General features: G+C 66.7%; 56 protein-coding genes (1 of these 56 running past the window's edge). 16 read left to right on the top strand and 40 right to left on the bottom strand.

Features of this window, described 5'->3' with window-relative positions:
* Together nusA and rimP are read right to left on the bottom strand one after the other, a co-directional pair.
* Positions 1-182 carry the start of a transcription termination factor NusA gene (gene nusA / locus MKW15_RS07255; RefSeq protein WP_240856917.1) on the bottom strand. The gene continues 832 nt to the left of window position 1, outside the view, so only the first 182 of its 1014 coding nucleotides appear in the window; it begins with the start codon at positions 180-182; its stop codon lies off the left edge, out of view.
* Positions 183-231: 49 nt separating this feature from the next.
* On the bottom strand, positions 232-780 hold the full coding sequence (gene rimP / locus MKW15_RS07250) for a ribosome maturation factor RimP (RefSeq protein WP_240856916.1): 549 nt from the start codon (positions 778-780) through the stop codon (positions 232-234).
* Positions 781-922: 142 nt separating this feature from the next.
* Between rimP and MKW15_RS07245 the strand changes: the two genes are divergently transcribed.
* Together MKW15_RS07245 and MKW15_RS07240 are read left to right on the top strand one after the other, a co-directional pair.
* Entirely contained in the window at positions 923-1441 is a 519-nt protein-coding gene (locus MKW15_RS07245; RefSeq protein WP_240856915.1) for a twin-arginine translocation signal domain-containing protein, read from the top strand.
* On the top strand, positions 1438-1872 hold the full coding sequence (locus tag MKW15_RS07240; RefSeq protein ID WP_240856914.1) for a ferritin-like domain-containing protein: 435 nt from the start codon (positions 1438-1440) through the stop codon (positions 1870-1872). The genes MKW15_RS07245 and MKW15_RS07240 overlap by 4 nt, the downstream gene beginning before the upstream one ends.
* 25 nt (positions 1873-1897) lie before the next feature.
* Here the strand turns inward: MKW15_RS07240 and MKW15_RS07235 are convergent, their stop codons facing one another.
* Positions 1898-3628 (bottom strand): proline--tRNA ligase, encoded by a 1731-nt coding sequence (locus tag MKW15_RS07235; protein WP_240857030.1) that lies wholly within the window; start codon positions 3626-3628, stop codon positions 1898-1900.
* Between the two features lie 39 nt (positions 3629-3667).
* Between MKW15_RS07235 and yaaA the strand changes: the two genes are divergently transcribed.
* Positions 3668-4408, top strand: coding sequence for a peroxide stress protein YaaA (yaaA, locus tag MKW15_RS07230; RefSeq protein ID WP_240857029.1), 741 nt, complete (start codon positions 3668-3670; stop codon positions 4406-4408).
* 167 nt (positions 4409-4575) lie between these two features.
* Here yaaA and MKW15_RS07225 read toward each other — a convergent pair whose 3' ends face one another.
* On the bottom strand, positions 4576-5106 hold the full coding sequence (locus tag MKW15_RS07225) for a pyridoxamine 5'-phosphate oxidase family protein (RefSeq protein WP_240856913.1): 531 nt from the start codon (positions 5104-5106) through the stop codon (positions 4576-4578).
* A 62-nt stretch (positions 5107-5168) separates the two neighbouring features.
* On the opposite strand from MKW15_RS07225, the gene MKW15_RS07220 reads away from it, so the two are divergent.
* Entirely contained in the window at positions 5169-5780 is a 612-nt protein-coding gene (locus MKW15_RS07220) for an AAA family ATPase (protein WP_240856912.1), read from the top strand.
* Here MKW15_RS07220 and MKW15_RS07215 read toward each other — a convergent pair.
* Positions 5718-7376, bottom strand: a complete 1659-nt coding sequence (locus tag MKW15_RS07215) for an MFS transporter (protein WP_240856911.1) — start codon at positions 7374-7376, stop codon at positions 5718-5720. The genes MKW15_RS07220 and MKW15_RS07215 overlap by 63 nt on opposite strands.
* A 98-nt stretch (positions 7377-7474) precedes the next feature.
* Here MKW15_RS07215 and MKW15_RS07210 point away from each other — a divergent pair, with 98 nt between their 5' ends.
* Positions 7475-8080, top strand: coding sequence for a TetR/AcrR family transcriptional regulator (locus MKW15_RS07210; protein WP_240856910.1), 606 nt, complete (start codon positions 7475-7477; stop codon positions 8078-8080).
* Between the two features lie 15 nt (positions 8081-8095).
* On the opposite strand, the gene MKW15_RS07205 is transcribed toward MKW15_RS07210, so the two are convergent.
* The 4 genes from MKW15_RS07205 to MKW15_RS07190 all read right to left on the bottom strand — a co-directional run bounded on the left by MKW15_RS07205 (position 8096) and on the right by MKW15_RS07190 (position 12301).
* Positions 8096-9610, bottom strand: coding sequence for a DHA2 family efflux MFS transporter permease subunit (locus MKW15_RS07205; protein WP_240856909.1), 1515 nt, complete (start codon positions 9608-9610; stop codon positions 8096-8098).
* A gap of 75 nt (positions 9611-9685) precedes the next feature.
* Entirely contained in the window at positions 9686-10930 is a 1245-nt protein-coding gene (gene cobA / locus MKW15_RS07200; protein WP_240856908.1) for a uroporphyrinogen-III C-methyltransferase, read from the bottom strand.
* Positions 10931-10958: 28 nt separating this feature from the next.
* A complete protein-coding gene (locus MKW15_RS07195) occupies positions 10959-11309 on the bottom strand; it encodes a hypothetical protein (RefSeq protein ID WP_240856907.1) in 351 nt (116 codons plus the stop codon).
* Positions 11306-12301: an acyl-ACP desaturase gene (locus MKW15_RS07190; RefSeq protein WP_240856906.1), complete on the bottom strand. Its 996-nt coding sequence runs from the start codon at positions 12299-12301 to the stop codon at positions 11306-11308. The genes MKW15_RS07195 and MKW15_RS07190 overlap by 4 nt, the downstream gene beginning before the upstream one ends.
* A gap of 144 nt (positions 12302-12445) precedes the next feature.
* On the opposite strand from MKW15_RS07190, the gene MKW15_RS07185 reads away from it, so the two are divergent.
* A complete protein-coding gene (locus tag MKW15_RS07185) occupies positions 12446-13117 on the top strand; it encodes a response regulator transcription factor (protein ID WP_240856905.1) in 672 nt (223 codons plus the stop codon).
* Positions 13118-13122: 5 nt separating this feature from the next.
* Here the strand turns inward: MKW15_RS07185 and MKW15_RS07180 are convergent, their stop codons facing one another.
* The 6 genes from MKW15_RS07180 to mqo are packed head-to-tail and all read right to left on the bottom strand — an operon-like array spanning position 13123 to position 20826.
* Positions 13123-14769 (bottom strand): GAF domain-containing sensor histidine kinase, encoded by a 1647-nt coding sequence (locus MKW15_RS07180; RefSeq protein WP_240856904.1) that lies wholly within the window; start codon positions 14767-14769, stop codon positions 13123-13125.
* An 11-nt stretch (positions 14770-14780) separates the two neighbouring features.
* Positions 14781-16196, bottom strand: a complete 1416-nt coding sequence (locus MKW15_RS07175; RefSeq protein WP_240856903.1) for a cobyrinate a,c-diamide synthase — start codon at positions 16194-16196, stop codon at positions 14781-14783.
* Between the two features lie 10 nt (positions 16197-16206).
* Complete coding sequence (gene cobO, locus MKW15_RS07170) at positions 16207-16824, bottom strand: cob(I)yrinic acid a,c-diamide adenosyltransferase (protein WP_240856902.1); 618 nt, start codon at positions 16822-16824, stop codon at positions 16207-16209.
* Positions 16825-16851: 27 nt separating this feature from the next.
* Entirely contained in the window at positions 16852-18783 is a 1932-nt protein-coding gene (locus MKW15_RS07165; RefSeq protein WP_240856901.1) for a VWA domain-containing protein, read from the bottom strand.
* Positions 18780-19244, bottom strand: a complete 465-nt coding sequence (locus tag MKW15_RS07160) for a GNAT family N-acetyltransferase (RefSeq protein WP_240856900.1) — start codon at positions 19242-19244, stop codon at positions 18780-18782. The genes MKW15_RS07165 and MKW15_RS07160 overlap by 4 nt, the downstream gene beginning before the upstream one ends.
* Before the next feature lie 46 nt (positions 19245-19290).
* Entirely contained in the window at positions 19291-20826 is a 1536-nt protein-coding gene (gene mqo / locus MKW15_RS07155) for a malate dehydrogenase (quinone) (protein ID WP_240856899.1), read from the bottom strand.
* Between the two features lie 147 nt (positions 20827-20973).
* Between mqo and MKW15_RS07150 the strand changes: the two genes are divergently transcribed.
* Positions 20974-22014: an alpha/beta hydrolase gene (locus tag MKW15_RS07150; RefSeq protein ID WP_240856898.1), complete on the top strand. Its 1041-nt coding sequence runs from the start codon at positions 20974-20976 to the stop codon at positions 22012-22014.
* Positions 22011-23417, top strand: a complete 1407-nt coding sequence (locus tag MKW15_RS07145) for a mycothione reductase (protein WP_240856897.1) — start codon at positions 22011-22013, stop codon at positions 23415-23417. The genes MKW15_RS07150 and MKW15_RS07145 overlap by 4 nt, the downstream gene beginning before the upstream one ends.
* A gap of 289 nt (positions 23418-23706) precedes the next feature.
* On the opposite strand, the gene MKW15_RS07140 is transcribed toward MKW15_RS07145, so the two are convergent.
* Complete coding sequence (locus tag MKW15_RS07140; protein WP_374246621.1) at positions 23707-24531, bottom strand: alpha/beta fold hydrolase; 825 nt, start codon at positions 24529-24531, stop codon at positions 23707-23709.
* A gap of 64 nt (positions 24532-24595) precedes the next feature.
* A complete protein-coding gene (locus MKW15_RS07135) occupies positions 24596-26116 on the bottom strand; it encodes a cobyric acid synthase (RefSeq protein ID WP_240857027.1) in 1521 nt (506 codons plus the stop codon).
* A gap of 157 nt (positions 26117-26273) precedes the next feature.
* Here MKW15_RS07135 and MKW15_RS07130 point away from each other — a divergent pair, with 157 nt between their 5' ends.
* Positions 26274-28487, top strand: a complete 2214-nt coding sequence (locus MKW15_RS07130) for a protein kinase domain-containing protein (protein ID WP_240856896.1) — start codon at positions 26274-26276, stop codon at positions 28485-28487.
* A gap of 45 nt (positions 28488-28532) precedes the next feature.
* Here MKW15_RS07130 and MKW15_RS07125 read toward each other — a convergent pair whose 3' ends face one another.
* Complete coding sequence (locus MKW15_RS07125; protein ID WP_240856895.1) at positions 28533-29348, bottom strand: hypothetical protein; 816 nt, start codon at positions 29346-29348, stop codon at positions 28533-28535.
* Positions 29349-29496: 148 nt separating this feature from the next.
* A complete protein-coding gene (gene map, locus MKW15_RS07120; RefSeq protein WP_240856894.1) occupies positions 29497-30360 on the bottom strand; it encodes a type I methionyl aminopeptidase in 864 nt (287 codons plus the stop codon).
* A gap of 140 nt (positions 30361-30500) precedes the next feature.
* On the opposite strand from map, the gene MKW15_RS07115 reads away from it, so the two are divergent.
* From MKW15_RS07115 to MKW15_RS07105, 3 genes are read left to right on the top strand one after another with little or no spacing between them, the layout of a single operon-like run.
* Positions 30501-31544: a heme/hemin ABC transporter substrate-binding protein gene (locus MKW15_RS07115; RefSeq protein WP_240856893.1), complete on the top strand. Its 1044-nt coding sequence runs from the start codon at positions 30501-30503 to the stop codon at positions 31542-31544.
* Positions 31541-32635: a FecCD family ABC transporter permease gene (locus MKW15_RS07110; protein WP_240856892.1), complete on the top strand. Its 1095-nt coding sequence runs from the start codon at positions 31541-31543 to the stop codon at positions 32633-32635. The genes MKW15_RS07115 and MKW15_RS07110 overlap by 4 nt, the downstream gene beginning before the upstream one ends.
* Complete coding sequence (locus tag MKW15_RS07105; RefSeq protein ID WP_240856891.1) at positions 32632-33405, top strand: heme ABC transporter ATP-binding protein; 774 nt, start codon at positions 32632-32634, stop codon at positions 33403-33405. Before MKW15_RS07110 ends, MKW15_RS07105 begins: the two co-directional genes overlap by 4 nt.
* Before the next feature lie 218 nt (positions 33406-33623).
* Here the strand turns inward: MKW15_RS07105 and MKW15_RS07100 are convergent, their stop codons facing one another.
* The 6 genes from MKW15_RS07100 to puuE form a co-directional block, all read right to left on the bottom strand.
* Positions 33624-35450 (bottom strand): penicillin-binding transpeptidase domain-containing protein, encoded by a 1827-nt coding sequence (locus tag MKW15_RS07100; protein ID WP_240857026.1) that lies wholly within the window; start codon positions 35448-35450, stop codon positions 33624-33626.
* A 63-nt stretch (positions 35451-35513) separates the two neighbouring features.
* A complete protein-coding gene (locus MKW15_RS07095) occupies positions 35514-36350 on the bottom strand; it encodes a GNAT family N-acetyltransferase (RefSeq protein WP_240856890.1) in 837 nt (278 codons plus the stop codon).
* A gap of 41 nt (positions 36351-36391) precedes the next feature.
* Complete coding sequence (gene ispG / locus MKW15_RS07090; protein ID WP_240856889.1) at positions 36392-37576, bottom strand: flavodoxin-dependent (E)-4-hydroxy-3-methylbut-2-enyl-diphosphate synthase; 1185 nt, start codon at positions 37574-37576, stop codon at positions 36392-36394.
* Positions 37577-37635: 59 nt separating this feature from the next.
* Complete coding sequence (locus MKW15_RS07085; RefSeq protein WP_240856888.1) at positions 37636-38862, bottom strand: M50 family metallopeptidase; 1227 nt, start codon at positions 38860-38862, stop codon at positions 37636-37638.
* On the bottom strand, positions 38859-40049 hold the full coding sequence (dxr, locus tag MKW15_RS07080) for a 1-deoxy-D-xylulose-5-phosphate reductoisomerase (protein ID WP_240856887.1): 1191 nt from the start codon (positions 40047-40049) through the stop codon (positions 38859-38861). Before dxr ends, MKW15_RS07085 begins: the two co-directional genes overlap by 4 nt.
* Before the next feature lie 22 nt (positions 40050-40071).
* Positions 40072-41043, bottom strand: coding sequence for an allantoinase PuuE (gene puuE, locus MKW15_RS07075; protein ID WP_240856886.1), 972 nt, complete (start codon positions 41041-41043; stop codon positions 40072-40074).
* Between the two features lie 173 nt (positions 41044-41216).
* On the opposite strand from puuE, the gene MKW15_RS07070 reads away from it, so the two are divergent.
* On the top strand, positions 41217-41486 hold the full coding sequence (locus tag MKW15_RS07070) for a DUF2631 domain-containing protein (protein ID WP_240856885.1): 270 nt from the start codon (positions 41217-41219) through the stop codon (positions 41484-41486).
* Positions 41487-41499: 13 nt separating this feature from the next.
* Here the strand turns inward: MKW15_RS07070 and rlmN are convergent, their stop codons facing one another.
* A complete protein-coding gene (gene rlmN, locus MKW15_RS07065; RefSeq protein WP_240856884.1) occupies positions 41500-42606 on the bottom strand; it encodes a dual-specificity RNA methyltransferase RlmN in 1107 nt (368 codons plus the stop codon).
* A gap of 30 nt (positions 42607-42636) precedes the next feature.
* Between rlmN and MKW15_RS07060 the strand changes: the two genes are divergently transcribed.
* Positions 42637-43038, top strand: a complete 402-nt coding sequence (locus MKW15_RS07060) for a LapA family protein (RefSeq protein ID WP_240856883.1) — start codon at positions 42637-42639, stop codon at positions 43036-43038.
* 347 nt (positions 43039-43385) lie between these two features.
* On the opposite strand, the gene MKW15_RS07055 is transcribed toward MKW15_RS07060, so the two are convergent.
* From MKW15_RS07055 to rpsB, 5 genes are all read right to left on the bottom strand, one after another.
* The gene (locus MKW15_RS07055) at positions 43386-44183 is read right to left on the bottom strand and encodes a phosphatidate cytidylyltransferase (RefSeq protein WP_240857025.1); all 798 of its coding nucleotides are present in this window, start codon (positions 44181-44183) and stop codon (positions 43386-43388) included.
* A gap of 92 nt (positions 44184-44275) precedes the next feature.
* Positions 44276-44833, bottom strand: coding sequence for a ribosome recycling factor (gene frr, locus MKW15_RS07050; protein WP_240856882.1), 558 nt, complete (start codon positions 44831-44833; stop codon positions 44276-44278).
* A 57-nt stretch (positions 44834-44890) separates the two neighbouring features.
* Complete coding sequence (gene pyrH, locus MKW15_RS07045) at positions 44891-45631, bottom strand: UMP kinase (protein WP_240856881.1); 741 nt, start codon at positions 45629-45631, stop codon at positions 44891-44893.
* A 160-nt stretch (positions 45632-45791) separates the two neighbouring features.
* Positions 45792-46616 (bottom strand): translation elongation factor Ts, encoded by an 825-nt coding sequence (tsf, locus tag MKW15_RS07040; protein ID WP_240856880.1) that lies wholly within the window; start codon positions 46614-46616, stop codon positions 45792-45794.
* Between the two features lie 96 nt (positions 46617-46712).
* Positions 46713-47531 carry a 30S ribosomal protein S2 gene (gene rpsB, locus MKW15_RS07035; RefSeq protein WP_240856879.1) on the bottom strand — a complete coding sequence of 273 codons (819 nt, stop codon included), beginning with the start codon at positions 47529-47531 and terminating at the stop codon, positions 46713-46715.
* Positions 47532-47859: 328 nt separating this feature from the next.
* Between rpsB and MKW15_RS07030 the strand changes: the two genes are divergently transcribed.
* Positions 47860-48342: a M23 family metallopeptidase gene (locus MKW15_RS07030; RefSeq protein ID WP_374246683.1), complete on the top strand. Its 483-nt coding sequence runs from the start codon at positions 47860-47862 to the stop codon at positions 48340-48342.
* Positions 48343-48352: 10 nt separating this feature from the next.
* Here MKW15_RS07030 and MKW15_RS07025 read toward each other — a convergent pair whose 3' ends face one another.
* Both MKW15_RS07025 and MKW15_RS07020 read right to left on the bottom strand, forming a co-directional pair.
* Entirely contained in the window at positions 48353-49237 is an 885-nt protein-coding gene (locus MKW15_RS07025) for a tyrosine recombinase XerC (RefSeq protein ID WP_240856878.1), read from the bottom strand.
* A gap of 79 nt (positions 49238-49316) precedes the next feature.
* A complete protein-coding gene (locus MKW15_RS07020) occupies positions 49317-50201 on the bottom strand; it encodes a siderophore-interacting protein (RefSeq protein WP_240856877.1) in 885 nt (294 codons plus the stop codon).
* 203 nt (positions 50202-50404) lie between these two features.
* On the opposite strand from MKW15_RS07020, the gene MKW15_RS07015 reads away from it, so the two are divergent.
* Positions 50405-50995, top strand: a complete 591-nt coding sequence (locus tag MKW15_RS07015) for a TetR/AcrR family transcriptional regulator (RefSeq protein ID WP_240856876.1) — start codon at positions 50405-50407, stop codon at positions 50993-50995.
* A gap of 33 nt (positions 50996-51028) precedes the next feature.
* Here the strand turns inward: MKW15_RS07015 and dprA are convergent, their stop codons facing one another.
* From dprA to rplS, 7 genes are all read right to left on the bottom strand, one after another.
* Positions 51029-52156, bottom strand: coding sequence for a DNA-processing protein DprA (gene dprA, locus MKW15_RS07010; protein WP_240856875.1), 1128 nt, complete (start codon positions 52154-52156; stop codon positions 51029-51031).
* The gene (locus MKW15_RS07005; RefSeq protein ID WP_374246681.1) at positions 52153-53664 is read right to left on the bottom strand and encodes a YifB family Mg chelatase-like AAA ATPase; all 1512 of its coding nucleotides are present in this window, start codon (positions 53662-53664) and stop codon (positions 52153-52155) included. The genes dprA and MKW15_RS07005 overlap by 4 nt, the downstream gene beginning before the upstream one ends.
* A 14-nt stretch (positions 53665-53678) precedes the next feature.
* Positions 53679-54092: a YraN family protein gene (locus MKW15_RS07000; protein ID WP_240856873.1), complete on the bottom strand. Its 414-nt coding sequence runs from the start codon at positions 54090-54092 to the stop codon at positions 53679-53681.
* Between the two features lie 123 nt (positions 54093-54215).
* Positions 54216-54527: a DUF2469 domain-containing protein gene (locus MKW15_RS06995; RefSeq protein WP_240856872.1), complete on the bottom strand. Its 312-nt coding sequence runs from the start codon at positions 54525-54527 to the stop codon at positions 54216-54218.
* Entirely contained in the window at positions 54524-55210 is a 687-nt protein-coding gene (locus MKW15_RS06990; protein ID WP_240856871.1) for a ribonuclease HII, read from the bottom strand. Before MKW15_RS06990 ends, MKW15_RS06995 begins: the two co-directional genes overlap by 4 nt.
* A gap of 7 nt (positions 55211-55217) precedes the next feature.
* Positions 55218-56048, bottom strand: a complete 831-nt coding sequence (gene lepB, locus MKW15_RS06985) for a signal peptidase I (protein WP_240857023.1) — start codon at positions 56046-56048, stop codon at positions 55218-55220.
* A gap of 105 nt (positions 56049-56153) precedes the next feature.
* Complete coding sequence (rplS, locus tag MKW15_RS06980) at positions 56154-56495, bottom strand: 50S ribosomal protein L19 (protein WP_240856870.1); 342 nt, start codon at positions 56493-56495, stop codon at positions 56154-56156.
* Positions 56496-57149: the final 654 nt, after the last annotated feature.

Raw genomic sequence — 57149 nt, 5'->3', positions numbered from 1 at the left:
TCCTGCGCCATCACGCGCACCGCGCCGGTCTTGCGGTTCACGTCGATCCGCGCGTGCGGCGCAAATCCCTCGGTGTGGCGATAGGCCGTCAGCAACGCGGTCTCGATGGCCGTGATGACGGTGTCGATCGAGATCCCTTTGTCGGCCTCGATCATGCGGAGGGCGTTGATGTCGATGTTCATGCGGGCTGCGCTCCTATTCATTTGTTCTGTGTTCACTTGTCTGGACTGTTCACTTGTCTGCTGCGCGGACCCTGGCCTCGATCTCGGCGGTGTCGAGGCCACACATTTCCAGTTCGGCAACGCTCGGGCGGCTGAAATCGACCTGCACGACCGCCTTGGTTATGGAGTTGAGATCAACGGTCGCGACGTCGAGCCGACCCTTGCGGTTGACGACGATCGACACCTGGTCGTCGGTGATCGGTCCGACGCGGCCGGCGATCGTCGCCTTCCCGCCATCGGAACCGCTGTCGACGACGACCTTGCGCCCACGGGCGCGGCGCCAATGCCGCGGCAGGGTCAGCGGGCGATCCACTCCGGGGGAGGTGACCTCCAACGTGAAGGGGGTGTCGGCGAGGTCCGGTGCGGCATCGAGTACCTCGCCGATCTCGTTGCTCAGTTCGGCGAGCACATCGAGGTCGCTGCCGCCGTCGCGGTCGACCACAATCGAAAATTCCTCTTGCCCGTCCCGGGTGCGGACCACCGCGTCCTCGAGGTCGAAACCCCGATCCGTGACCAGCTTTTCGACGAGTTCGCGCAACCCCGCTGAACCGATCGGCATCGCACTCTCCTCGTCTTCACTTGTCGTGTCTGGCGGGTGGATCGACGCGGCCGCACCGCGATCGTGGCGGCGTTCGCGCGCACCTGCCTGTCACATCGTAATGGATTCACCCGGCGCCCCATGCCATCGCCCGACTGGCATCATGTGTCGGGTGAGCCCATCAGTGAGTCGACGGTCCGTGCTGCGTGGCGGACTCGCCGTGACCGCCGGAGTGACACTGGCCGGCGTGTCCGCGTGCGGCGACGAAGGCCCGTCCGCCGAGCAGCTGACCGCCGAGGCGCTCCTACCGTTGGCGCGAACCGCGCAGGACGATTCGGATACCGCCCGCACGCTCATCCCGGCGCACGCGGATTACGCCGCAGCACTGGCGGTGGTGGCCGATCAGCGCGCGGCGCACGGGCTGGCCTTGAGGGAGGAGATCACCCGCCTGCATCGCGACACCGCAAAGCAACTCGAGGCCGCCGCGTCCTCGTCGACCACATCGGTGGCACCCACGCCCGGCAGCCCCGCGGTCACCTCCGTCGACGGATTTCGGGGGCAACTGCGACTCTCGGCTCGCCAGGCCCATGACGCCGCGATCGTCCGCAGCGGCTACCCCGCCGGCCTGGCCGGTTCGGTCGCCGCGTCCGTGAACGCGATGGTCGAGGTGCAGTTGGCATGAGCAGCACCATCGATGCACTGGTGGCGGCGGCCAACGCGGAGAACGCGGCCATCTTCACCTACGGGGTGATCAGCGCCTACGTGTCGTCGGCCCGACGCGCGGAGATCAGCGACCAGCTCGCCGCCCACCGTGCGCAACGCGACGGGGTGAATGCCGCCATCAGCGCCGCCGGCGGCACCCCTCCGGAAGCGGCGTCCGGCTACACGCTGCCGGTCCAGGTCAGCAACCCGGTGACCGCGGCACGCGCGGCCCTCGCTGCCGAAACAGACTGTGCCACTGCCTATCGTGTGGTTCTCGAACAATCCGAATCGGATGTCGCGCGCCGGATCGGCGTCGACGGACTCACCGCATCGGCGCTCGACATCAGCTACTGGCGACGCGCGTTGGCGATCAAGCCGGTCACGGTGACCTTCCCCGGCAGTCCCACGTAGTTCACAGGGTGGTGGACTCCGTCGGTCAGCCGCGGACGGCAGCCACCACGGCGTCGACGGCGCCGTCGACTGCGACCTCGGTGGTCTCTCCGGTGAAACGATCGCGAATTTCGATGGTGCCGTTGGCGTATCCGCGGCCCACCACCACCACGGTCGGCATGCCGAGTAGTTCGGCGTCCTTGAACTTCACTCCCGGGGACGCCTTGCGGTCGTCGAGCAGGACCGACACCCCGACTGCGTCGAGATCCTCGGCGAGTTCGTTCGCACCGGCGATGGCTGCCTCGTCCTTGTTGGCGATCACGAGATGCACGCCGAACGGCGCCACCTCGCGGGGCCAGCGAAGCCCCTTGTCGTCGTGGCACTGCTCGGCGATGACCGCGACGAGACGGGAGACGCCGACGCCGTAGGAACCCATCGTCAGGCGGACGGGCTTGCCGCTCTCGCCAAGCACGTCGACCTCGAAGGCGTCGGTGTACTTCTGACCCAACTGGAAGATGTGCCCGATCTCGATGCCCTTGGCCGACACCAGCGGCCCCTTGCCGTCTGGTGACGGATCGCCGTCGCGCACCTCGGCGGCCTCGATGGTGCCGTCGGCGACGAAGTCGCGGCCCGCGACCAGGTTCACCACATGCTTGCCGGGCTCGTCGGCGCCGGTGATCCACCTGGTGCCGTCCACCACCCGCGGGTCTACCAGGTAGCGAACACCGTTGGCCTGCAGTCCCTTCGGACCGATGTAACCCTTCACCAGGAACGGGTTGGCGGCGAAGTCTGCGTCGGTGAGCAATTCGACCTCGGCCGGTTCGAGCGACGCTTCCAGACGCTTGAAATCGACCTCCCGGTCTCCGGGGACCCCCACGCCGAGCAGTTCCCAGTCGCCGCCCGGCTCCCGCGTCTTCACCAGCACGTTCTTGAGGGTGTCGGCGCCCGTGAAGGTACCTTCGAGTGCTTCGTTGGCCCACGCGACAAGGGTGTCGATGGTCGGGGTGTCACCGGTGTCGTGCGCCACCGCTGCAGGTGCGTCGTCGAACGGGATCGCTTCGGGTGCGGGCGTGATGACCGCCTCCACGTTGGCCGCGTAGCCCGATTCGATGCAACGGACGTAGGTGTCCTCGCCGACCTCGCTCTCGGCCAGGAACTCTTCCGAGGCGCTACCGCCCATCGCGCCGGACGTCGCGGCGACGATGACGTACTTGACTGCCAGCCGCGCGAAGATCCGCTGGTAGGCGTCGCGGTGCGCGATGTAGGCGGCCTTGAGACCGTCGTCGTCGAGGTCGAAGGAGTACGAATCCTTCATCACGAACTCACGCCCGCGCAGAATGCCGGCGCGCGGCCGTTCCTCGTCGCGGTATTTGGTCTGGATCTGATAGAGGATCACCGGCAGATCCTTGTACGAGGAGTACTCGCCCCGGACCAGCTGCGCGAACAGCTCCTCGTGGGTGGGCCCGAGCAGCATGTCGGCGCCCTTGCGATCCTTCAGCCGGAACAACGCGTCGCCGTACTCGGTCCAGCGGCCGGTGGTCTCGTAGGGGTCGCGCGGCAAGAGCGCGGGAAGCAGGATCTCCTGCGCGCCGATGTTGTCCATCTCCTCGCGGACCACGTTCTCCACGGCCTTGAGGACGCGCACGCCGAGCGGCAGCCAGCTGTATACGCCGGGCGCGGCGCGACGGACGTATCCGGCGCGGACGAGGAGCTTGTGGCTGGGCACCTCGGCGTCGGCCGGATCGTCGCGCAGGGTTCGCAGGAACAGGGTCGACATGCGTGTGATCACGGCCCCGAGTTTAGTTAGGGTGTGGCGGTGCTCGTCATCCTGCCTCCCTCCGAGACCAAATCCGACGGCGGCGCCGGCGCGCCGCTCGACCTCGACACCCTCGCCTTCCCCGAGCTCAATCCGATTCGCAAGCGGATCGGCGAGGCACTCGTCGCTCTCTCGTCGGACCTTGACGCGAGCCGACGAGCACTCGGGCTCGGGGCGACACAGCTCGCCGAGGCCGATCGCAACGCCGACCTCTGGCTCTCCCCTACCCGGCCGGCCATCGAGCGGTACACGGGCGTTCTCTACGACGCACTCGATCACCGGTCGCTGACGCGCGCGGGCAAGACGAAGGCGGCCGATCGGCTTGCGATCGGTTCGGCTCTGTTCGGTGTCATGCGCAGCTCGGACATGATCCCGGCGTACCGCCTGTCCGGTGGGTCGAAGCTTCCGGGCATGAGAACGCTGGCCGCCGAATGGAAGCCAGACCTGTCCGACGCACTCGACGCCGTCGACGACTTCGTCGTCGACCTGCGGTCTGGGGTGTATCAGCAACTTGGCCCGGTGCGCGGCGCGGTGACCGCGACCGTGGTCACCGAAGCCGCAGACGGATCACGAAAAGTGGTGAGCCACTTCAACAAGCACTACAAGGGACTCGTCGCACGTGAGCTGGTGCGCACGCGGCGAAACCTCCGCGACGTGAACGCACTCGCCGCGGTGCTGGCAGACGCCGGTCAGCGAGTCGAGATCGCCAACGCACTCGAGATCGTCGTGATCACCGACTGAGTGTTCGGATCAGCGCCGCGGCCGGCACCCGCGACAACCGGAGCCGAATCGGAGAACGCGAGTGCTGCAGCACTCGCGTTCTCCAACAGGACACAGAGTGTCAGGCGCGACTCCTCGACAGGCTGTATTTCCCCCAGTTCAGAGCGGTGGTCACCGAGCTCGTCGGATCAATCGAATTCGAAGCGAGTGGCGCCACCTGGCTCGACCGTCTGCAGCACGGTCGCTCCGGTGATCGTCACCTTGTACACCCGCCACGGTGGCGGTCCCGCCGACGGCGCGCTGAAGTCGGCAGTCAATGCGATACCGCTGTCATCGACCCGACATGGCCAGTCGACCGCCCACAATGCCGCCATCTCGGCGACCACTTCGGGGTCATCGACGATAGCGGCCGTGCCCTTCAGGACGACGTCGAATTCCTGCGTGGCCAACGACAAGGTGCAGCGCGGATCCCGAGCCACGTTGCGCCCCTTGCGCGTCGATGCGCCCGTCTCGAACCACAGCGCGCCGTGTTGCCAGAGCGCACCGACGCCGGTGACGTGCGGGCTGCCGTCGGCGTTGATGGTGGCGAGCCACCACGTGTGCCGATCGGGACCGCTGGTTCCCGGTACCTGGTCGACTCCACGATCGAGTGTTTGCGCGACGGGCTCCCAGCTGAGGGTGTCGACCTCATACAGTTCGGCGAGATTTGTGGCCTTCATACGGGTTCTGACCCGTTCGGTCGACGACAGTCATCGGTCCACGCGCCGCTATCCTCGACGCAATGCTGGTGTGGATCAACGGAGCCTTCGGCGCAGGTAAAACCCAGACTGCCTTCGAACTGCATCGGAGGCTGCCCGACTCGCACGTCGCCGACCCCGAGCTGATCGGTTACGGCATCCACAGGATGCTGCCGCCCGCCGCGCGAAACGACTTCCAGGATCGACCTCAGTGGCGCACGGCCGTCGCCGCAACCCTCGCCGACGCCGTCGACGCTTCAGACGGCCCGGTGATCGTGCCCATGACCCTTGTCGTACCCGCGTATTTCGATGAGATCATGGACGGACTGCACTCCCGTGGTATCGACGCCCGACACTTCGCGCTGTGCCCACGACCGGAGACCCTGCGGCGTCGGCTCCGGCAGCGCAGCGGGTATGCGTTGGGACGGGTCGTCGGCCGCTCCGAGACCTGGGCGATGGCACAGATCGATCGTTGCGTCACGGCGCTGTCCTCGGAACGCTTCGCACACCACATCTCCAACGACGACCTCAATGTCGATCAGGTCGTGGAGTTGATCGCCGAGAAGCTCGGCGTCGAACTCTCGGGTGAGCGGCTATCGGCCGCGCGGTATCAAGTCCGCCGTCTCACCGTCGGAGCTCGCCACATCCGGTTCTGAATCGGGCTCGGGCTCGATCGGATCCGAACTTCCACCGATACGGCGCGGACTGACGATCGCGAGCACCACTGCGCCGACGAGCACGACGATTCCCATGACGAGGCAGGCCGACGCAACGGCGCTGTCGAAGGCCGCGGTGGCCTGCACCCGAATAGATTCGGCCAGAACAGGATTCATCGGTCCGATCTTGTCGGCGACGACGAGTGCCTCGGCCAGGGTGCGCGACACCGGCGCCGCGATGTCGTCACCGCCGGGCACGGAGGCGAGTTGGTCGAGCAACGGCGCGAGATGGTGTGCATATCCGGACGCCACCACACTTCCGGCCACCGCGATGCCGATGGCGGCGCCGAGCTCACGGCCGGTGTCGTTGACGGCCGACCCGACGCCCTGCGACTCGGCGGGTGTGTTGGACATGATCGCGGTGGTCGGTGGTGCGGTCGCAAACCCTTGGCCGAAGGCAACCACCATGGTCATCGGCAGCACCCCGAGGTAGGTCGGATAGTCGATGACACCCATCAACACCATGCCGAGTCCCGTCAGCGCGTTACCCAAGACGAGCACGTACCGAAGATTGACGCGCACGGCGAGCCACGCGCTGACCGGTGACATCACCATCAGCACTGCGACGATCGGCAGCATCGCCGTCGCCGCCATCAACGCCGACATGCCGATGCTCAGCTGAAGTTGCTGCAACAGAACGAAGAAGATGCCCAGCGATGCGAAGAACTGCAGGACCACACACAGGAAACCCGCCGAGAACGCGCGATTCACGAACAGGCGCATGTCGAGCAACGGGTTCGACGATCTCAACTCCGCGATCACGAACACCACGCCGAGCAGTACGCCGCCCACGAGGCACCCGATTACCAGGACCGAATCCCATCCGTGCCCGGGCGCCTCGAGAAGTCCGACGACGAACAGCGCAACACCGGCCGGTGCGAGCAGCGATCCCACGACGTCGAACCTGCCGGGATGCTCGTCGCGCGAGGTGCCGATGGTCATGGCCAGGAAGGTGAGTAGCGCAGCGAAACCACCGAGCACGAGCAGGATCGACTGCCAGTCGAAGAACTCCAGTAGGAGCCCGGACAGGAAGAATCCCGCCAGTCCCGACGCGCCGGCCACCGCGGCCCATATGGCCACCGCCATGTGCCGACGATCCGCGGGCATGTGCGAGGTCAACAGCGACAGCGTCGCCGGCATGATCAGGGCTGCAGCGACTCCACACAGCGCTCGCGACGCGATGAGTTCCCACGGTCCGTCCAGGACCACGGCCACCAGTGAGCCCACGGCAAACAAGGCAAGTCCCACGATCATGACGCCGCGTCTGCCGCGTCGGTCGCCGATCGCACCCGCCGGGAGCAACAGCGCGGCGAGTGCCACCGTGTAGGCATCCACCAGCCAGGTGAGTTGCGACGACGTGGTCTGTATGTCGGCCGCGATGTAGGGCAATGCGAGATTCAGCGCGGTCATCGCTGCCATCACCAACCCGAGCGCCGAGCAGACCACGATCACCAACCAGGTCGCCGACGCTCGCGGAGCCCAACCCACCTCCGGGAACGGCGCCTTCTTGACCACGCTTGTCGTCACACTCGTCATCGATGCCCCTCCCAAACGAGACGATGCGTCTCGTCTCGCTCCCACGGTAGGTCATCATCTCGCACCGAGTGAGGGATTCGCCTCGATACGATGACCGGGTGAGCGTTGGCCATGTCTCGGAGCACGATCCGGTACCGGTGCGTCGACGCAGCGAACGGTCGCGCCTGGCGATCCTCGAGGCCACCCGGGCACAGCTCATGGAGCGCGGCTTCGACGGCCTGACCATCGAGGGCGTCGCAGCGGCTGCCGGTGTCGGGAAGCAGACCATCTATCGCTGGTGGCGCAACCGCACCGCACTGGTCGCCGATGTGCTCGCCGACGAAGCGGCAGCCATCTCCCCCGAGATCCCGTTCAGCGGCGGGCTCATCGAGGACCTGACGGCGTGGACAGGCCGCGTCGCCGACATCCTTGCCACCGAGCAGGGTCGCGCGATCGTTCGCACGTTGTCGGCAGCAGGTCTCGAGGATGCCGCAACCGAGGAGCGGTTCAAGGCCAGTCTGAGCGAACCCATGCGCGAGAAGATTCGGGCGCGATTTGCCGCCGCCGACTCGCCCGTCGGGGCCGCAGCCGCCGAATCGGCGATGGATGCGATCGTCGGCGGCATGCTGTTCGCCGTGTTGCTCGACGGCGCGGATTTCCGACGCGAACGTGCCGAGTTGCTCGCGCAGATCGTCGTCACCGGAGCTGTGTCTCTCGCGGACTGAACAGCGGCGGGGAAATCAGTCCTCTGGATCGACCGACATGCCGGCGTCAGCGGCTTCCTGAGCGGCCTGCCCCTCGGCGACTTCCTCCGGCGTGAACCGCATGAACAGCACGACGATTGCGGCAAGTACTGCGATCCCCGCGCAGCACGCGAACGCGAGCCCGTACCCGTCGGCCTGGGCGGCCAGTTGCACCGGATTCATGGCCTCCACCGGACCGGTGGTACCGCCCTGCGACAGCGCACGCGACGTCACCATCGCACCGACCGCGACCAGACCGATCGCGCCGCCGAGGTTCTGCGCGACCTGGGCGAGCGCGGTCAGCGGGCCGATCTCGTTCGGTCCCACGCCCGCCACGACCGACAGTGTCAACGGGATCACGGCGAGGCCCACACCGAAACCGATCGTCACGACCGGCAGTCCGATGCTCGGGAAGTAGTCGGGCATGTCGGTGGCGATCGACGATGCGTACAAGCAGCCGAACAGGATCACCGCGCCACCGGCAAGCACGAGCCACCGCGGCTGGATCATCAACGACAGCTTCGACGCGAACGCCGCCGCAATCCCGAGCCCCAAGGCGAACGGCACCACGGCCAGACCGCTCTGGATCGGCGAGTACTTCAGGATTCCCTGCAGATAGAGGGAGATGAACACCGCCATACACATCATGATCATGCTGGCCAACAGGATCGCGACCAGGGCGGCCACGCGGCTCGTGTTGTCGAACAGCACGAACGGCAGGATCGGGTTGGCCGCCCGACGCTCCACGACGATGAACGCGGCCAGGGCCAGCGCACCCAGAACGAACGAACCGACGACGATTGGTCGGGTCCAGCCGTTGGGCCCCTCATTGACCGCGAGTACCAGCAGGGTGCAGCCCAGCGTTCCGAGCACCGCACCCGGCACGTCGAGCGCCAGCCGCTCTCCCTGCGATTCGCGGAGCACGAAGACTGCGCCGATCGCTACGAGAAGTCCGATCGGGACGTTGATCAGGAACACCAATCGCCACGACAGTTCGGTGAGCACGCCGCCGAGAATCAATCCGGCCACCGACCCGAGACCGGTCATCGCCGCATAGATGGCGAAGGCCTGGCTCCGGGCCTTGCCGGGTGCGAAGGTGGTGGCGACCAAGGCCATCGCCGTGGGTGCCGCGATCGCCGCAGACGCACCCTGCAGTGCACGCCCGATCACCAGGCTCGGCTCATTCCACGCCAACCCGCACAGCAGGGAGGTCAGGGTGAACAGTGTGACGCCGACGATGAACATCCGTTTGCGGCCGAATGCGTCACCAAGCCTCCCGCCGAGCAGCATCAGGCCGCCGAAGGCGAGGACATAGCTGGTGATAATCCAGTTGGCGCTCGATTCCGAGAGCGACAGCGAGTCCCGGATCCGCGGCAGCGCCAACGCGGCCACCGTGCCGTCGAGCACCATCAGGAGCTGCATACCCGACAGGACGAGGATCGCGGGGCCGAAGACACGACGGTATTCCGGTTGCGCCGTGGGCGTCTGATGCCACGTTCCGGAAGTCGCCATAACGGACGACGCTACCGCCCGATGGGCGTCATATGCCAATCCCCATTGGTCTGGTCGATTGTCCTACCGCGACAACTAGACCGCTCCTTCGGTGAATCCGGCGACATCCCCGACGATGACGATTGCGGGCGGTCGGAGCCCTTCGGCGGCCGCCACCGCACCCGCACCCGCCAGGTCGGTGCGCAGCACCCGCTGCGTCGGCAGCGACCCGTTCTCGATCATCGCGACCGGTGTCGTCGCAGGCCGTCCGCCGGCCAGTAGTGCGTCGGCGAACACCTCGACGCGTTCGACGGCCATCATCAGGACGAGGGTGCCGCGCAGCTTGGCCATCGCCGACCAGTCGATCAGTGAGTCCGGATGTCCCGGCGGGACGTGCCCGGAGGCGATGACGACCTCGTGGGTCACCCCACGATGGGTGACCGGGATACCGGCCGCGGCCGGTGCCGCGATCGAACTGCTGATACCGGGTACGACCGTCACCGGTACGCCCGCGTCGACACAGGCCTGCAGTTCCTCGAAACCTCGGCCATAGACATAGGGGTCGCCGCCTTTGAGGCGGACGACGAACTTCCCTTCACGGGCCTTGGCGACCAGGACGTCGTTGATGGCCTCTTGCTTCATCGCTCGGCCGTAGGGCACCTTGGCCGCGTCGATGATCTCGACCTGTGGCCCGAGCGCCGCGAGTAGTTCGGCGGGCGCGAGGCGGTCGGCGACCACCACGTCGGCCTCCATCAGCAGACGTTGACCACGGACGGTGATGAGGTCGGGGTCGCCCGGACCACCTCCGACCAGCGCGACGCCGGCCGGGTGCGGAGCGTCGTCGTCGACGGTCAGGGACCCGTCGGCGAGCGCTTTCGAGATGGCGGCCCGCAACGCCGCCGACAACCTGTGGTCGCCACTGGCGAGCACACCGAAATGCACGTCTCGATGGCGGCCCGACGCGGGCGTGACGGCGGTGCCGAACCGGGCGTCGTCGGCCCGTACGCAGAAGGTATGACGCTGTTCGGCCTCGGCGACCACGGCCGCATTCACGGCGGGATCGTCGGTACAGGCCATCGCGTACCAGGCACCGTCGAGGTCACCGGCGACGTAGGCGCGACGGTGCACCGTGACACCCGGGTAGGACTCCACGGCAGGCGTCGGATCGATGGCGATGATGTGCACGTCGGCACCCGCCGACACCAGATTGGGCAGACGTCGCTGGGCCACTGATCCACCGCCGACGACCACCACCTTGCGGCCGGTGAGGTCGAGTCCGACGAGGTAGTGGGTGCGGATCTCGTCGTCACCTGTCACAGGATGGTCGTGGGTGTCGGGCATGGCAGGAGATCCTACCGACGACCACCCCTCAGAGCGGGAGCTCCCCGGTCCGGCGGATGTGTGCCCACACGTCGGCGACGGGGACACCGAGCCGATGCGCCGACGATTCCAGCATCGCACCGAGCAGCAGCGAACTGCAGTACTCGCCCGCACTCGGGTCGTCGGCCCGGGCCCGGATCTCGTTCCACCACGTCGGGTTGTGGTCGGCAGCTGCCTCCGCCATGGCGATGGCGGTGTCGAATCCCGCGAGCACCGGGGTGGAATCCGCGATGGGTTCTCCACCGGCCGGCTGTTCGCAGCTGCCACAGCAGCCCGCGCACCCCGGGCCCTCGGGCAGGTCGGCGAGCACCTGGATGTTCAACGGCTCCATGATCGTCATGCCAGTCCCTTCGCGCGCTGCCGCTCGAGTGCGCGCTCGCGCGCGGCCTCGAACTTCTCCACCTTCACGTTCATCTGCTCGAGGAAGTCGGCGAGCAACTCGCGGTAGTGCTCACCGAGGGGACCGAAGTCGTCACGTTCAAAGATCCGCCACTTGCGCAGGACTGGCATCACGACCTCCGAAAGGTGTTGCGGCAGATCATAGATGCCGCCCTTGGCGATCAGAACCGCGTTGCGGCGGAAGTTCGGCATGGTGGCGCCGGGCATCTGGAAGTTCGAGACGATCCCGTAGATCGCGGCCATCGTCTGATCGGGCACCAGGTCGAGCGCGCCGGCGACGATGTTGCGATAGAAGAGCATGTGCAGGTTCTCGTCGGCCGCGACCCGCTGCAGCATGCGGTCGGCGATCGGATCACCGCAGGCCTTGCCGGTGTTGCGGTGCGACACCCGGGTGGCCAGCTCCTGGAAGCTCACATAGCTGACGGCGTAGAGCATGTCGAAGCTGTGGTCGCGCTGACCGTCGTCCTCGGGCAGCGGGTTGAAGCCCGACGTCATGTGCTGCATGCGGATCTCTTCGAGCTCCACCGGGTCCACTCCGCGCGTGACCACGAGGTAGTCGCGCATCACCGTGGAATGGCGCATCTCCTCCGCGGTCCACCGACCGACCCACCATCCCCACGCGTCGTCGAGGCTGAAGTTGTCGGCGATCACGCGGTGATACGACGGCAGGTTGTCCTCGGTGAGCAGGTTGGTGATCATCGCGGCCTTCGCCACGTCGGACAGCTTGGACTGCTCGGGATCCCAGTCGTCGCCGCCCAGGGCGGCGAAGTTGCGGCCCTCGTCCCACGGCACGTAGTCGTGCGGATGCCAGTCCTTGGTCATCTTCATGTGTCGCTCGACCTCGGTCTCGCACACCGGGAGCAATTCCCGGAGGAGGTCCGAGCCGGTCATTCCGGAATCGTTGAGCTCGGGTGATCCGATGAGGATGGTCACGTGCACTCCTGATCTGATGAGTTGCCTGATTCGGGTAGCTATCACTCTGCGGTGTGAAAGGTGGTGCGATCGTGGGCCCAAAGTCCCGAACCGACCGGGACCGACGTCGCGAGTTTGGCCACCGACTCCGGTAAATTCGGGGCCATGCCTGATGACAGCTCCCCAGGCCCTGACAGGCCCGTGCGCGCGTACCTCGTCGACGACCACGAACTCGTTCGACGCGGCCTGCGTGATCTGCTCGGCACCACCGGCGACATAAAGGTGGTCGGCGAGGCGGCATCCGTCCGCGAGGCGCTGGTCGGCATCTTGGCGACCAAGCCGGATGTCGCCGTGCTCGACGTCCGCCTGCCCGACGGCAACGGCGTCGAACTGTGCCGCGACGTCCGGGCCGCCGAACCGTCGATCCACTGTCTGATGCTGACCAGCTACGCCGACGACGACGCCCTGCTCGCCGCGGTCCTCGCCGGCGCGTCGGGCTTCGTGCTCAAGCAGATCCTCGGCAACAACCTGGTGGCCGCAGTCCGCACCGTCGGACGCGGCGGTTCGCTGCTCGACGATCGCAGTACCGCCGCACTTCTCGCCAAATTGCGCAACGGCAAGGAAAAGCACGATCCGCTCGCCGAACTGACCGCGCAAGAACGCGAAGTGTTCAACCTCATCGGCGAGGGCATGACCAACCGCCAGATCGCCGGGAAGATGTTCCTGGCGGAGAAGACGATCAAGAACTACGTCTCACGCATCCTGGCCAAACTCGACATGCAGCGGCGCACCCAGGTCGCGGTGATGGCCACCAAGTTGCGCGACGGGAAGCTCTGAGGCACTCAGCCAACCAGCGGCACCGACCACGTCAACGTGGTTCCGCCGCTGTGTTTTCCGTGTCGGGGCGTGGTTACCACTGTGAACGTCCCGTCGCATTCCTCGGCCCGGCGAGTCAGGTTGTCCAGTCCGCGGTAGGTGACGTCGGTGCCGATACCCACTCCGTCGTCGGTGATCTCGACCGTGAGGACGTCGTCGGCACTCACCGACACCCCGATATGCTCGGCGTGGGCGTGGCGGAGCGCGTTGCTGAGCCCTTCGCGGAGCACCGCATCGATGTGCGGCCCAAGCGATTCGGGGACGACGGTGTCGACTGGGCCGTCGAAGGACACGCTCGGCGAGATGGGCGCATGCACCGAGAGCTCGGACACGATGTCGAGCACCCGACGACGCAGCGTGGAGGTGTCGTGGTGGCCGGGCACGGTCTGCAGGTCGAAGATCGACGTCCGGATCTGCGCGATGGTGCGATCGAGGTCGGTCATGATCTGCTCGAGGCGATTGTTGACCGACTCCGGATCGGGCGATGTTCCTGCCGACGCATGCGCCAACAGCGTCTGGACCGACATGCCGACCGCGAAGAGTCGCTGGATGACGTGATCGTGCAGGTCACGTGCGATGCGATGCCGGTCCTCGAGAACCTCGAGATCGCGGGCCACCTGTTGCTGTTCGGCATAGACGACGGCGAGCGAGGCCACCTCGGCGACACCGGCGAGCCCGGCGATCTCCTCGGGCTCCCAATGAGGACGGTCGTGGTGGGTGATCAGAATCCAGCCGAAGGCGCCGGCGGCGCGCTGCAGCGGCTGCACCGTGGTCCACTGTGCACCTCGCCGCACCAACGCGGGGGCGATCTCACCGCTGCGCTGCACTTTGAGCGAGGTCGCAGACGGACTCGCGAACGCGTCGGGTTCGATCGCCGCACCCGTGTGGCCGCGGATCTCCACTTCACCCGCGTCGTCGGTGACGATGAACACATCGATGGCGCCGACCAGATCGGCGACATCGGTGCACAGGCGCGACATCGTGTCCGACAACGCTATTCCGGCAAGCGGCTCGGACCCGCGCCGGGCAACCAACTGCATCCAGCGATGACGCGTACGCGCCCGCTCGAACAGCCGCGAGTTGTCGACCGCGATGCCCGCGGCCACCGCAAGCACTGCGATCAGGGTCTCGTCGAGTTCGGTGAACTCCGATGCAGATCGCTTCTCGGTGAGGTAGATCCGGCCGAAGATGGCCCCACGGATGATGATCGGCGCACCGAGGAATGTCGTCATCGGCGGGTGATGAGGCGGAAAACCCACCGACGCAGGATGTTGGGAGAGGTCGGGGATGCGCAGGATGTGCGGGTCGTCCATCAGCACGCCGAGCACGCCGCGGCCCACCGGCAAGTCGCCCATCTGCGCACGTTGTTTCGGTGTGATCCCCGTGTACACAAAGGCGCTCAGGTCGCCATCGGGTCCGCGAACACCGAGCGCACCGTAGCGGGCGTCGACCACGCCGACCGCGACCTCGACGATCCGCTGCAACGCGTCGTCGAGGTCGAGTCCCTGCCCCACCACGAGTACCGCTTCGAGCAGGTCCCGCATCAGGGTCGGGTCGTCGGCGCCGTGGCGTGCGACGGCGTCGAGCGCTTCTCGCAGACCGCTTTCTCGCATGCTTCTGTCCCTCATGCTGCGGCCGCACTGAATATCGTTGCGGCATGGACGAAACGTCGGATCGCGTGCGGTACGGCAACCGGATGAACGTGCAGGTACGACGCATGCACAGCCATCGTCGCGACACCGTGCATCGATGCCCGGCCGTCCGGACCGGTCCACGCCCACGCCGGACCGGGGGCGTCGGCACCAACGGCAACGACGTGGCTGCGGTGGAATTCGTGGCCGGTCACGCGGTCGCCGCTGCGGTACAGCACCGAATCACCGACGGCGACGGCGTCTCGGTAGCCGAGCGTCAGCGTCGGACCGAAATGCCCCTCGATGTCGAGGACTCCGCTCATCGGATGACCGTCGAGATGGGTCGACAGGTAGAGCAGGCCCGCACATTCCGCCTGCACAGGACCACCGCGGCGGACGTGGTCGCGCAATCCGTGACGAAGGATCTCGTTGGCCGCCAACGCTTCTGCATGCTCTTCCGGGAATCCGCCACCGATCACCACGCCCCCGGCACCAGCCGGGAGTGGGTCGTGCAGCGGATCGAAGCCGACGACCTCCGCGCCAGCGGCACGCAGCATCTCGGTGTGCTCGGCATAGCCGAAGGTGAAAGCTGCACCCCCGGCCACCGCGATCAGTGGGGTCCGGGCCGGTGATTGGACTGCCTCGACCGCATCGCCCGCCGACCACGCCCCGACGATCGGCGGCGACGCAGTCTGCGCCGCAGCGACAATCGCGGGCAGATCGAGAGATGCAGCCACTCCACGGGCCATCGCGTCGACAGCGGCCATCGCCTCCGCGCTGCGTTCGGCGGCGGGAATCAAGCCCAGGTGACGAGACGGGACCGCCAGGGACGGATCACGGCGCAGCACACCGAACACCGGCATACCCACGCGCGAACATGCCTGCCGCAGAACTGCTTCGTGACGCTCGGACCCCACACGGTTGAGGATCACCCCCGCGATTCGGACCGACGGCTCGTAGCTGAGGAATCCGTGCAGCACTGCCGACAAGGACTGACTATGACCCGCGGCGTCGACCACGAGGACGACGGGGGCCCCGATCAGTGTGGCGACGTGCGCAGTCGAACCCCGACCGAGCAGATCCGAGTCACCGGAGTCGTCACCCAGAACGATACGGCCGTCGAACAGACCCATCACGCCTTCGACGACGGCGATGTCCGCGCCCGCGCACCCGGCCGCAAACAGCGGCGCAATCAGCTCGGCCCCAACGAGATTCGGGTCGAGATTGCGTCCCACCCGACCCGCGGCGACCGCGTGATAGCCGGGGTCGATGTAGTCGGGCCCGACCTTGAACGGCGCCACCCGATGCCCGGCGGCCCGCAGCGCACCGACGAGTCCGGTGGTCACGGTCGTCTTACCGCTGCCCGATGAGGGTGCGGCGATGACCACGGCTGGAATCCCGGCGTTCACCGAAGCGCCCTCACCATTCGATGCCCTTCTGGCCCTTACGCCCGGCGTCCATCGGGTGTCGTACCTTACGCATCTCGGTGACGAGATCAGCGGCGTCCATCAACGCCTGCGGCGCACGACGCCCGGTGATCACCACATGCTGGCGGTCGGGACGTGCGGTGAGTGCGTCGATCACCTCGTCGGTGTCCACCCAGCCCCAGTCCAGTGGGTAGGTGAACTCGTCGAGGACATAGAAGTCGTGTTCGTTCGCCGCGAGTCGCCGGGCGATCTCCGTCCACCCGATCCGGGCCGCCTCCGCATGGTCGTCGGTGTGCTCGGTGTTGGCCCGCAACCACGACCACCCCTGCCCCATCTTGTGCCACTCGACCGGACCACCCGCGCCGGTGGAGGTGTGCACCTCCCCGAGCGCCAGCATCGCCGACTCCTCGCCCACCTTCCATTTCGCGCTCTTGACGAACTGGAACACCGCGACCCGCATCCCGGCATTCCAGGCACGCATCGCCATCCCGAATGCGGCGGTGGACTTTCCCTTGCCGTCGCCGGTGTGCACGGCGAGTACCGGCGTGTTGCGGCGTTGCCGGGTGGTGAGGCCGTCGTCGGGGATGGTGGCGGGAACTCCCTGTGGCACAGTCTGTCTCCTCGATCGCGGGCGTGATCAGGCTGCCGGGTGGGATCGGTGCAACGCCGAGCGCGACAGCTCGTCGATCGCCATCAGCTCGCCACCGAGGTGCGCTGCGAGGTCGGCGGCCAAACCCAGCCGGACCATCCCCTGTTCGCAGTCGACGACGACGCTGTCGACACCCCGGCGCGCGATGTGCGCCGCTGCACCGCGGGCGCGGGCGGCGGCGTCGGGGCCCGCGGTGGCGCGACCATCGGTGAGCACCACCAGCAGCGGACGACGCTCGGGCTCGCTGCGGCGCGATCGCTCGATCACGTCGGCCGCCATCAACAGACCTTCGGCGAGCGGAGTCCGACCGCCCGTGCGGACGTCGGCGAGTCGGCGTACGGCGATGTCCACGGACTTGGTCGGGGGAACCACCAACGACGCCTGCGTACCTCGAGCGACGACGACGGCCACCCGGTCGCGTCGGGTGTAGGAGTCGCGGAGCAGGTCGACGCACAGCTCCGACACCGCCGCCAGCCGTCGCCGCGCGGTCATCGACCCGCTGAGGTCGACGACAAACACCACGAGGTTCGACTCCTGACCGACGCGCTGTGCGGCGCGCAGGTCGGGTTCGACGATCCGGGGTCGCGGAGCCGAACGCGCCGCCGCATTGAGCACAGTTGCGAACAGGTGCACCGGGCGACCCCGTTCGAAGTCGATGGCGTGGGTGGTCTGGCCGCGACGGCTGCGGGCGCGCGAGCGGCGCCCAGGTTCGCCGTCGCCGATCCCTTCGACCCGCAGCGTGCGCAGACGCCGACCGGTCGGCGTGGTCGCAGGCCCGAACCGGGGTCCTGGAGCGTTGTGCGACGTCGATGATTCGCTGTCGGATGGCGCGTCGATGGCTTCGGGAGCAGGGGATTGGCTCGTGCCGCCTTCCGGCGGATTCCCCTGCGGCCCATCCCCATCCGGTCCGCCATCATCTGGACCATCATCATCTGGACCATCAGCGTCTGGGCCATCAGTGGGCGGCCCGGCTGCGGAGTCGCCGGCGTCCATCGCGTCGTCGAGTTGCTCGTCGGTGAGCCCCGACTCGTCAAACGGGTTGCGGCGCCGACGATGCGGGAGCGCAAGCGCCACCGCGGCGCGCACATCGGACTCGTCGACGGTGTCGACACCACGCCACGCGGCGTGCGCCGCGGCCGTTCGTGCGACCACGATGTCGCCGCGCAGGCCGTCGACCTCGAGGTGGGCACAGATCCCCGCTATGCGACGTAGTTCGGCGACGGGCAGCTCAACCGAGGCGACCGCGGCCCGTGCCGACGAAATCCGTTCGGCCAGTTCATGTTCGTCGTCGGCATGCTCGGCAACGAAGGTCTCCGGGTCGGCGTCGAAGGCCATGCGTCGCGCGATGACCTCCACGCGCTCGTCGATGTCCTTGCCTGCCACCACATCTACCGCGAGACCGAACCGGTCGAGCAACTGCGGTCGCAGCTCACCCTCCTCCGGATTCATCGTCCCGACCAGGACGAAATCGGCGGATTGCGTGTGCGACACACCATCTCGCTCGATGGTGACCCGACCGCTCGCCGCCGCGTCGAGCAAAACGTCGACGAGATGGTCGGCCAACAGGTTGACCTCGTCGATGTAGAGCACACCGCCGTCGGCGCGTGCAAGCAGACCCGGTGTGAAGTCCGCGCGACCATCCCGCAGCACCGACGTCAGATCCAGCGAACCGATCACCCGGTCCTCGGTGGCGCCGATCGGCAGTTCCACCACCCGGCCCCGGCCGGCATGGTCGGAGAGGAGCGGGCCGAGACCACGCACGATGGTCGATTTGGCGGTGCCCTTCTCGCCGCGGATCAGCACGCCGCCGATGCCCGGCGAGACCGCCGAAAGAATCAGCGCAAGCTTCAACTGCTCCTGGCCGACGACTGCGCTGAACGGGAACCGCGCACGGGACTCTGAGTCGCGCGAGTCAGTCATGCGTCACCACGCACCATCGAGACGTGTGGAATGCCATCCTCCAGGTACTCGTCACCCTCGGCGACAAAGCCGAAGGTGGCGTACATCTGCGTCAGATAGGTCTGTGCCTCGATCCGGCACGGCCGCTCGCCGACCTCGGCCAGCGCGGTCTCCATCAGCCTCGTCGTGAGGCCCTGCCCGCGATATGCCCGGTCGGTGCAGACCCGTCCCACCCGGAACATGGTCCCGCCATCGGAGGCGGGCGGATCCTCGAGCAGACGCAGGGTCGCCAACACGGCACCGTCGTCGTCGGCCACCCACAACTGCCGGGTGGTCGGCTCGAGGTCCCGACCGTCGAGTTCGGGATACGGACACGACTGTTCGACCACGAAGACATCCACCCGCAGCCGCAGGATGCGGTAAAGCGTCTCGACGTCGAGGTCGAGGGCCCAACTCCGGTGCACCTGTCCAACTGCGGTCATGATGTCGTGACTATCACACCCGTGGGCGTTCGCATACCCGCGTCGATCAGCCTGCAGTGGCCGGCGCGAGGGTCTCCTGCACGGTCGTCGGCGCCGCCACACCACGGGCGTCGGTGAGCTGCAGGCTGGCGTTGGTCCAATCCCACACCTCCCGATAGAGGTCGCGGTTGCCGGACAGCTTCTGCCCGAACGACGGGATCATGGTCGTCAGCTTGGCCGACCAGCCTGCGTACTCCTGCGGGAAGCACTTCTCGAGGACCGACAGCATCGCAGGCACCGCGGTCGACGCGCCCGGCGAGGCGCCGAGCAGGCCCGCGATGGTGCCGTCACCCGCCGCGACGACGGCGGTGCCGAATTCGAGGCTGCCGCCCACACCGGTCTTGCGGATCACCTGCACGCGCTGACCTGCGGTGATCGTCTCCCAGTCGGAGCCGTCGGCACGCGGGACGAACTCCGAGAGTGTCTTGACCCGGTCGGCGAAACTCGCGGCGAGCTCGCCGAGCAGGTACTTCACCAGACCCATCTCCTGGGTGCCGACCGACAGCATCGGCAGCAGGTTGTTGGGCTTCACCGAGAACGGGAGGTCGGTGATCTTGCCGCTCTTCAGGAACTTCGGCGACCAGCCCGCGTACGGGCCGAACAGCAGTCCCGGCTTGTGGTTGATGACGCGGGTGTCGAGGTGCGGCACCGACATCGGCGGCGCACCGACGGCGGCCTGCCCGTAGACCTTGGCCTGGTGCTCGCCGATCAGGTCGGGGTTGGTGCAGCGGAAGAACTCGCCGGACACCGGGAAACCACCGAAGCCCTTGGCCTCCTTGATGCCCGATTTCTGCAACAGGTGCAGTGCGCCGCCACCGGCTCCGACGAACACGAACTTGGCGTGCACCGTGAGCTTCTCGCCGGTACGGGTGTTCTTGACCTTGACGATCCAGCTGCCGTCGGACTGCTTGCTGAGGTTGGTGACCGAGTGGCCGAAGAAGATGTCGGCGTTCTGTCCGACGTAGTTGAGGAGCTGCTGGGTCAGCGCACCGAAATCGACGTCGGTGCCCTCGGTGAACCAGTTGAGGGCGATCGGATCGGCGAAGTCCCGACCGGCGGCCATCAGTGGGAGCCGGTCGGAGAAGACGGCCGGGTCGTCGATGAATTCCATGCCCTCGAACAGGGTTTCCCGGGACAGCTTGTCGTGACGCTTGCGCAGATACTCGACGCCGGCGTCGCCGTGGGTGAACGCGACGTGCGGGATCGGATTGATGAACTCGCTGGGGCTGCCGAGAATGCCCTCGTCGACCGCATGTGCCCAGAACTGGCGCGACACCTGGAACTGCTCATTGATGGTGATCGCCTTGTCGATGTTGACGTCACCGTCGGCCGTCTTCGGGGTGTAGTTCAGTTCACACAGCGCCGAGTGCCCGGTACCGGCGTTGTTCCACGGATCGCTGGACTCCGCGGCGGCGGCATCGAGGCGCTCGAAGAGCGCGATCGACCAGTCGGGCTGCAACTGCCGGATCAGCGCTCCGAGGGTCGCGCTCATGATGCCCGCGCCCACCAGCGCGACGTCAGTCTTGATCACCGGTTTCGACACCTGGACTCCACTTCACTGTTTGCAGTTCGACGCACTGCTTGCACTTCCACGATCTAGGGCCATTGTTCCCCATCACCCCCACCGAATCGGAATCGACCTGGACAAGTGTGGGCTGGGCGACACAGCCGACGACGATCCGACATCACTATGGTGGACGTCGTGACCGCTTCCCCAGGCACCGATTGGCAGCCGGACCGTTTCCTGGACCACTACCAGCTTCGCACCATCCCACTGGGACCCGACCCGGACGGCGAGGACCCCATCACCGCGACCCTCGTGCGGAAACCGTCGAACGAACCGCCCGAAGAACGCCCCCGAGGAGCCGTCCTCTACATCCACGGCTTCACGGATTACTTCTTCCACGAGCCTCTCGCCGACCACTTCCACCACCGCGGATACGCCTTCTACGCGATCGACCTGCGCAAGTGCGGACGATCTCTCGGTGAGCAGCACACCCCGCATTTCACCACCGACCTCGACGCGTACGACGAAGAACTCGACAAGGCGCTCGACATCATCACCGCCGAAGTGGGCGCCGACACACCGATCCTCGTCGCAGCGCATTCGACCGGTGGCCTCATCGCCTCCCTCTGGCTGGATCGGCTGCGCGGCTCCGACCCCGCGCGTCATGCCCGTGTCGACGGTCTGCTGCTCAACAGCCCCTGGTTCGACCTGCAGGGTGACGCGCTGCTGCGGACCCTTCCGATCACGATTTTGATCAAGGCGGTGGCCGCGGTTGCGCCCAAGCGAGTCATCCCGCGTGAACTCTCGGGCGTCTACGGCGAGAGCATTCACGAGAGCGTGAACGGCGAATGGGCCTACGACCTCAAGGTGAAGCCTCTGGGCGGATTCCCGGTGACCTTCGGCTGGCTCGACGCCGTCCGCACCGGTCAGCGCCGACTACATCGCGGTATCGACGTGGGTGTGCCGTCACTGGTCCTTCGATCAGACAAAACATACTTCTCGCGCCGCTATTCGGAGTCGGTCGACGTTGCTGATGTCGTGGTCGACGTCGGCCACATCGCGCGCTGGAGTGGCTGTCTCGGCGATCGCGTCTCGGTGGTGCCCATTCCCGGCGCACGGCACGACGTGTTCCTCTCCCGAGCGCAGGTTCGGGAATGCGCCTACCGCGAGGTGGACGGCTGGCTCGGCCACGTCGTGGAGCCGACGCGGGGGGTCAACGCATGACCGCGACAACGACGGTGACCCAGGTGGTCGATCTGGCCATCATCGGCTCCGGCAGCGGCAACTCGATCCCCGACGACCGGTTCGCCGAGAAGTCCATCGCCATCTTCGAGGAAGGCGTCTACGGCGGCACCTGCCTCAACGTCGGTTGTATCCCGACGAAGATGTTCGTCTACGCCGCCGAAGTCGCCGAGATCGCCACGCACGCCGATCGACTCGGTGTGCACTCGCGCGTGGAATCCGTCGACTGGCCGGCGATCGTGGACCGGGTGTTCGGCCGGATCGATCCGATCTCGGCGGGCGGTCGGGAGTATCGCGAACAGCGGTGCGAGAACATCACCGTCTACTCGTCGCATGTCGAGTTCGACGGCCGCGACGACCAGGGCCGCTATCGGCTGGTCACCGCCGACGCCCTGGTACTGGCGTCCGAGGTGGTTCTGGCCGCGGGATCGCGCCCGACCATCCCGCAGCCGATCGCCGATTCCGGCGTCCGCTACCACACCAACAACGACGTGATGCGGCTGCCGAAGCTACCCGAGCACCTGGTGATCGTCGGAAGTGGTTACATCGCAGCCGAATTCGCGCACGTGTTCGGCGCGCTGGGCAGCCGGGTGTCGATGATCGCCCGCAGTGGGCGTCTGCTGCGCAAGCTCGACGACGACATCGCCACCCGCTTCACCGAATTGGCGTCGGCCAAGTGGGACGTCCACCTCGATGCAACACTGGCCGGAGCCGAGAACCTGCCCGACGGCCGCGTACGAATCGCTCTCGACGATGGCACGTCGCTCGACGCCGACGCGCTGCTGGTCGCGACCGGCCGCGAGCCCAACGGCGACCGGCTGGGTCTCGGATCTGTGGGCATCGACCTCGACGCCGAGGGTCGGGTCGTCTGCGACGAGCACGGTCGGACCGCCGCCCGTGGCGTGTGGACCCTCGGCGACGTGAGCTCGCCGTATCAGCTCAAACACGTGGCCAACCACGAGGAACGGGTGGTGCAGGCCAACCTCCTGAAGGGTTGGGACGCAGCGGATCTGGCGAGCTTCGACCACCGGTACGTACCTGCGGCCGTGTTCACTCACCCGCAGATCGCGTACGTCGGGATGACCGAGGCCCAGGCTCGCGCGTCGGGTCGCGACATCACCGTCAAGGTGCAGGCCTACGGCGATGTGGCCTACGGCTGGGCGATGGAGGACACCTCCGGCTTCTGCAAGCTGATCGCCGAACGCGGCACCGGAGAACTGTTGGGCTGCCACATCATCGGACCGCAGGCACCGACGGTGATCCAGCCGGTCATCCAGGCGATGTCCTTCGGTCTGCACGTACCCGACATGGCCCGTGGCCAGTACTGGATTCACCCCGCCATGCCCGAGGTGCTCGAGAACGCGCTGCTCGGTCTCGACATCTGAGAGGCACCGCGAGCCGGTCGCGGAAACCGCACTTGTCGCCAGAAACCTCAGGTGTGGCCACAAACCACTGGTGCGCCTCGGGTTTCTGACCAGACACGCGGTTTCTGAAAATCGCCGTCGCCACAAGAAAATAGGGGAAGAAACCTCTTCCCCTACCCTTGGTGTCCTCCCCCAGAAATTTCTCGCGGACGACTATGAAACCCGGGGAAGAAGTTCTTCCCCTAGATTTTGCGGGCAGGACGCTGGCGCATTTCCCCAGTTCAGCGGTTGGTCACCGAGCTCGGCTAATTCAGAACACCGCCGACCGCAATGCGATCTCGCTGGCGAGGGCGGGCGCGGCATTCTGCGGAACCCAGTGGTCGACGTCGGGGAGTTCGCAGAACCGGAACTCGGAGTAGACGTAGCGCGCCGACCCGGTGGCCGGCCCTCGGCCGATCGACGGGTCGCTGTCGCTCCACACCAGGGTGGTCGGGATCTCGACCGGACCGCAGGACATGTTGGCGGAGATGTCCGACACGAGGTTGGCGCGGTACCAGTTGACCGCCGCGGTCATCGCGCCCGGCTCGCGCAGCGGAGGTATCTCCTCGGCACTCACACCCAACTGCTGCAGCCAAGCACCGCCCTTGGCGAGGAATTTGTCCTCGATGCCTTCGGTGACGAATTCCTTGATGTAGGACGATCTCTCACGCTGATCGCCGTCCTTCACCGCCTCCCGCATCGCGCTCGGATGGCCCATCGACACCGCCACCAGGCCGGTGAACCGATCCGGATGGTTGGCCGCCAGATGCCAGGCGACGACACCCCCGAAGTCGTGTCCGACGAGGATCGCGTAGCTCACCTCGAGCGCGTCGAGCAGGCCGACGGCATCGGACACGATGTGCTTCATCCGGTAGGCATCGACGTCGTCGGGGCGCGCACCCGGGCTGTAGCCGCGCTGATCGGGGACGATGGTCCGCAGGCCCGATTCGTGCAGCCTCGGTACCACCGCGTCGTAGCACGAGCCGTTGACCGGAAACCCGTGTAGCAGCAGCACCCAGGGTCCCCGGTCCGGTCCGCCGATGCGGACATCGAAGGTGAGGTCTCCGACGGTCACCGACCGCAGTTCTGTCTCCACCCGCCCCACGATAGGTGACCGATACGACAACTGCGGTGACACTCGGTGCCCAAACCGGTCGTGGTCATTCGGACGGTTCCAGGCGATGGGTGATCGTCGGCATCACCGGCGGGCCGTCGGCGATGATGTCCACGACCGCGGACATGTCGATGTTGGCGGTGATCAGATCAGCCATCAAGTCGACCTGCGCCTGCCGGATGGCGCCGACATCGATGTCGGGCGCAGGCTCGAACCCGGGCTTACCGGCCTCTGCTGCGACGCGTCGCAGCAGGTCACGGCGGAAATCGTTGTTGGCAAGGAGTCCGTGCCAGTGGGTCCCACGGACCGCTCCGCGCGTGGCACCCTCTCCTCCGTGGACGTCGTCGACGAGCCACACGTCTTCGGTGGAGCCCACGATTCGTCCGTGATGGATCTCATAGCCCTCGACACGGTGCCCGTCCACGGCGCCGGCGACCCGTCGCAGCGTCTTCCCCGAGTCGAATGTCACGTCGAGGTCGAGGATGCCCAGACCGTCGACTCGTCCGGCACCGGACTCGACCGGATCGTCGATGCTGCGGGCCAGCATCTGAAACCCGCCGCAGATCGCCACGATCGGAGCACCCCGCCGGACGCGCGCCACCAGGGCGTCGCCGATGCCCCGCGCCGTCAACCAGCCCAGGTCGGAGACCGTGGCGCGGGTCCCGGGCAACACCACCAGGTCGGCGGCATACACGCTTCCCGGGTCGTCGACCCAGGTCACATCCACTCCTCGTTCACACGCGAGGGCCTCCACATCGGTGGAGTTCGAGATTCGCGGCAACCTGATCGCCGCCACCGACAATCGTTCTGGGCCACCCGAGGCGATCTCGTCGAGCGGTCCGACGCGTCGACCGACCGGCGCGTTGAGCGAGTCCTCGGCGTCGAGCCACAGATCGTTGGCATACGGAAGCACACCGAGGGTGCTCCGGCCGGTCAGTTCCCGCAGGCGCTCGAGTCCGGGTTCGAGTATCAAGGGATCCCCGCGGAACTTGTTGACGACAAAGGCGGTGATCAGTGCCTGATCAGCCGGGTCGAGGATCGCCGTCGTGCCGAACAGGTGGGCCAGCGAACCGCCCCGATCGATATCGGTGACGAGCAGAACCGGAAGCCGATGCCGTTGTGCCAGACCAAAATTGGCGATGTCGGTGCGACGCAGGTTGATCTCGGCGACCGAACCTGCCCCCTCGGCGATCACGACGTCGAAGTCACGTCGCAGCGACTCGAACTCGTCGGCGACCACGTCGGCGAGACGTCCCCGCCAACGCACGTAGTCCGCAGCACCCACTTCGCCCGCAGGTTGTCCGCGCAGCACCACGTGCGAGCGGCGATCGCCTCCCGGCTTCAGCAGGACGGGGTTGAATCGGGTCGACGGTTCCAGGCCACACGCAAATGCCTGTAGTGCTTGGGCTCGGCCGATCTCACCCCCGTCCGGGGTGACCACAGAGTTGTTGGACATGTTCTGCGCCTTGAACGGCGCCACGCGGACGCCGAGTCGGTTCAGCGCCCGGCACAGACCTGCGACGACCAGGCTCTTCCCGGCGTCGCTGCTCGTCCCACCGACGAGCATCGCACCGCGCAGTCCTGTCACGACGCCAGGGTACGGCGAGCGACTCGCGTGTCGTCACCGGCACCGCGGCTTGGCATGGGATTTCACCCACACGCTATCGTGTGGCCACGGGCGCGGTTCGGGGTGAGCTGCCCAACTAGCAGGTAGGGGGTGAAGCGTGGTTGCCTTGCAACCCGGTGCTCGATTCGCCGGATATCGCATCATCCGCCTACTCGGCGAGGGCGGGATGGGGCAGGTCTACCTCGCCGAACATCTGTCCCTGGGCCGTCTCGAAGCCCTCAAGATCATCTCGGCCAACCCCACCGACCCCACCTTCCACGAACGGTTCGGCAACGAGGCCCGTACAGCGGCAGCGCTGGACCATCCGGGAATCGTGACGCTCTACACCTACGGCGTCGAGAACGGTAGCCCATGGTTCTCGATGAGTTACCTCGAGGGCAGCGACCTCAACGCCAGCCCCGCCCTGCCGCCCGCGGACGTGTCGACGATTGTCACCAAGGTCGCCGAGGCCCTCGACTACGCCCATGGCCGCGGCGTGATCCACCGGGACATCAAACCCGCCAACATTTTGGTGCGCAGGGACCAGTCTGGTCGGATCTCGCGGGTCACAGTGCTCGACTTCGGGATCGCCCGCCTGATCGACTCGGCGAAGATGACGGCGACCAATCTGTTCATCGGCACTCTCGCGTACGCGTCGCCGGAGCTGCTGACCGGCGTCGACGCCGGGCCGGCCTCGGACCAATACGCGCTGGCCTGCACGGCTTTCCAATTGCTGACCGGCCGGCAACCGGTTGCCGGGGACACTCCGGCGACCTTGATCACCGGGCATCTGTCCGGCGGCATACCTCGCCTGAGTGCACAGAATCCGTCCCTCGCCTGGCTCGACCCGGTGTTCGCACGAGCGCTGGCGAAGCGGCCCGAAGACCGCTACGCCTCCTGCTCGGATTTCGCCGCGGCGTTGGCACGTGCGGTCGCGACAGCATCCCCGGACGTCACCCGTGTCGCTGCACCCACACCCCCGCAGCCGCCATCGACCTCGCCCCCACGGCAAGGACCGTCCGGACCACACCCCGGCCCATTCACGCCGTCGGGCCGACCACCAACCGCCATGCAGCCGGTCAACGGGCCCTATCCGGGATACGGTCTCACCGGTCCGCCGCCGAACTACTACCAGGGCATCGGGCCGCAGCCCGGCATGCCACCGGGCCCCTCGTCCGGCCGCCGCTACGGTCTGATCGTCGCTGCAGTGATCGGCGTGCTCGTCGTCCTCGGGGCGATCATCGGGACCACCGTCGCGCTGACCGGCGGAAACGATGACGATTCGACCACCACAACGGCCGGTGAATCGACCGAGTCCACGTCGAGTTCCGCGGCTCCCGCATCGGGGGTACTACAGAGTGTCGCGGCCGGCGGCGACACCACGTGCGCGGTGAAACTGGGCAACGTCTATTGCTGGGGCAACAACGAATACGGGGCGGTCGGCGACGGCACCACCACAAACCGCACCGTGCCCACCCGCGTGCCGGGCATCAGCAACGCCACCCAGGTGAGCGTGGGTGGCCTGGGTACCACCTGTGCGGTGGCAGGCGGCCAGGCCTACTGCTGGGGTTACGGGATCGGCGAGGGACGCTCGGCAACCAGTCCGACACCGATCACTGGCCTGGGAACGGTCACGAAGATCTCCGCGGGCCTCACCATCTGCGCGATCAGCGATGCGAAAGCATACTGCTGGCGCAACAACATAGACGGGCAGGTCGGCACCGGCAACACCGCATCGGTGTCCACGCCGACCCTGGTGGCCGGTATCTCCGACGTCACCGACATCGACACCGAACACACGACCACCTGCGCCATTGCCGGCGGAGCCCCGTATTGCTGGGGTAACAACGACAAGGGGCAGGTCGGCGATGGCACCACCGCCAATCGCTACACACCGACGAGGGTGTCGGGGCTGACCACGGCGACTTCGATCGGGACGAGCCTGTACTCGTCGTGCGCGGTGTCGGGCGGTGACGTCTACTGCTGGGGCTCCAACAGCGACGGCGAGCTCGGCGACGGAACCAAGACCAACCGGCTGACACCCACAAAGATCGCCGTGAGCGGAGCCACCGATGTGTCCGCCGCCGCCTACTCGGGTTGCTCCGCGGCGAGTTCGTCGGCGTATTGCTGGGGTAATCGCAGTGCGGCCACCGACGGCACGCCTGCGCGAGTCGACGGCGTCGACAACGTCACGGCAGTGTCCATCAGCAGTGCCACGGTGTGCGCCATCTCGGGTGACGATCTCTACTGCTGGGGCCTCAACGGCGACGGCCAAGTCGGCAACGGAACCACCGAAACCATCCAGACGCCGGTCAAGGTCACCTTGCCCTGACCGAGCCTGGCCCGACGTGTAATGGTGCCGACGGGTACTGACGCCCTACTGGGCCGCCGCGATCCGGGCGCGCTGCGCGACGAACATCCGTACGAGGTTGGTGTTCACATCGGGACCCACCGTCGGCCCGGTGGTGCTGGTGAGGCCATACCCGGCCTTGAAGGAGGTACCCCGCTCGACACCGAGCAACAGTTGGTTCACGACGGACACCGTGGTGGTTCCCTGAACGACGGTCACGACCATGCGCACCGCGTTGTAGGGGCTGGTGATACCGGGCAAGGTGATCCGCTCCATGGTCACTCTCGCCGGGATGTCCTTGCCGTCGTCGCGGATGGTCACCCCGAACGCTGCGCAGGTGGCCAAGATCCTCGCGAAGTTGTCGGTGTAGTCGAGGTCGATGCTCTTCTTGACACCCGCGGTGTAGCTTTGGTCGCCGCCACCGCTGATGTCTGCCTCGATCTTGCGTTCGGCCCTGTCGACCCCCGGCTCGTCTCGATCGTTGTTCTTGACGAAGTCCTGGCATTCCGGGTTGTCGACGGTGATGTCGCTGTCGTCATCGTCGGGGCCGGTCTCCAGCGAGAACTTCCCGCCGGCGAGTGGTGGGAAATCCGCTTCCGGCAGCACGAGCTGGGCGGCCGTCGCGGTCGGCAGCACAGCCGTCGTCGTGGTTGTCGAAGCGGTCGAGGTTGCGCTGGTCGAACCGGATGCGGGCGAGCCCGCGTCGGATGAATCGTCACCGCAGGCGCCGATCGTCAGGACCATTCCGACCGACACGGCGATGCCGGCGATCGTCTTCGGAGTCCGGCCACAACCTCGCCGGTTCGGTGACCGCCGTGCCGTCTGAACCTCGGTAGCACCCATGGCCTCGACCTCTCGTCTCTTCGCTGTGACGGAACGGATTCGGACACAGAATAGGCGCGCGACACCCGGCGGCGGGCGAGAATGTGCTCAGTCGGCGGCAGGGATGCACGCCGGAACGCACAATCCGCGCTGCACGGACCCCCGACCGTCAGGCGTCGGGCAGGGTGAGGATCTCGGCTCCCTGGTCGGTGACGACCAGCGTGTGCTCGAATTGCGCGGTCCACCGCCGGTCGGCGGTCACCACGGTCCAGCCGTCGTCCCACAGCTCCCAGGGCAGCGCGCCCAGGTTGATCATCGGCTCGATCGTGAAGACCATGCCGGGTTCGATCACGGTGTCGACGTTGGGCTCGTCGTAGTGCAGGACGACGAGGCCGTTGTGGAAGGTCTCGCCGATGCCGTGCCCGGTGAAGTCGCGAACCACGTTATAGCCGAACCGATTCGCGTACGACTCGATCACCCGGCCGATCACGTTGAGCTCTCGACCCGGTTTCACCGCCTTGATCGCGCGTTCGGTGGCGATACGGGTGCGCTCGACGAGATCGGCGGCCTCCTGGGATACGTCGCCGGCGAGGAAGGTCGCATTGGTGTCGCCGTGCGCGCCGTCGATGTAGGCGGTGACGTCGATGTTGACGATGTCGCCGTCGGCGATGACCGTCGAATCCGGGATGCCGTGGCAGATCACCTCATTCAGTGATGTGCAGCACGATTTCGGGAAGCCCTTGTAGCCCAGGGTCGACGGGTACGCACCGTGATCGATCATGTACTCGTGAGCGATCCGGTCGAGCTCGTCGGTGGTGACCCCCGGAGCGACGGCCTTACCGGCCTCGGCCAGCGCGTTGGCGGCAATCCTGCTGGCGATCCGCACCTTCTCGATGGTCTCCGGCGTCTGGACCCACGGCTCGTGGCCCTCGTTGACGGTCGCTTTCCACGCGTACTCGGGACGTTCGATCGATTCGGGTACCGACAGGGTCGGCGAGACGACACCGGGCTTCAACGGGGCGCGGACAGACATGGGAACCAGTTTATGTGAGAGCCGACGGGCGACGGTCGGCGGCGCGGCCACGACGAAGGTGACAACACCGCACTCACTAAGGTGACAGTAACAACGACACCGCAATAGCAACGACACCGCATCGGAGGGCGAAGGACACCATGGGCCGGATCGGCACTCTCGTGCGAGCGACTGCGGTGCTCGTCGCGCTCGCATTCGTGGCGATCACCGCGACAGGTTGCTTTGTCGCACCGATCGAGCAGGCGCCGACATCGGTGGCCCCGGCCGAACATCTGCGTGATGGTCCGCAGACGGCGACCCTCCCGTCCGACGACGTGGAACCGATCGCCACCGATCCGCCGGCGCGACTACCGGTGACGGTCGATTCGCTGCGCTACGGCAAGGTCACGGTGACCGACGTCAGCCGGATCATCGCGGTCGACCGCAATGGCACGCTGGGCACCCTCGTGTTCTCGCTGGGCCTGGGCTCGCACGTGGTGGGTCGGGACACGTCGACCGCTTTTCCATCGGCGCTGCGACTGCCGGTCGTGACCAACCGCGGACACACCCTGAACGCGGAATCCGTTCTCGCGCTGGCCCCGACGATCCTGCTGGTCACCGACGCCACCCTGCCGCAGACCGCGGTGGATCAGATTCGCAGTTCGGGTGTGACGGTCGTGGTGTTTCCCGGTGCGCGCAATCTCGCGTCCAACAACGCGCTCACCCGTGCGGTCGCGACCGCGCTCGGTGTGCCCCGGGAAGGCGAACTCCTCAACGCACGCACCAATTCCGAGTTGGCAGCAGCCCGACGACTGGTGCCTTCACCGTCCGGGGATCCGGTGATGGCCTTCATCTACATTCGCGGACCCGCGATCCTGTACCTGCTCGGTCCGGGTTCCGGTGCCGACGACTTGATCGCCGCCGTCGGCGGACGCGACGCCGCCGAACACGCACACATCGACGAACCGCTGACGCAGGTGAACGCGGAGGTCATGCTCGCGGCGAATCCCAATGTGATCCTGGTGATGACCGAAGGCGCCGCGACCGTCGGCGGACCGGACGGTGTTCTCGCCCTGCCGGGTATCGCGGAAACCGACGCCGGCCGTCATCGTCGCGTCGTGCAGATGGACCAGACCAAGATCCTCGCGTTCGGACCGGAGGTCGGCGAGGTCGTCGCCGCATTGGCACGGGCGATCTACACATGAGTGCGCCGACGACGACACCGCCCACGACCCGATCGCGACACCGCACCCGCAATGTGGTGGTGGTCGCGGCCATGCTGCTCATCACCGCGATCCTGGTTCTCGTGTCGGCGGGCACCGGGCAGGTCGTGGTACCGCCGTCGGAAGTCCTGGGGTCGCTGCTGCACCACTTCTACCTCGACGTCGGGCCACTGCCGAGCCATCCGCTGGGCGAGGCCGCCCTCTGGAACGTCCGCTTCCCACGCATCGTCCTGGGGCTGCTGGTCGGGGCCGCGCTGGGTGCAGGCGGTTGTCTCCTGCAGGGCGTGCTCGCGAATCCCCTGGCCGAACCCGGCATCATCGGCGTCTCGTCGGGAGCCGCGGTCGGCGCGTGCCTGATGATCGTCATGACCGGCGGAACCACCGTGGGCGAAGGGACCCTCTCCGCCAACTGGGCAATCGCCGGCGCCGCGTTCGTCTTCGGTCTCTTCACCGCATTCGCCATCTACATCCTCTCGCTGCGGGACGGCTCGTCGTCGGCAATCATGTTGATACTGACCGGCATTGCGGTCAACGCGTTCGCACTCGGCATCATCGCCTACCTCACCTCGGTGGCGAGCACCGAACAGCGCGAGCAGATCGTGTTCTGGCAACTGGGCTCACTCAGCGGCAAGGGCTGGAACGAAGTGTGGGTGTCGGCACCCCTGATCGTCGCCGGCATCGCCGCGTCGATGATCCTCGTCCACAAGCTGGATCTGCTTGCGCTGGGCGAGATCCAGGCCGCCTCGCTCGGTGTGAACGTGGAATTGGTCCGACGTCAGGCGATCGTGCTGGTCGCCATCCTGACCGCCGCTGCGGTGGCGTTCGCGGGCATCATCATGTTCGTGGGTCTCGTGGTCCCCCACGTGATGCGGCTCATAGTCGGTCCTCGACATTCGATCTTGTTGCCCACCAGCGTGATCGGCGGAGCGCTCGTCATCACCGCCGCCGACCTCGCGGCGCGTGCGGCTCCCGGAGTAGGCGAACTGCCGATCGGGGTGTTCACGGCGCTGATCGGCGGCCCGGTGTTCTTCGTCCTGTTGCGGCGCAGCCGGCACGCCGGAGCGGGCTGGTGAGCCCCGACACGACGGGGATCCTGGCGCAGGACGTGTCCGTCGAACTCGGTGGTCGAGACGTGGTGCGCGAGGTGTCGCTGCATGTCCACCCGGGAGAGTTGGTCGCGCTCGTCGGCCCCAACGGCTGCGGCAAGTCGACCCTGCTGTCGGTGCTGTCCGGCACGCGCGCGCTGCGCCGTGGACAGGTGTGGATCGACGGGATCGCGATCGGCTCGATCCCGATGCGGGAGTTGGCCCGTCATCGATCACTGGTCACTCAACAGAATCGCGCGGACACGCCGTTCACCGTGGCCGAGGTGGTCGAGATGGGTCGCTACCCGTGGCTGCGCACCCCCGATGCGGCCCGCTCTCCAGAGATCATCGACGACGCGATGCGACGCTGCGACCTCACCGACGTCGCCGATCGGCCCTTCTCGCAGTTGTCCGGCGGCCAGCAGGCCCGGGTGTCGCTCGCCCGCGCCGTCGCCCAGGACACCCCGGTGATGATGCTGGACGAACCGACCGCGGCCCTCGACATCCGGCATCAAGAGCAGGTTCTCGACATCCTGCGCGCGCACCGCGACGACGGTGCCGCGGTACTCCTCGTCGTCCACGACCTGTCGCTCGCGGCCGCCTACGCCGACCGGGTCGCGGTCATGAAGGAGGGCAAGTTGCTCGCCGCCGGCCCGACACGCGAGGTGATGACGCCCGAATTGCTCACGGAGACCTACGATCATCCGGTCGAGGTCATCGAGCACGACGGTCGGCTGCTGGTCCTTCCGCATCGGTGAGGCCGGACCGGCCGAGGTGCTCAGAATCCGCACTCGTCGCGAGAAACCGCGGGTAAGAAAACTCGTCTCCTACCCTTGGAGTCCTCCCCGCGAATTTTCTGGGGGACGACTCCGAACCTCGCGGAAGAAACTTCTTCCCCTAGTTTTGGTGGGACGGCCGCCGCGAAGCCTCCGCATACCCCAGTTCTGGAGGCCGACAGCAGTACTCTTCGGATCAGTCAGGCCGCGTAGCCGGGCGGCAGGAAGTTGAAGAAGTCTCGGGTGACGCCGACCGCATTGTTCGAATCGCCGCCGCGCACAACGAGTGTGGCGAAGGCGAGGTCGCCTCGGTAGCCCGCGAACCACGCGTGCGAACCACCGTTGAACTCGGCCTCACCGGTCTTGCCGAAGATGGCACCCAGTCCGTCGATGGTGGTCGCGGTGCCGCTGGTGACCACGGCCCGCATCATCGGCCGCAACTGAGTGACAACGCCGGGCGCGAGTCTCGCTGTGGGCCCTGAGACGGCAGTCGGCTTGCCGAGGATCAGTTGCGGCACAGGAGCTTTGCCGTTGTTGGCCACGGTCGCGGCAACCAGCGACAGCCCGAGCGGGCTCACCAGTACCCTTCCCTGACCGAAGCCGTCTTCGCTGCGCGCGACGGTCTCGGTGGCGATGGGTACCGATCCGGAGACCGCGTCGAGGCCGGCGATCGAGTACTGCGGTCCGACGCCCATCGCCGCCGCGGTGTGCGCGAGATCCGACGGACCCATCTGGCTGGCCAGTTTCGCGAAAGTGGTGTTGCAGGACTGCGCGAACGCGGTCAGCATCGGGACGGTGCCCAGCGAGAACGCGTCGTAGTTGGGGATCAGCCGAGGACCGATCTGGATCTCACCCGGGCACGGCACCATGGTGTCCGGGTGCGCGATGTTCCGACTGATCGCTGCGGCGGCGGTCACCATCTTGAAGGTCGAACCCGGCGGATACAGGCCGGTGGTGGCGATCGGCCCCTGGCGGTCGGCGGCGGGGTTCTGCGCGACCGCCAGAATCCGCCCGGTCGACGGCTGAACGACCACCATGGCGATCTGAAAGTTGTTGGTGGCGTTGACCGCCCGCTGCGCCGCATTCTGCACCTGACGGGACAGGCTCAGCGACACCGCCGGCGCGGCCTGCGGGGCGTGATCGGCGAGGATGTCGGCGTCGAGCCCGTTCGGATTGACCGTCGCGACACGCCAGCCGACGCGACCGTCGACCTCGCCGTCGACCACGCGCTTGACCTGCGAGAGCAGGGCCGGGGCGAACCGCGGATCGCGTGCCACCAGTTCGGCCTGCTCGTTGTGTCCGACACCCGGTATTGCGAGCCGGTCGCGCAGGCGATCGAAGTTCCGGCGGCTGAGCCGGAGAATCGGGTACGGCCCGTTTTCGGCGGTCGACTCCTCGGCGATGACCTGTGCCGACAGCGTCCGGTCGAACGGGCGCAGCACGTCGACGAGGCGGGTGACCGAATCGGCGACCGACCCCTGCTCAGCCGCTTCATGGGCGTCGAAGGTGACGCCGATGACCGTTCCGTTGACCATCACCTCCGAGCCGTCGGACTCGTTGACGGTGGCCCGCGGCGCTTCGGTGATACTCAACGAAAGACGTTGGTCGGCACCGAGACCCGGATGGATGTTGGTGGACACCCACCGCACTCCCCAACCGTTGTCGGACCGTCCGAGCCGCACCATCGCCCGATAACCCCAGTCGCGGCTGCGGGGCAGGTGCCATTGATAGTCGACGGCGACGTCGGCGGTGTCACCGGTGATGTCGACCTTGCCCGCCTTTGCGTCCATGGACTGCGCGGCCAGACCGGACCAGGCGCTGTTCATGGCGTTCTGGGCGATCTGCGGATTGTCGGTGAGCGCTGCCGCCGCGACGATGTCGCGGGCGCTGAACGCGGTCAGGAACCGTTCGGCCGCTCGACGGGGTCCGTCGTCTTCATCGGTTGCGCAACCGGCGATTCCGAGCACGACGAGGGCACACACCACCAGACTCGCCGCCTGGATTCCACGTCGTCGCCACTGCCACATCAAGAGGTGAGTTTATGGCCGCCGCGTCGGCTTGACGGAGTGCCACGCCCGGGCAACACCAGTTCAGTCGACGAGAATGGTGGCAAAGGTGCCGACATCAACGAAACCCACCCGCGCATAGGCGGCGCGCGCTGCGACGTTGAAGCTGTTCACGTAAAGGCTCGGCGTTCGGCCGTGCGAGATCACGGCCTCGGCAACCGACGCCGTCCCCGCGATACCCAGTCCCTCACCACGGCGATCCGGAGCGACCCATACGCCCTGGATCTGACCTACCCGCCGCGACAGCGATCCGATCTCCGCCTTGAAGACAACCCGCCCGTCGTCGAAGCGGGCGAACACCCGCTGCGCGTTGACCAGCGACGCCAGCCTCCGGCGGTACGAGCGGCCACCGTCGCCGGCGGTCGGGTCCACGCCGACCTCGCCGATGAACATGTCGATCGCGGCCGGCAGGTAGGCGTCGAGATCGTCCATGGTGACCAGCCGAACACCCGGATCCGAACGCACCGCAGGCGGTCCCGGCAGCGCGAGCAGCGGCTGCGTCGCGCGCACCTCGCGTGCGGGACCCCACGCCAGCTCGAGTTGTTCCCACATCGGCATGACCAATTCCGCGCGCCCGACCACCGACGAGCAGACGCGCGGCGCCGCGATCGCGCGGTCGGCGAAGTAATCGAGGTCGTCGGGCGAACCGATCAGCGGAATGAGGTTGGCACCGGAGAAGCACAGGGACGTGACGGGGTCGGCGGCCGACCACATCTCACCACCGAGCAATCGCGGGGTGATCCCGTGTACCTCGAATCGGGCGGCGACCATGCACATCGCGACCGGATCGGTGGCCAGCACCTGCTCGACGACGGGTGCGTCACGCGCACCGAGCGGCCGGTCGCCCAGAAGCTTCAGCACGGCCGATCCTCCCGTCATCGCTCTTGTGGCCGGTTGTCCGTCTAGGAGACGGTCACCACCGGTCCTCCGACCTGCGTACCGTCTCCAGTTTCTCCCGATTCCTCGGCAATTCGCAGCGCTTCTTCGATCAAGGTCTCGACGATATCGGCTTCCGGGACCGTTTTGATGACCTCACCCTTGACGAAGATCTGTCCCTTGCCGTTGCCAGAGGCCACGCCCAGGTCGGCCTCGCGGGCCTCGCCCGGTCCGTTGACCACGCATCCCATCACGGCCACGCGCAGCGGCACCTCCATGCCCTCGAGGCCCGCGGTCACGGCGTCGGCGAGCTTGTAGACGTCGACCTGCGCCCGCCCGCACGATGGACAGGACACGATCTCGAGCTTGCGTGGCCGCAGGTTGAGCGACTGGAGGATCTGGTCGCCGACCTTGATCTCCTCGGCCGGCGGCGCCGACAGCGAGACGCGGATGGTGTCGCCGATGCCCTGGCTGAGCAGAGCACCGAAGGCGACGGCCGATTTGATGGTGCCCTGGAAGGCGGGACCGGCCTCGGTGACGCCGAGGTGCAACGGATAGTCACACTGCGCCGCGAGCTGCCGATACGCCTCGACCATGATGACCGGGTCGTTGTGTTTCACCGAGATCTTGATGTCCCCGAAGCCGTGTTCCTCGAACAGGCCGGCTTCCCACAGCGCCGACTCCACCAGCGCCTCGGGTGTGGCCTTGCCGTACTTCTGCATGAGTCGCTTGTCCAGCGAGCCGGCATTGACCCCGATGCGAATGGGAATCCCCGCTTCGCCCGCGGCCTTGGCGACCTCCTTGACCCGGCCGTCGAACTCCTTGATGTTTCCGGGATTGACCCGCACCGCGGCACAGCCCGCGTCGATCGCGGCAAAGATGTATTTCGGCTGGAAGTGGATGTCGGCGATCACCGGGATCTTCGACTTCTTCGCGATGATCGGCAGTGCGTCGGCGTCCTCTTGACGCGGGCAGGCCACGCGCACGATGTCGCAGCCCGACGCGGTCAGTTGCGCGATCTGTTGCAGGGTGGCGTTGATGTCGTGGGTCTTGGTGGTCGTCATCGACTGCACCGAGATCGGATGGTCGCTGCCGACGCCCACCGTTCCGACCTGGATCTGCCGGGTTCGGCGACGCGGCGCGAGGACCGGGGGCGGACCCGCCGGCATGCCGAGCCCGATCGGTATCGCGGAGTCTGTGGACGCGTTCATCGTCGTATCACCTCAGGAGCCGGTTGTCGTCGCGGTGTCGGTGATCTCGGGCCGGGAGATCACCACGGATTGATGGGGTTGATGATGTCGGCGGTCAGGGTCAGCACCATGAAACCGCCCATGACGATCACCACGGCGTAGGTGATCGGCATCAGCTTGAAGTAGTCGACCGGCCCGCCGGGTGCACGGCCGAACCACCGCCGGACGGTGTTGCGCCCCTTCTCGTAGCCGACGATCGCCATGTGTCCGCCGTCGAGCGGAAGCAACGGGATGAGGTTGAACATGCCGAGGAAGAAGTTGATGGAGATCAGGAGAATCCAGAACATGTCCCAGAGTCCGCGTTCGACGGCCTGACCGCCGAGGACGGACGCCCCGTACACGCTCACCGGGGTGTCCAACGAACGCTCGCCGCCGGTGACCGCGGTCCAGAGCGCGCCGATCTTGGTCGGCAGGCTCAGCAACGCGTCCCAGGTCGCGCGGAACAGGTCGCCGGTGAACACCAGCGCGCCCGGCACGATGGTCAGCGCGTTGTAGTCCTTGACGGCCGGCGGGGCGTCGTAGGCGATGCCGACCATGTTGTAGGTCTGGGTCTCGACACTTCCGTCGGATCTGGTGGCGGTGACCGTGACCGGCTGCGGCGTCATCGTCGCGTCGAACTGCCGACCATCGCGTTCGACGGTGAGCACGATGGGACCGGTGCTCTCCCGGATGACGGGCGTCAGGTCTGCGGCCTTGTCGACGGGCGTGCCGTTGACGGCGACGATCTCGTCGCCGGGAAGCAATCCGGCCGCGGCGGCGGGTCCGGCGCCGGCACAGGGCGACTGCGTCTGCTTGTTGTCCTTGATCTCGATCGACGATGACACACAGTTGGTTTCGGCGACCCGCGCCGGCGTGGGAGGCGGACTGAGATCGGGCAGACCGAAACTCAGCCCGACGATGATGATCAGTACAAAACCGAGCAGGAAGTTCTGGGCCGGGCCGGCGAAGAGGACGACCAGACGCTTCCACGCCTTCTGCTTGTACATCGCCCGATCGCGTTCGTCGGCGGTGAGTTCCTCATGCGGAGTCATGCCGGCGATGTCGCAGAACCCACCGAACGGCAGTGCCTTGAAGCCGTACTCGGTCTCGCCGCGGCGGGTCGACCACAGCGTGGGACCGAAGCCGACGAAGTAGCGCCGGACCTTCATGCCCGTCGCCTGAGCCGCCCACATGTGGCCGCACTCGTGCCAGGCGACCGACAGCAGCAGTGTCACCGCGAACAGGATGACACCGATTGCGAAACTCACGTACCCACTCCATCCGGGCCCACCGTGTGTGGACCGCTTCCGACCAGGACCGCCGCGCGATCACGGGCCCACTGATCGGCTGCAAAGACCTCTTCCACACTACCCGGCGCCGATGACCACTGATCGGCCTCGGAGAGCACCTGCGCCACGATGTCGACGATGCGCGGAAACCGGATCGCACCGTCGAAGAACCCGGCGGCCGCGGCCTCGTTCGCGGCGTTGAACACCGCGGTCATGCTGCCGCCGCGAGTGCCGGCGGCGCGTGCCAGCTCTATGGCCGGGAACACCTCGTCGTCGACCGGCTCGAACGTCCATTGCGAGGCGGTCGAGAAGTCGCACGCCGACGACGACCCGGGCACCCGGTCGGGCCATCCGAGGGCGAGCGCGATCGGCAGTTTCATCGAGGGCGGCGACGCCTTCGCGATGGTCGCGCCGTCGACGAAGGTCACCATCGAATGGACGATCGACTGGGGATGCACCGTCACGTCGATGTGGTCGTAGTCCACGCCAAACAGCAGGTGGGCCTCGATGACCTCGAGCGCCTTGTTCACCAGCGTCGCCGAGTTCAGGGTGATCATCGGGCCCATCGACCACGTCGGGTGGCGGCCCGCCTGTTCTGGGGTGACATCCTCGAGCTGCGCACGCGTCCAGCCCCGGAACGGGCCGCCCGACGCGGTCAGGACCAGGCGGTCGACCTCGGCGGCGGTACCCGCACGCAGGCACTGGGCGATCGCCGAGTGTTCGGAATCCACCGGCACGATCTGTCCCGGAGCCGCAGCGTCGAGCACCAGCGAGCCACCCGCGACCAGGGACTCCTTGTTCGCCAGTGCCAGGCGCGCCCCGGTGGCCAGTGCAGCAAGACTCGGCGCCAGGCCGATCGACCCGACCACCGCGTTGAGAATCACATCGGCCTCGGTCGAATCGATCAGCTCACACATGGCATCGGGGCCGGCCGCAACCGGCCCGCCGAGCCGGTCGGCGAGGTGCCCGGCAGCATCCTTGTCGGCCACGGCCAGTCGGGCGGGCGGGATCGAGAACTCGGCGGCCTGCTCGGCCAGCGCATCGAGGTTGGCTCCGCCGGCACCGAGGCCGACGACCTCGAAGCGGTCGGGATGTTCGCGGATCACCTCCAGCGCCTGCACACCGATCGAACCGGTCGAACCGAGAATGAGCACACGCGTAGGCACCCATCCATTCTGAACCACGGTTTTACGCGGGCGCGGCCGGATGCACCTTGCGCCAGTGTTCGGCGATGTCGATACGCCGGGTGATCCATACCCCTTCATGCGATTGCACGTGATCGAGGAAGCGTTCGAGCGCAGCCAGCCGGGCCGGACGTCCGACGAGCCGGCAGTGCAGACCGACCGAGAGCATCTTCGGTGCCCCGTCGGCGCCCTCGCGGTAGAGCACGTCGAACGCGTCGCGCAGATGGGCGAAGAACTGCTCGCCCGACGGAAACCCACCTGGCGAAGAGAACCGCATGTCGTTGGTGTCGAGCGTGTACGGGACCACGAGGTGATCGACGACGTCGGTGACCCCGTCGGCCTGCCGCGGCACCTTCACCCAGTAGGGAAGATCGTCGGCGTAGCTGTCGGAGTCGTAGACGAATCCACCCTGCTCGACGACGAGCCGGCGCGTGTTCGGCGAGTCCCGGCCGGTGTACCAGCCGAGCGGGCGTTCCCCGGTGATCTCGGTGAGAAGCGAGATCGCCGCCTGCATGTGCTCGGCCTCCACCCTCGCGTCGACCATCTGGTAGCTGAGCCAGCGGTAGCCATGACAGGCGATCTCGTCACCCCGCGCGACAAAGGCCGCGGCCACCTCCGGGTTGCGGGCCATCGCCTGCGCGACCGCGAAGATCGTCAGCGGCAGATCGCGTCGCGAGAACAGACGCAGGATGCGCCACACGCCCGCCCGGGAACCGTACTCGTACAGCGACTCCATGCTCATGTGCCGGTTCGGGAACGACTGCGCGCCGACCATCTCCGACAGGAACGTCTCGCTGCCCCGGTCGTTCTCGAGGACGTTGTTCTCCGAACCCTCCTCGTAGTTGAGGACGAATTGCACCGCGATTCGCGCGTCGCCGGGCCACTGCGGGTCAGGAGTGTGCTCGCCGTAGCCGACCATGTCGCGCGGATACCGTTCGGCTCGATAGTCGGCGAGGGATCGCGGGGACTGGAACATGGCCGAATTCTGTCATCGATCTCGACACGGCGCCTCGCCTACGGCTCGGAGCCGGCTCGATCCGGCGGATCTCGACACGGCGCCTCGCCTGCGGGTAGGAGTTGGCTACCGCTATGCTGATCTCGCGAACTACTACCGATCGTCAGAGACCTGACGCGCAGCGAGGAGTCACCGTGGCAAGCACTGAGGTGGAGCACACCGACACCGTCGACACCGGCTGGGTTCGGGAACCCGCCGACGCTCCGTCCGCACGCTTCGGCTGGCACGGCCAGGCCACCAAGGCCTTCTACATCGCCGGCGTCATCTGCGCGCTGGCGCTCGTCGCCATGATCATCGGCAATCACCACGGCCACATCGAGGACATCTACCTCGTCGGCTTCGCGCTGCTGTTGCTGTTCTTCGTGATTCGCGGCCTGGTCATGAACCGCGGCAAGTGGTCCTAGGACCTCACTCCACTCAGCGCTCTTCGGCTGCGAGCTGACCGCACGCAGCCGCTATCTCCTGCCCACGGGTGTCGCGCACGGTGCAGGACACACCCTGCTCTTGCACGCGTCGCACGAACTCTCGCTCGACCGGTTTGGGACTGGCGTCCCATTCCGATCCGGGGGTCGGATTCAGCGGGATCAGATTCACATGCACCAATGACCCCAGGGCACGACGCAGCTTCTCCCCCAACATGTCTGCCCGCCACGGCTGGTCGTTGACGTCCCGGATCAGTGCGTATTCGATGGATACGCGGCGGCCGGTGGTGTCGGCGTAGTAGCGCGCAGCGTCGAGCACTTCCTGAACGGACCATCGGTTGTTGACCGGCACAAGCGTGTCGCGCAGCTCGTCGTCGGGTGTGTGCAGCGACACTGCGAGCGTCACCGAGAGGCCTTCGTCGGCAAGCCGCCGGATCGAGGGCGCGAGTCCGACGGTCGACACCGTGATCGAACGGGCCGAGATGCCGAGGCCTTCGGGTGACGGAGCGGTGATCTGCCGCACCGCGCTCACCACCCGCTTGTAGTTCGCCAGCGGCTCGCCCATACCCATGAACACGACGTTGGACAGGCGGCCCGGCTCGCCGAACTCGCCGTCGCGCAGCGATCTCGCAGCACATCGCACCTGGTCGACGATCTCCGCGGTCGAGAGATTGCGATCGAGGCCGCCCTGTCCGGTCGCACAGAACGGACACGCCATTCCACAGCCCGCCTGGCTCGAGATGCACAGCGTGTTGCGATCCGGGTAGCGCATCAACACGCTCTCCAGCAATGTGCCGTCGTGCAGTCGCCACAACGTCTTTCGGGTGCTGCCGTCGTCGCAGGAAATGTGGCGGACCGGGGTCAGCAGCGGCGGGAACAGCGCTTGACCGACCGAGGGACGCGCCGCGGCGGGCAGATCGGTCATCTCCGCGACGTCACCGTTGAGACGCCCGTAGTACTGGCGGGCCAGCTGGTTCGCGCGGAACTTGGGCAGACCCAACTCGGCGACGGCTGCCACCCGGGCCTGGGCGTCCAGGTCGGCGAAATGTGTCGGCGGCCGCCCTCTCTTGGGCGCGTCGAACACGAGTGGCAATGACGTCATGACGCCATTGTCGCATGTCATGATGAACCCATGACGACACGAGACCCCTCGCCCGGCCCCGACCCGCAGGCACCTGACGGGTCCGGCGTCCCTCCCCTGCCTGCGCCCGACGCCGAACACCAAGCGCTCCTCGACCAACGCGACCAGATCCGCAGCACCGTCACCGATGTCGAGCACACGCGGGCCAGGGCATCGTGGGTGGGTGTGATCGTCGGCACGATCGTCCTCGTCTTCCTTCTCATCTTCATCCTGCAGAACCTGGAGAGCCAGCAGATCAGCCTGATCTTCTGGGACGTCAACTTCCCGGTCGGCATCAGCCTGCTCATCGCGGCGATCGCGGGTGCGTTGATCGTCGCCCTGGTCGGTGGACTCCGGATGTTCCAGATGAGCCGGGCACTCAAGAAGGCCAAACGGATCGGGCCCGACGCCTGAAGTACCGTCGCCTCCGGGTGGGCGCAACTTCCCGCCCGCCTAGCGCCGGCTAGGTGCGAGCCCGCGCCCCTGGTGAGCTGACTGTGTCGTCTCACCAGCAGTAATCTTCGGATCAGTGACCCACCCGCCGCCTGCGGCGGCGATCGTGGAGGCAGGAAGAGCGTCGTCGGCGCGATCCGCCACAAAAGTAGGGGAAGAAACTTCTTCCCCTACCCTTGGAGTCCTCCCCCAGAGTTTCCTAGGGGACGACTACGAACCTCGGGGAAGAAACTCTTCCCCTAGATTTTGCGGGCACGACGATATCATGTTTGCCCAGCTCAGCGGGGCCGGTCACCTAACCCCTCGGGTCAGAGCAGCGCGGTGAGCACAGCCCACACCACGAAAGCCGACGGCAGCAGCGAGTCGAGTCGGTCCATGATGCCGCCGTGGCCGGGCAGTAAAGTGCCCATGTCCTTGATGCCGAGGTCGCGTTTGACCTGGGATTCCACCAGGTCACCGAGGGTCGCACAGACCACCAGGACCGGCCCCAGGACAGCCCCGACCCACCAGTGGCTGTCCAGGAGGAACAGCACCGAGCACACGGCGCCGATCGTGCCCACCAGCAACGAGCCGACCAGGCCCTCCCAGGACTTCTTGGGACTGATCGCCGGTGCCATCGGGTGTTTGCCGAAGAGAACACCGGCCGCGTATCCGCCGACATCCGAGCAGACGACGACGATCATGAGGGTCGCGACCCGGGCGGCGCCATTGTCCTGCACCACGAGGTTGGCACCGAACGATGCCAGCAGCGGCAACCACGCCAGCACCAGGACCGATGCAGCAAGATCCTGCAGGTAGTTGTGCGGCGCATGCGAAAGGCCCTGCGAGAGCAGCTTCCACACCATGATGACCAGCAGCGTCGCTGCGAAGGCAGCGATCGCGCCGGTCTGTCCCCACGGCCACGACGACCAGATGATCGCCTGCCCACCGAGCAGCAACGGCCAGAACGCGACGTCGTAGCCGCCGGCGCGCAGGCGTTTGGTGACTTCCCACGTGGCCACGAGGAAGGCCACTGCGACCAGGGGATACCAGATCAGCGGCGCGAACAGCAGGATCAGAATGATCGAGACACCGAGCGACATCCCGACGGCGATGGCCGCGGGCAGATCGCGGCCCGCCCGCGACTTGGGCTTCTCGGCCTGGGGCTTCTCAGACGTCGGTGGCGTTCCGGGGTCACCGCGTCGTTGCGGGGCCGCGCTCACACCTCGAGCAATTCGTTCTCTTTGTGCTTCACCAGTTCGTCGACCTGGTGCACATAGCCGGCCGTCGTCTTGTCGAGGTCCTTTTCGGCGCGGGTGACCTCGTCTTCGCCGGCCTCGCCGTCCTTCTGGATCCGCTTCAGTTCGTCCACCGCTTTCCGGCGCACGTTCCGGATGGCGACCTTGGCGTCTTCGCCCTTGGCCTTGGCCTGCTTGACCAGCTCGCGGCGACGATCCTCGGTCAGCTGGGGAATCGAGACGCGGATCAGGGTGCCGTCGTTGGTCGGATTGACCCCGAGATCGGAATTGCGGATCGAGGTCTCGATGTCGCGGAGGGTCGACGCCTCGTACGGCTTGATCACCACGAGTCGTGCTTCCGGTGTGTTGATCGACGCGACCTGCGTGATCGGCGTCATCGTGCCGTAGTACTCGATGTTGACCTTGTTGAACATCGCCGGATTCGCGCGCCCGGTCCGGATGGAGCCCATGTCGTCCTTGGCGACCGACACCGCCTTCTCCATCTTCTCCTCGGCGTCCAGCAACGCGTCGTCGATCATGCTCGTCCCCGTTTCATTTCGTCTCAGGCCTGACTCGGATGTGGTGGTACTGGCCGCTCATGTGCTCACCAGGGTGCCGATCTGCTCGCCCGCGACGGCGCGAGCAATGTTTCCCTCTTGGAGCAAATTGAACACCAGGATCGGCATCTTGTTGTCCATACACAGACTGAACGCCGTCGCATCGGCGACCTTGAGTTCCTTGTCGAGAACTTCGCGGTGAGTGATCTCGCGGTACAGCGTCGCGTCGGGATCGGTCCGCGGATCGGAGCTGTACACGCCGTCGACCGCCTTGGCCATCAGCACGACCTCGGCCTTGATCTCCAGAGCGCGTTGCGCAGCGGTCGTGTCGGTGGAGAAGTAGGGCATGCCCATACCGGCTCCGAAAATCACGACGCGACCCTTCTCCAGATGCCGTTGGGCGCGCAGCGGCAGATATGGCTCGGCGACCTGCCCCATCGTGATCGCGGTCTGCACGCGCGTCGTGACCCCGCGCTTCTCGAGAAAGTCTTGCAGGGCAAGGCAGTTCATCACGGTGCCGAGCATGCCCATGTAGTCCGAACGCGACCGGTCGAGACCGCGCTGCTGCAATTCCGCACCGCGGAAGAAATTACCCCCACCGATGACCACGGCGACCTGCACGCCGCTTGCGACGACGTCGGCGATCTGGTCGGCGACCGTCGCCACGACATCGGGGTCGAGACCCACTTCGCCGCCGCCGAACATCTCGCCACCGAGCTTGAGCAGGACCCGGTGGAAACCCGCACGATCGGACTGCTGAACCTGGGGGCCTTCGCTCATCGATTTCCTCACTCGTCGGCGGTCATTTATCTGCAGATCATCTTAGGCGCCACCGCGTTGCGCTCGTGACACCCCGGCCGAGGTGAGCGTCCCGCGATACGCAACGGCCCCGTGGCCACCGGGAACGGTGAACCACGGGGCCGTGACGGTGTCTACGTGATCAGGCCTGGCCGACCTCGAAGCGGACGAAACCGTTGACGGTCACACCGGCATCGTCGAGAAGCGCCTTGACGGTCTTCTTGGAATCCTGGACCGACGGCTGATCGAGCAGCACGACGTCCTTGTAGAACCCGTTGACCCGGCCCTCCACGATCTTCGGGAGTGCCTTCTCCGGCTTGCCTTCTTCCTTGGCGGTCTGCTCGGCGATGCGTCGCTCGTTCTCGACGACGTCGGCCGGCACCTCCTCGCGGGTGGCGTAACGCGCCTTCAGCGCGGCCACCTGCATGGCAGCACCGCGAGCGGCGTCCGCAGCAGCTTCGCCGTCACCGTCGTAGGAGACGAGCACGCCGACGGCCGGCGGCAGGTCCGACGCACGCTTGTGCAGGTAGACGGCGACAGGTCCGTCGTAGTAGGCGACGCGGCGCAGTTCGAGCTTCTCGCCGATCTTGGCCGAGAGCGCAGCCACCGCCTCGTCGACGGTTCCGCTGCCCAGCGCAGCCTTCTTCAGCTCGTCGACGTCGCTGGTCTTGGCGGCCGCGGCCGCCTCGACGATCTGGTCGGCGAGCGTCTGGAACTCGGCGTTCTTGGCGACGAAGTCGGTCTCCGAGTTGATCTCGATGAGCGCTCCGTCCTTGGCGGCGACGAGGCCCTCGGCAGTCGACCGCTCGGCGCGCTTGCCGACGTCCTTGGCACCCTTGATGCGCAGTTCCTCGACGGCCTTGTCGAAATCACCGTCGTTGTTCGCGAGTGCGTTCTTGCAGTCCAGCATTCCAGAGCCGGTGAGTTCGCGGAGACGCTTCACATCGGCTGCGGTGTAGTTCGCCATCGTTGGCGAGCCTCCTTCTTCACGAGTGTTGTCGAGATCTGCAGACATGAAGATCTCGGGGCCGGACGACCAGTGAGTCGTCCGGCCACGATCGAGCTACTGTGCGGCGCTCGACTCGGTTGCGGCGTCGCCGGCCGGAGCTGCGGCCTGCGTCAGCAGTTCCTGCTCCCACTCGGCGAGCGGCTCGCCGCCACCGGCCTCCGGCTTGGAGTCGTCGGCGGACTGGCCGGCCCGTGCCTGCACGCCCTCGGCGACCGCCGACGCGACCACGCGGGTCAGCAGGGCAGCACTGCGGATCGCGTCGTCGTTGCCCGGGATCGGGTAGTCGACGAGATCGGGGTCGCAGTTGGTGTCGAGGATGGCGATGACGGGGATGTTGAGCTTGCGTGCCTCACCGACAGCAATGTGCTCCTTGTTGGTGTCCACCACCCAAACGGCGGATGGCACCTTGGCCATGTCCCGGATACCACCAAGGGTGCGCTCGAGCTTGTTCTTCTCACGCGTGAGCATGAGAATTTCCTTCTTGGTACGTCCCTCGAAGCCGCCGGTCTGCTCCATGGTCTCGAGTTCCTTCAGACGCTGCAGGCGCTTGTGGACGGTCGAGAAGTTGGTGAGCATGCCACCGAGCCAGCGCTGGTTCACATACGGCATACCGACGCGGGTGGCCTCGGCGGCGATGGACTCCTGCGCCTGCTTCTTGGTACCGACGAAGAGGATGGTGCCGCCGTGGGCGACGGTCTCCTTGACGAACTCGTACGCCTTGTCGATGTAGGTCAGCGTCTGCTGCAAGTCGATGATGTAGATGCCGTTGCGGTCGGTGAAGATGAACCGCTTCATCTTCGGATTCCAACGGCGGGTCTGATGCCCGAAGTGCGCGCCGCTGTCCAGCAGCTGCTTCATGGTCACAACAGCCATGAGTCGATTCCTTTGTGTGCAGTTACATCGATCACCGGCGGTGATCGATCCTGGCGCCTGAGGCCGGTGAAACCCGCTCCGGAAATCCGGCCGGGACTGCTCACACGGCGTGTTCGCATCTCGCGATTCAGGCGCGCGAAGTCACCCCACGAAGTCGTTGACTACGACTCCGGTGAGGTGCGGCAACGAGTTTACGCCGGTCGAGGCCGCAAAACCAAAACGCCTCCACACGGATCCGAACCGTCCGCCGCGGCGTCGAACCTGTGTGAGCACACCACACCGCATCACCCTGTCGGCCTGGCTCGTGACGGCCGTCGTGGAGGTGGTGATCGCCGTCGTCCTGCTGTGGCTCGTGCCGGCCGCGGTCGCGGCGGGCCCCAGGCAGTATTCGGTGCCGTTGACGCCACGCCCGACGGTCGTACGCGGGTTCGACGCCCCCGAACACCGCTGGCAGGCCGGGCACCGAGGTGTCGATCTCGCCGCGACCACGGGGGCGCCGGTGCTCGCCGCAGGGGCCGGGTTGGTCCGTTTCGCCGGCGAGGTGGCCGGCCGTCCGGTGGTGTCGATCCAGCACCCCGACGGGGTGATCACCACCTACGAGCCTGTCACGCCGACCGTCTCACCGGGCGATCATGTCGGACGCGGCGACCCGATCGGGACCGTCCTCTCCGGCCATCCGGAACGCCCGGTCGCCGTGTGCCTGCACTGGGGCGCACGACTCGGAGCCGGTCGGACGGCGCGCTACCTCGATCCGCTCGGGTTGATCGGCGCGGTCCGGGTCCGGCTGAAACCGGTGCAGCCCGACTCGTGAGGGCAGTCCATCACGCCCGGGGATGCGCCTGCCTGTGCACCGCGCGCAGTCGTTCGACGCTGACGTGGGTGTAGATCTGCGTGGTGGCCAACGACGAATGGCCGAGCAACTCCTGCACGACCCGCAGGTCGGCGCCACCTTCGAGCAAGTGTGTCGCCGCGCTGTGGCGAAGGCCATGCGGACCCATTGCGGGCCCGCCTGCCGCCTCGACCGCCCGCGTGACCACCGTCCGCGCCATCCGCTGGTCCAGGCGGCCGCCACGGGCACCGAGCAGCAGCGCGCTACCGGAAGCCGGTCCGGCCAGCGACGGCCGGCCCAGCTGTAGCCACCGGCCAAGTGCCTGGTCGGCGGGCTCACCGTAGGGAACAGTGCGTTCCTTGTCGCCCTTGCCGATCACCCTCAGCACTCGTCGGTGGCGGTCGGCATCGTCGACGTCGAGTCCGCACAACTCGCCCACCCGGATACCACTTGCGTAGAGGAGCTCAAGGATCACTTTGTCCCGCAACGCAATCGGATCATCGTCGGGCCGGTCGACAGTTGTCGACGCAATGGCAGAATCCGCTTGGTCCGGCGCCAGGACACCCGGCAGGGTGCGATGCGCCTTGGGGGCACGCAGCCGCTGTGAGGGATCGTCGGCCAGCCAACCCTCTCGCGTGGCCCAGGCACAGAAGGTCTTCACCGACGACACCTGCCGCGCGATGGTCGTACGGGCCGCACCCCGACGGGTGTGCTCGGCGAGCCACGCCCGCAGGAGGTCGAGTCCGATGTCGGAGACCGCGACGCCGCGCGCACCGGCGAAGGCGATCAGGCCGCGTGCGTCACCCACGTACGCGCGCACGGTGTGTTCGCTTCGCCCCTTTTCCAGGCGCAGGTACTCCGCGAAATCATCCAGCACACCGACGAGACAACCCGGAGCGCTGCCGGCCCGCAAGCGCACACACCCGTCGTGACCCGATCGTGGCGGAGCCAGTGCCCTAGCCGCGCTTGGCGCCGGCGAGTTGCTGCGCTCCCCCGTCTTCGGCTTCACGCAACTGCGCCTTCCACTGACGGAACCCTTCTTCGGTCCGCCCTCGGCGCCAGTAGCCCGAGATCGAGGCGTTGGCGGCGCTCACCCCGCGTTCCTTGCGGATGTAGCCGCGCAGATTGTGCATGACGGCCTGCGCCTCGCCGTGGATGAAGACCTGCGGCTCGCCGTCGAGCCACTGCGCCTCGCGGACGGCGGCGATCAGTGGAGCGTTGTCGCCGGCAAGTTCGTCACCGACCTCGCCGGCCGGGCCGCCCCGGTGCACCCACACCACCTCGGCTCCGGATGGCGCGGTGATCGGGAGCTCGTCCTCCGGCCCGGCGACCTCGATGAAGACCTTCGCGATGGCATCGCCGGGCAGGGCTTCGAGAGCCGCCGCCACCGCAGGCAACCCGGCCTCGTCGCAGGCGAGCAGATGCCAGGGCGCATCGGCCTTGGGCTGGTAGCCGCTGCCCGGGCCGAGGAATCGGACGGTCTCGCCGGGTTGAACTCGCGCCGCCCACGGGCCGGCGATGCCCTCGTCACCGTGTACGACGAAATCGACGGCGATTTCTCGCTGCGCGGCATCGATCGAGCGGACCGTGTAGGTACGCAGCACCGGTTGCTGCTCCGGTGGCAGCGTCTTGCGGAGCGCCTGAGGATCGAAGGGTTCGGGGTATTCGACGCCCTCGGGAGTGAAGACGAGCTTCACGTACATGTCCGTGTCGGGCTTGCCCGACGACCCGATGGCGGGCTCGAAATCGTTGAATCCGTCGCCGCCGAGATATACCCGGACGAAATGCGGGCTGAGCCGCTCGGTCCGTTGGACCGTCATCGTGTTGACACGCTTGGCCATCACACCTCCTGGTGGTAAGTCGCTGTCCAGCGTACGCGCGAAACACCGGCGACTTAGGCCCCCCTAACCTGTCGGGTTGCTGAGAGTCCTTGGTCAAGCGTCCAATCTGTGTAACGATCACACACAGTCGGGCGATTAAGTAGATTCATTACAAGATCCACACTGGTTAATATCTGTAGGCGGGCCGCCCGCCGGAGGTTTCAATGCCCGACGTCACAGCGCCGCGACGCGGCACACGCCTCGGCGCCCAGCGACTGAGCCCCGATGACTGGCTCTCCGCCGGAATGCGACTCCTGGTGGACGAAGGCATCGATGCGGTCAAGATCTCACGGTTGAGCTCGATGCTCGGTGTCACCAAGGGCAGCTTCTACTGGCATTTCGCCGACATCGCCGCCCTCAAGACCGCGCTCGCGCAGCGTTGCGCCGACTCGTACAGCTCGATTCTGACCCACCTCGACGATCTGTCGGCACGACCTCCGCGCGAGCGGCTGATCGCGATGAGCAAAATGATCGTCGAACCGCGACGCCGGCAGGCGCAGGCAGCGCTTGGACGGTGGGCCGAGGTCGACGAGATCATGGCGGAGTCAGTGAAGCACCTCGAAGAACGGGTCCATGCCGTCGTCACCGACGCGATGCGCGAACTCGGTTTCACCGACGACCAGGTGCATGCCCGCGCGTCGGCCCTGCACTATGCCGGAATCGGATACGTCCACGCACGCCGAGCGCCGGACCACTTCGCCGAGTTCACCGACGAACACGTGAGCATCGTCATCGATCTGCTGACCCGACCTTGATCCGACGAGTCGGGGGACCACCCGCGCAATCACTCACGCCAGACACCATCCACCACCATCGGCGGCCACCAGACCCGCGACGTCGAGAGCGGCCAACGCCGACCGCACGGCCGGCAGGTCGAGACCGGACGAGACGGCGATCTCCGCGAGCGTCACCGCTCCGCGACCGGGAATCGCGTCGTGCACCCGCTTCTGCTCGTCGCTGAGCCCGTCGGTGGGCCGGCCACGTCCTCCCGGCGCGTCGCCGTTCCCCTCGGGACGTACCAGCGCGATCACACCGTCGACGTCGTAGACCAGGGCAGCCTGCTGATCGGCGATCATGCGATGACATCCGACCGAGGTCGCCGACGTCACGGGTCCGGGAACCGCGCCCAACGGCCGCCCCAACTTTCGCGCCCAGGCCGCCGTGTTGGCCGCGCCCGACCGTCGCCCCGCCTCTACGACGACCGTCGCGCCCGAGAGCGCTGCCACCAACCGATTGCGGGTCAGAAAGCGGTGCTTCGCAGCGGTCGTCCCCGGCGGATACTCGCTGATCACCGCACCGACTCGAGCGATCTCTCGCAGCAACTGCGTATGCGCCGCGGGATAGTCGCGGTCGATGCCACACGCCATCACGGCCACGGTCTGCCCGGCCGACCCCAGAGCAGCCCGGTGCGCGACACCGTCGACGCCGAAAGCACCCCCGGATACGATGGCAAAACCGTTGCTACACAGTCCCGATGCCAGAGTCGCGGTCACATGCTCTCCGTACGACGACGCCGCACGCGACCCGACGAGCGCCACGGATGCCAGAGTCAAGTCATCGAGCCGCATCTGCCCCCGAACCCAGAGTGCCAGCGGCACACCACCTCTCGCCGCCGTATCAGCAGTCGCCAAGGACAATAGTGCGTATCCGGGCCACTCGTCGTCATCGGGGGTCACGAGGCGGGCGCCGATCCGCTGTGCATCGTCGAGGTCGGCGCGGGATCGATCGACGTCCGCGCGCGACTCGGTTGCGAGCAAGGCCGCGTCGTGGCCCGACGGCACCGACCGCTTGCGGATGGCGTGCGCCGCATCGAGCACTCCGAGGGCCTCGACGAGGTCGATCACCGGAGCCGACGGCGGCTCGGCGACCCGCGCAAGGTACGCCCAGGCTGCCCGCCCGGCCTCGTCGACGATCACCAGCTCGCTCCCCGGTCGCGGAACATGAGTGCCTGCGCCACATCGTCTTCGGTGGGCGAATCGTCTCCGCGCAGATCGCACAGGGTCCACCCGAGACGCAATGCGCGATCCGCACCGCGTGCCGTCACCCGTCCGTCCCGCAGGAACAGTTCGATGGGTCGCAGAGCCGCCGGCGACAGACGGAATTGTTGACGCAGAGCCGAACCCGGCACCTCGGCGTTGGTGAGCCAACCATGCCCGCGCCAGCGATCGGCCGCAGCCGCCCGCGCCGCGGCCACCCGATTCCGCATGATGTCGGACGCCTCGCCGATCGTGGTCATCAGGGCGGTGTTGCCCGGCGGATCCATCCGGACCCGGATGTCGATGCGGTCCATCAGTGGACCGGACAGTTTGCCCAGGTACCGGCGGCGGACGAGGGCCGAGCAGACACAATCGACGTCGTGCGCAGGCGCGCACGGGCACGGGTTGGCCGCCATGATCAGCTGAAAGCGCGCCGGATAGCTCGCCACTCCGTCCCGACGCGACACTCGAACCTCCCCTTCTTCGAGCGGTTGCCGCAAGGAATCGAGCACCTTGGGGCCCATCTCGGCACACTCGTCGAGAAACAACACTCCGCGATGCGCGCGGGACACCGCACCGGGCCGCGCCATACCGGTACCGCCGCCGAGTAGGGCGGTGACCGAGGTGCTGTGGTGCGGCGCGATGAACGGTGCCTCCACGATCAACGGGTGCCCCGGGCGCAACGTTCCGGCAATCGAATGGATCGCGGTCACTTCCAGGGACTCCTCTTCACCGAGGGGCGGCAGAATTCCCGGCAGTCGACGTGCGAGCATCGTCTTTCCGATTCCCGGAGGTCCGGTCATCAGAACGTGATGGGCTCCCGCAGCGGCGATTTCGAGTGCATGCCGCGCCTGGACCTGCCCGACCACATCGGCCATGTCCGGAATGTCCGGCGGCGGGGCACATTCGCCACTGCCGACGGTGTCGAGCACATGATCTCCGTCGAGCCACCTCGCCACCTCCGAAAGGCTGTCCGCACCGCCGATGTCCAGGCCACTGACCAACGTCGCCTCTGCCACGTTGGGGCGAGGCACCACCGCATGGGTGAACCCGGCAGCCCGTGCCTTCACGAGAGCCGGCAAGACCCCGCGCACCGGCCGCAGCCGTCCGTCGAGGCCGAGCTCACCCAGGAACACCGTGTGCCGTATCCGCGTCGTCGCCACCTGCTCGGTGGCGGCCAGAATCGCCAGGGCAATCCCCAGGTCGAAGGACGACCCCGACTTCGGAAGGTCCGCGGGCGCCAACGCCACCGTCACCTTCAGATCGGGAAAGGTGAACTTGGAGTTGGTGATCGCGGGCCGGACCCGATCCTTGGCCTCGCGCAGCGCGGCGTCGACGTGACCGTGAATCGTGAAGCCGGGCAAACCCTGACCCGAGTTGGCCTGGATCTCGATGCCGGTGGCCGCAAAGGCGTTGAGCGCCACCGAATAGGTGTGGCCGAATCCCATCTGCCGCATGGCGATCAGGCGAAGACGCCGCGATGATGGCGGACCGCGGCGGCCGCGGTGTCCTCCGGATCGCGCGGATCGAGTTGGATCGATATCACGTCGAATCGGATCTGCTCCCACCCGTGACCGTTCTCGGCCAGCCACATCCGGATGAGTCGCCGCATCCGGGACAGCTTCTGCGGTGTCACCGCGGCCACCGGATCGGTGTAGGTCCGGCTCGCGCGGGTCTTGACCTCGACGACCACCAGCACCCGACCCTGCGCCGCGATCAGGTCGAGTTCGCCATAGCGGTTGCGCCAGTTGCGATCCAGCACCCGCCACCCGCGTGCGGTGACGAACTCGGCGGCCACATCCTCGCCGATCCGACCCACAAGTCGGCGGCGATCATTGCGACCTCTAGGGCGTTGCGGTGCGACGTCTTCTGTCATGCACCAGATCCTGACCGACCGATCGGCATGGATCGGCCAGGGTGACCCCACGGTGCATCGAACTGTGGATTCAGGCCGGACTGTTAACAGCCTCCACGGTCGCCGACGGAACGCGACCCTTCCTCACGGCTCGTCGGGCAATCGCAGTTCGGGCTTCTCGAGTTCCTCGATGTTGACGTCCTTGAAAGTGATCACCCGAACCTGCTTGACGAACCGCGCCGGGCGGTACATGTCCCACACCCAGGCGTCGCTCAGCCGCAGTTCGAAATAGATCTCACCGTCGGTGTTGCGCGGAACCATGTCCACCGCGTTCGCGAGGTAGAAGCGCCGCTCGGTCTCGACCACATAGGTGAACTGGCCGACGATGTCCTTGTACTCGCGGTACAGGGAGAGTTCCATCTCGGTTTCGTACTTCTCGAGATCCTCAGCACTCATCCTGTAAGCCTATCTCCCTGCACTGCACCGCCCGCGATCACTCGGGACGCAACATTACGGTAGGACATCCGGTGCTGCGGCGACGGTCCGGCAACGTCGATGCAAGCCATGTGGTGTGCGGTGCTGTATCCCTTGTGCACCGCGAAGTCGTAACCCGGAAGCTCGGTGTCCATTGCCACCATGATGCGGTCGCGGGTCACCTTGGCGATGATGCTCGCGGCCGCTATGCACGCAGCCGAGCCGTCGCCGCCGATCACCGGAAGCGACGGTGCAGTGAGCCCCGGCACCGCGAATCCGTCGGAGAGAACGTAGCCGGGCGTCACCTCGAGGGCGGCGACGGCACGACGCATGCCTTCGATGTTGGCCACGTGAATACCGATCCGGTCGATCTCTGCGGCGTCGATGATCACTGCGCTCCAACTGTGCGCATAGCGGGTCACCGCGCGGTACAACGTCTCCCGGGTGCGCTCGGTGAGACGTTTGGAATCGTCGAGATCTGCCAGGGAGGCGAGCTGGGTGGGTTTGAGAACGCAGGCGGCCACCACGAGCGGTCCAGCGCATGCGCCCCGACCGGCCTCGTCGACGCCGGCCACCGGTCCGAGTCCGTTGCGGTACAGCGCGAACTCGAAGGTCCGCAGGGCAGCGGCCCGACGAATCGGGAAACGGGGCGGCCAGCGATTCATCGAACCCTCACTGCTGAGGGTTGATCGCGTCGACACCACCGATCCGCGAGAACGGATAAATGATGAACCGGACCTTGCCGCGGATGTCGCCGACCGGCACGGTGCCGTGGTACTGGTCCTCCATGTGGTAGCGCGAGTCCGCCGAGTTGCCCCGGTTGTCGCCCATCACCCACACATTGCCGTCGGGCACCGTCACCGGCCCGAAGTCCTCGCCATAGCAGGGCACCGGCTTGCCATCGGGCCCCTGGATGCCAGGATTCTGCGCTTGGAGCTCTTGATTGATGTACGGCTCGTGCAGTGGTTTGCCGTTGACCTTGACGCCGACACCCTCGGCGTTGTGGCATTCCACGGTTTGACCACCGACGGCGATCACCCGCTTCACGAGATTGTTCTCGTCCGGTGGCGCAAACCCGAACCAGGACAGACCGTCCTGGAACCGCTTGATCACCGGGTTGGTCGAGCGAGGTGATATCCAACTGCCCGACCATGACTCGGAAGGTGCCTTGAAGACGACGACGTCGCCCGGTTCGGGATCGCCGAACCGATAGGTCATCTTGTCGATGACGATGCGATCGTTGGTGCAGCCCTCACAACCGATGAGGGTCTCCTCCATCGACTCCGACGGGATCACGTACTGACGGCCGACGAAGGTCTGGAGCACCCAGGTGAGCAGCAGCACGCACGCGATGATGATCGCGACCTCGCGCAGGAATGATCCCGACTTGCCCGACTTCTTCTCGTCGTCGTCGGTGTCACTCTTCAGGCGCCACGGACGCTTCTCGCCTGCTTCGGCGTCCGGATCGGCGGCGGCGTTCGCCGCAGAGTTGTCCGGATCGATGCGCGTCGGTTCGGCGTCGGCAGTGACATCATCTCGAACCGGGTCGGGGTTGGTCCCGTCGTCGTCTGTGCTGTGCGTGTCGGCCACGTCGTCAGGTTAGACGCGTCAGCGCTTTTCCTTGATCTTGGCTGCCTTGCCGCGCAGATCGCGCAGGTAGTAGAGCTTCGCACGACGCACGTCACCGCGGGTGACGACATCGATCTTCGCGATGTTGGGGCTGTGCACCGGGAAGGTACGCTCCACGCCCACACCGAAGGACACCTTGCGCACGGTGAAGGTCTCGCGCACGCCGCCGCCCTGGCGCCGGATCACGACGCCCTTGAACACCTGCACGCGCTCCTTGCTGCCCTCGATCACCTTGACGTGAACGTCGAGGGTGTCGCCGGGGGCGAAGTCGGGGATGTCGTCGCGCAGCGACTGCTTGTCGAGGAAGTCAAGGGTGTTCATTGGTCGTGGTCCTGTTCTGGCGTGAACGATGAGTAGAGGAACCTGGCGGTCCATGCTGAGATGGGCTCGACCGGTTCGTGCTCCGAGTCGTGTGGTGCGCTGGGCAGTGTCCGCGTGTGCGGTACCTGCGTCAGGCAACCCGACTATTGTGCCAGAGGAACCCGCCTCCGACGAAATCGCCGAGACGGCAACCAGCTCGACCACATGCACTATGCACTCGACTGGGCCGGCTCGTATCGATTCCCGCAGTTCAGAGGGCTGTCAACGAACTCTTCGGATCATCGACCCACCGGCCGTGTCCGCGACAACCGGTGCCTTCATGTTTCCGCAGTTCAGGAGGCCGAAAGCAGTACTCTTCGAGTCAGCGACCCACCCGCCGCCTGCGGCGGCGATCGTGGAGGCGGGAAGAGCGCGGTCTCGTCGTAGAAACCGCATTCGTGGCCAGAAACCGCCAGTTTGGCCGGAAACCGCTGGTGCGCACCGGGTTTCTCACCAGACACGCGGTTTCTGAAATCGCGACACGCCGACAATTCGCCTCAGCGGCGGACACTTCCCACTCAAGGGGTGCTGGCGACATCTGCGCGCGTGTCTCCCATCTGCGCGCGATGCTGCAGTTGCGAGCACATGGGAGAAACGCGAGCACCTTCATCGTCG

Source organism: Gordonia gummivorans (assembly GCF_022513585.1).
In the GTDB taxonomy this organism is placed as follows: domain Bacteria; phylum Actinomycetota; class Actinomycetes; order Mycobacteriales; family Mycobacteriaceae; genus Gordonia.
The sequence above is the reverse complement of the archived record's forward strand: the minus strand, read 5'-3'. Positions and strand labels throughout refer to the sequence as shown.

Excerpts from the sequence above, each read along its gene's own strand:
- MKW15_RS07220 (WP_240856912.1), top strand. The coding sequence starts at position 5,169 with ATGCTGGTGTGGATCAACGGAGCCTTCGGCGCAGGTAAAACCCAGACT.
- MKW15_RS07005 (WP_374246681.1), bottom strand. The coding sequence starts at position 53,664 with ATGGGATTCGGCCACACCTATTCGGTGGCGCTCAACGCCTTTGCGGCC.
- ispG (WP_240856889.1), bottom strand. The coding sequence starts at position 37,576 with ATGAACGCGTCCACAGACTCCGCGATACCGATCGGGCTCGGCATGCCG.
- rplS (WP_240856870.1), bottom strand. The coding sequence starts at position 56,495 with ATGAACACCCTTGACTTCCTCGACAAGCAGTCGCTGCGCGACGACATC.
- pyrH (WP_240856881.1), bottom strand. The coding sequence starts at position 45,631 with ATGAGCGAAGGCCCCCAGGTTCAGCAGTCCGATCGTGCGGGTTTCCAC.
- MKW15_RS07165 (WP_240856901.1), bottom strand. The coding sequence starts at position 18,783 with ATGACTGACTCGCGCGACTCAGAGTCCCGTGCGCGGTTCCCGTTCAGC.
- MKW15_RS07180 (WP_240856904.1), bottom strand. The coding sequence starts at position 14,769 with ATGCGAGAAAGCGGTCTGCGAGAAGCGCTCGACGCCGTCGCACGCCAC.
- MKW15_RS07205 (WP_240856909.1), bottom strand. The coding sequence starts at position 9,610 with ATGGCGACTTCCGGAACGTGGCATCAGACGCCCACGGCGCAACCGGAA.
- puuE (WP_240856886.1), bottom strand. The coding sequence starts at position 41,043 with ATGTTCCAGTCCCCGCGATCCCTCGCCGACTATCGAGCCGAACGGTAT.
- MKW15_RS07125 (WP_240856895.1), bottom strand. The coding sequence starts at position 29,348 with ATGGGTGCTACCGAGGTTCAGACGGCACGGCGGTCACCGAACCGGCGA.
- rpsB (WP_240856879.1), bottom strand. The coding sequence starts at position 47,531 with ATGGCTGTTGTGACCATGAAGCAGCTGCTGGACAGCGGCGCGCACTTC.
- MKW15_RS07150 (WP_240856898.1), top strand. The coding sequence starts at position 20,974 with ATGGTGGACGTCGTGACCGCTTCCCCAGGCACCGATTGGCAGCCGGAC.
- MKW15_RS07100 (WP_240857026.1), bottom strand. The coding sequence starts at position 35,450 with ATGTGGCAGTGGCGACGACGTGGAATCCAGGCGGCGAGTCTGGTGGTG.
- MKW15_RS06990 (WP_240856871.1), bottom strand. The coding sequence starts at position 55,210 with ATGAATCGCTGGCCGCCCCGTTTCCCGATTCGTCGGGCCGCTGCCCTG.
- MKW15_RS07245 (WP_240856915.1), top strand. The coding sequence starts at position 923 with ATGTGTCGGGTGAGCCCATCAGTGAGTCGACGGTCCGTGCTGCGTGGC.
- MKW15_RS07160 (WP_240856900.1), bottom strand. The coding sequence starts at position 19,244 with ATGACCGCAGTTGGACAGGTGCACCGGAGTTGGGCCCTCGACCTCGAC.
- rimP (WP_240856916.1), bottom strand. The coding sequence starts at position 780 with ATGCCGATCGGTTCAGCGGGGTTGCGCGAACTCGTCGAAAAGCTGGTC.
- MKW15_RS07135 (WP_240857027.1), bottom strand. The coding sequence starts at position 26,116 with ATGCTCGTCGGTGGGACGAGCAGCGACGCCGGGAAGAGCCTGGTCGTC.
- MKW15_RS07015 (WP_240856876.1), top strand. The coding sequence starts at position 50,405 with ATGCCCGACGTCACAGCGCCGCGACGCGGCACACGCCTCGGCGCCCAG.
- MKW15_RS07185 (WP_240856905.1), top strand. The coding sequence starts at position 12,446 with ATGCCTGATGACAGCTCCCCAGGCCCTGACAGGCCCGTGCGCGCGTAC.
- MKW15_RS07235 (WP_240857030.1), bottom strand. The coding sequence starts at position 3,628 with ATGTCGACCCTGTTCCTGCGAACCCTGCGCGACGATCCGGCCGACGCC.
- frr (WP_240856882.1), bottom strand. The coding sequence starts at position 44,833 with ATGATCGACGACGCGTTGCTGGACGCCGAGGAGAAGATGGAGAAGGCG.
- map (WP_240856894.1), bottom strand. The coding sequence starts at position 30,360 with ATGTCTGTCCGCGCCCCGTTGAAGCCCGGTGTCGTCTCGCCGACCCTG.
- MKW15_RS07020 (WP_240856877.1), bottom strand. The coding sequence starts at position 50,201 with ATGGCCAAGCGTGTCAACACGATGACGGTCCAACGGACCGAGCGGCTC.
- MKW15_RS07115 (WP_240856893.1), top strand. The coding sequence starts at position 30,501 with ATGGGCCGGATCGGCACTCTCGTGCGAGCGACTGCGGTGCTCGTCGCG.
- MKW15_RS07240 (WP_240856914.1), top strand. The coding sequence starts at position 1,438 with ATGAGCAGCACCATCGATGCACTGGTGGCGGCGGCCAACGCGGAGAAC.
- MKW15_RS07000 (WP_240856873.1), bottom strand. The coding sequence starts at position 54,092 with ATGACAGAAGACGTCGCACCGCAACGCCCTAGAGGTCGCAATGATCGC.
- MKW15_RS07225 (WP_240856913.1), bottom strand. The coding sequence starts at position 5,106 with ATGAAGGCCACAAATCTCGCCGAACTGTATGAGGTCGACACCCTCAGC.
- MKW15_RS07110 (WP_240856892.1), top strand. The coding sequence starts at position 31,541 with ATGAGTGCGCCGACGACGACACCGCCCACGACCCGATCGCGACACCGC.
- MKW15_RS07195 (WP_240856907.1), bottom strand. The coding sequence starts at position 11,309 with ATGACGATCATGGAGCCGTTGAACATCCAGGTGCTCGCCGACCTGCCC.
- MKW15_RS07215 (WP_240856911.1), bottom strand. The coding sequence starts at position 7,376 with ATGACGAGTGTGACGACAAGCGTGGTCAAGAAGGCGCCGTTCCCGGAG.
- cobA (WP_240856908.1), bottom strand. The coding sequence starts at position 10,930 with ATGCCCGACACCCACGACCATCCTGTGACAGGTGACGACGAGATCCGC.
- MKW15_RS06995 (WP_240856872.1), bottom strand. The coding sequence starts at position 54,527 with ATGAGTGCTGAGGATCTCGAGAAGTACGAAACCGAGATGGAACTCTCC.
- rlmN (WP_240856884.1), bottom strand. The coding sequence starts at position 42,606 with ATGACGTCATTGCCACTCGTGTTCGACGCGCCCAAGAGAGGGCGGCCG.
- MKW15_RS07060 (WP_240856883.1), top strand. The coding sequence starts at position 42,637 with ATGACGACACGAGACCCCTCGCCCGGCCCCGACCCGCAGGCACCTGAC.
- MKW15_RS07145 (WP_240856897.1), top strand. The coding sequence starts at position 22,011 with ATGACCGCGACAACGACGGTGACCCAGGTGGTCGATCTGGCCATCATC.
- tsf (WP_240856880.1), bottom strand. The coding sequence starts at position 46,616 with ATGGCGAACTACACCGCAGCCGATGTGAAGCGTCTCCGCGAACTCACC.